Source organism: Blattabacterium cuenoti, assembly GCF_014251735.1.
Taxonomy (GTDB): domain Bacteria; phylum Bacteroidota; class Bacteroidia; order Flavobacteriales; family Blattabacteriaceae; genus Blattabacterium; species Blattabacterium cuenoti_C.
The window spans coordinates 1-57,671 of the sequence record NZ_CP059197.1; the positions used below are offsets into that span (position 1 = coordinate 1).

General features: G+C 26.8%; 42 protein-coding genes, 3 tRNA genes and 1 other RNA gene (1 of these 46 running past the window's edge). 32 read left to right on the forward strand and 14 right to left on the reverse strand.

What is annotated here, in order from left to right:
- The 3 genes from nusA to aspS are packed head-to-tail and all read left to right on the forward strand — an operon-like array spanning position 1 to position 5,687.
- Positions 1-1,251 (forward strand): transcription termination factor NusA, encoded by a 1,251-nt coding sequence (gene nusA / locus H0H60_RS00005; protein ID WP_194295616.1) that lies wholly within the window; start codon positions 1-3, stop codon positions 1,249-1,251.
- Positions 1,252-1,288: 37 nt separating this feature from the next.
- Positions 1,289-3,961: a translation initiation factor IF-2 gene (gene infB / locus H0H60_RS00010; RefSeq protein WP_185862698.1), complete on the forward strand. Its 2,673-nt coding sequence runs from the start codon at positions 1,289-1,291 to the stop codon at positions 3,959-3,961.
- A gap of 1 nt (position 3,962) precedes the next feature.
- A complete protein-coding gene (aspS, locus tag H0H60_RS00015; RefSeq protein ID WP_185862699.1) occupies positions 3,963-5,687 on the forward strand; it encodes an aspartate--tRNA ligase in 1,725 nt (574 codons plus the stop codon).
- Between the two features lie 3 nt (positions 5,688-5,690).
- On the opposite strand, the gene H0H60_RS00020 is transcribed toward aspS, so the two are convergent.
- Together H0H60_RS00020 and H0H60_RS00025 are read right to left on the reverse strand one after the other, a co-directional pair.
- Positions 5,691-6,188 (reverse strand): inorganic diphosphatase, encoded by a 498-nt coding sequence (locus H0H60_RS00020; RefSeq protein ID WP_185862700.1) that lies wholly within the window; start codon positions 6,186-6,188, stop codon positions 5,691-5,693.
- A complete protein-coding gene (locus tag H0H60_RS00025; protein WP_185862701.1) occupies positions 6,185-7,387 on the reverse strand; it encodes a dihydrolipoamide acetyltransferase family protein in 1,203 nt (400 codons plus the stop codon). The genes H0H60_RS00020 and H0H60_RS00025 overlap by 4 nt, the downstream gene beginning before the upstream one ends.
- Positions 7,388-7,456: 69 nt before the next feature.
- Here H0H60_RS00025 and H0H60_RS00030 point away from each other — a divergent pair, with 69 nt between their 5' ends.
- Positions 7,457-8,980, forward strand: a complete 1,524-nt coding sequence (locus H0H60_RS00030; protein WP_185862702.1) for an NAD(P)H-hydrate dehydratase — start codon at positions 7,457-7,459, stop codon at positions 8,978-8,980.
- A 3-nt stretch (positions 8,981-8,983) separates the two neighbouring features.
- On the opposite strand, the gene lnt is transcribed toward H0H60_RS00030, so the two are convergent.
- The 7 genes from lnt to H0H60_RS00065 all read right to left on the reverse strand — a co-directional run bounded on the left by lnt (position 8,984) and on the right by H0H60_RS00065 (position 16,712).
- Entirely contained in the window at positions 8,984-10,672 is a 1,689-nt protein-coding gene (gene lnt, locus H0H60_RS00035; RefSeq protein WP_238784900.1) for an apolipoprotein N-acyltransferase, read from the reverse strand.
- A 27-nt stretch (positions 10,673-10,699) separates the two neighbouring features.
- Positions 10,700-11,099: a transfer-messenger RNA gene (gene ssrA / locus H0H60_RS00040) on the reverse strand.
- A gap of 80 nt (positions 11,100-11,179) precedes the next feature.
- On the reverse strand, positions 11,180-12,421 hold the full coding sequence (rodA, locus tag H0H60_RS00045) for a rod shape-determining protein RodA (protein ID WP_185862703.1): 1,242 nt from the start codon (positions 12,419-12,421) through the stop codon (positions 11,180-11,182).
- A 14-nt stretch (positions 12,422-12,435) separates the two neighbouring features.
- Positions 12,436-14,322: a penicillin-binding protein 2 gene (gene mrdA / locus H0H60_RS00050; protein ID WP_185862704.1), complete on the reverse strand. Its 1,887-nt coding sequence runs from the start codon at positions 14,320-14,322 to the stop codon at positions 12,436-12,438.
- A complete protein-coding gene (locus H0H60_RS03160; protein WP_238784901.1) occupies positions 14,319-14,627 on the reverse strand; it encodes a hypothetical protein in 309 nt (102 codons plus the stop codon). Before H0H60_RS03160 ends, mrdA begins: the two co-directional genes overlap by 4 nt.
- A gap of 200 nt (positions 14,628-14,827) precedes the next feature.
- On the reverse strand, positions 14,828-15,655 hold the full coding sequence (mreC, locus tag H0H60_RS00060) for a rod shape-determining protein MreC (RefSeq protein WP_185862706.1): 828 nt from the start codon (positions 15,653-15,655) through the stop codon (positions 14,828-14,830).
- Between the two features lie 19 nt (positions 15,656-15,674).
- On the reverse strand, positions 15,675-16,712 hold the full coding sequence (locus H0H60_RS00065) for a rod shape-determining protein (RefSeq protein WP_185862707.1): 1,038 nt from the start codon (positions 16,710-16,712) through the stop codon (positions 15,675-15,677).
- A 58-nt stretch (positions 16,713-16,770) separates the two neighbouring features.
- Between H0H60_RS00065 and folK the strand changes: the two genes are divergently transcribed.
- From folK to H0H60_RS00100, 7 genes are all read left to right on the forward strand, one after another.
- Positions 16,771-17,334 carry a 2-amino-4-hydroxy-6-hydroxymethyldihydropteridine diphosphokinase gene (gene folK, locus H0H60_RS00070; protein WP_185862708.1) on the forward strand — a complete coding sequence of 188 codons (564 nt, stop codon included), beginning with the start codon at positions 16,771-16,773 and terminating at the stop codon, positions 17,332-17,334.
- Positions 17,335-17,406: 72 nt separating this feature from the next.
- The gene (locus H0H60_RS00075) at positions 17,407-19,656 is read left to right on the forward strand and encodes a putative LPS assembly protein LptD (RefSeq protein ID WP_238784902.1); all 2,250 of its coding nucleotides are present in this window, start codon (positions 17,407-17,409) and stop codon (positions 19,654-19,656) included.
- 7 nt (positions 19,657-19,663) lie between these two features.
- Complete coding sequence (locus H0H60_RS00080) at positions 19,664-20,050, forward strand: RidA family protein (protein WP_185862709.1); 387 nt, start codon at positions 19,664-19,666, stop codon at positions 20,048-20,050.
- Between the two features lie 43 nt (positions 20,051-20,093).
- A complete protein-coding gene (locus H0H60_RS00085; protein ID WP_185862710.1) occupies positions 20,094-21,785 on the forward strand; it encodes an OstA-like protein in 1,692 nt (563 codons plus the stop codon).
- A 6-nt stretch (positions 21,786-21,791) separates the two neighbouring features.
- On the forward strand, positions 21,792-22,985 hold the full coding sequence (locus H0H60_RS00090) for an aspartate aminotransferase family protein (RefSeq protein WP_185862711.1): 1,194 nt from the start codon (positions 21,792-21,794) through the stop codon (positions 22,983-22,985).
- A gap of 34 nt (positions 22,986-23,019) precedes the next feature.
- Positions 23,020-23,763, forward strand: coding sequence for a tRNA pseudouridine(38-40) synthase TruA (truA, locus tag H0H60_RS00095; RefSeq protein ID WP_185862712.1), 744 nt, complete (start codon positions 23,020-23,022; stop codon positions 23,761-23,763).
- On the forward strand, positions 23,760-25,493 hold the full coding sequence (locus tag H0H60_RS00100) for an ABC transporter ATP-binding protein (RefSeq protein WP_185862713.1): 1,734 nt from the start codon (positions 23,760-23,762) through the stop codon (positions 25,491-25,493). Before truA ends, H0H60_RS00100 begins: the two co-directional genes overlap by 4 nt.
- A gap of 2 nt (positions 25,494-25,495) precedes the next feature.
- Here H0H60_RS00100 and H0H60_RS00105 read toward each other — a convergent pair whose 3' ends face one another.
- Complete coding sequence (locus H0H60_RS00105; protein WP_238784903.1) at positions 25,496-26,692, reverse strand: peptidylprolyl isomerase; 1,197 nt, start codon at positions 26,690-26,692, stop codon at positions 25,496-25,498.
- Positions 26,693-26,815: 123 nt separating this feature from the next.
- On the opposite strand from H0H60_RS00105, the gene lptB reads away from it, so the two are divergent.
- Both lptB and H0H60_RS00115 read left to right on the forward strand, forming a co-directional pair.
- On the forward strand, positions 26,816-27,559 hold the full coding sequence (gene lptB / locus H0H60_RS00110) for an LPS export ABC transporter ATP-binding protein (RefSeq protein ID WP_185862715.1): 744 nt from the start codon (positions 26,816-26,818) through the stop codon (positions 27,557-27,559).
- A complete protein-coding gene (locus tag H0H60_RS00115) occupies positions 27,556-28,185 on the forward strand; it encodes a thiamine diphosphokinase (RefSeq protein WP_185862716.1) in 630 nt (209 codons plus the stop codon). The genes lptB and H0H60_RS00115 overlap by 4 nt, the downstream gene beginning before the upstream one ends.
- 53 nt (positions 28,186-28,238) lie before the next feature.
- On the opposite strand, the gene H0H60_RS00120 is transcribed toward H0H60_RS00115, so the two are convergent.
- Together H0H60_RS00120 and mdh are read right to left on the reverse strand one after the other, a co-directional pair.
- Entirely contained in the window at positions 28,239-28,430 is a 192-nt protein-coding gene (locus H0H60_RS00120) for a hypothetical protein (RefSeq protein WP_185862991.1), read from the reverse strand.
- 93 nt (positions 28,431-28,523) lie between these two features.
- Entirely contained in the window at positions 28,524-29,462 is a 939-nt protein-coding gene (mdh, locus tag H0H60_RS00125) for a malate dehydrogenase (RefSeq protein ID WP_185862717.1), read from the reverse strand.
- A gap of 67 nt (positions 29,463-29,529) precedes the next feature.
- Between mdh and gcvP the strand changes: the two genes are divergently transcribed.
- Entirely contained in the window at positions 29,530-32,427 is a 2,898-nt protein-coding gene (gene gcvP, locus H0H60_RS00130; RefSeq protein ID WP_185862718.1) for an aminomethyl-transferring glycine dehydrogenase, read from the forward strand.
- A 1-nt stretch (position 32,428) separates the two neighbouring features.
- Here the strand turns inward: gcvP and tsaD are convergent, their stop codons facing one another.
- Positions 32,429-33,460: a tRNA (adenosine(37)-N6)-threonylcarbamoyltransferase complex transferase subunit TsaD gene (gene tsaD / locus H0H60_RS00135; protein ID WP_185862719.1), complete on the reverse strand. Its 1,032-nt coding sequence runs from the start codon at positions 33,458-33,460 to the stop codon at positions 32,429-32,431.
- 26 nt (positions 33,461-33,486) lie between these two features.
- Between tsaD and H0H60_RS00140 the strand changes: the two genes are divergently transcribed.
- The 6 genes from H0H60_RS00140 (at position 33,487) to H0H60_RS00165 (ending at position 40,847) form a co-directional block, all read left to right on the forward strand.
- On the forward strand, positions 33,487-37,761 hold the full coding sequence (locus H0H60_RS00140) for a translocation/assembly module TamB domain-containing protein (protein WP_238784904.1): 4,275 nt from the start codon (positions 33,487-33,489) through the stop codon (positions 37,759-37,761).
- A gap of 67 nt (positions 37,762-37,828) precedes the next feature.
- A complete protein-coding gene (locus tag H0H60_RS00145; RefSeq protein WP_185849825.1) occupies positions 37,829-38,350 on the forward strand; it encodes an Lrp/AsnC family transcriptional regulator in 522 nt (173 codons plus the stop codon).
- A 116-nt stretch (positions 38,351-38,466) separates the two neighbouring features.
- A complete protein-coding gene (locus H0H60_RS00150) occupies positions 38,467-40,482 on the forward strand; it encodes an HD family phosphohydrolase (protein WP_185862720.1) in 2,016 nt (671 codons plus the stop codon).
- An 81-nt stretch (positions 40,483-40,563) separates the two neighbouring features.
- Positions 40,564-40,649 (forward strand) — tRNA-Ser (locus tag H0H60_RS00155).
- Positions 40,650-40,666: 17 nt separating this feature from the next.
- Positions 40,667-40,741, forward strand: a tRNA-Pro gene (locus H0H60_RS00160).
- A gap of 32 nt (positions 40,742-40,773) precedes the next feature.
- A tRNA-Arg gene (locus H0H60_RS00165) sits at positions 40,774-40,847 on the forward strand.
- On the opposite strand, the gene clpP is transcribed toward H0H60_RS00165, so the two are convergent.
- Complete coding sequence (clpP, locus tag H0H60_RS00170) at positions 40,845-41,549, reverse strand: ATP-dependent Clp endopeptidase proteolytic subunit ClpP (protein WP_185862721.1); 705 nt, start codon at positions 41,547-41,549, stop codon at positions 40,845-40,847. The genes H0H60_RS00165 and clpP overlap by 3 nt on opposite strands.
- Before the next feature lie 137 nt (positions 41,550-41,686).
- Between clpP and H0H60_RS00175 the strand changes: the two genes are divergently transcribed.
- The 12 genes from H0H60_RS00175 to odhB form a co-directional block, all read left to right on the forward strand.
- On the forward strand, positions 41,687-43,138 hold the full coding sequence (locus tag H0H60_RS00175; protein WP_185862722.1) for a lipopolysaccharide biosynthesis protein: 1,452 nt from the start codon (positions 41,687-41,689) through the stop codon (positions 43,136-43,138).
- Between the two features lie 11 nt (positions 43,139-43,149).
- Positions 43,150-43,551, forward strand: a complete 402-nt coding sequence (locus H0H60_RS00180; RefSeq protein ID WP_185862723.1) for a dCTP deaminase/dUTPase family protein — start codon at positions 43,150-43,152, stop codon at positions 43,549-43,551.
- A 26-nt stretch (positions 43,552-43,577) separates the two neighbouring features.
- Positions 43,578-44,591 carry a sugar phosphate nucleotidyltransferase gene (locus H0H60_RS00185; protein WP_185862724.1) on the forward strand — a complete coding sequence of 338 codons (1,014 nt, stop codon included), beginning with the start codon at positions 43,578-43,580 and terminating at the stop codon, positions 44,589-44,591.
- An 84-nt stretch (positions 44,592-44,675) separates the two neighbouring features.
- The gene (locus tag H0H60_RS00190) at positions 44,676-44,858 is read left to right on the forward strand and encodes a Sec-independent protein translocase subunit TatA/TatB (RefSeq protein WP_185849829.1); all 183 of its coding nucleotides are present in this window, start codon (positions 44,676-44,678) and stop codon (positions 44,856-44,858) included.
- A 55-nt stretch (positions 44,859-44,913) separates the two neighbouring features.
- Positions 44,914-46,002 carry a lytic transglycosylase domain-containing protein gene (locus H0H60_RS00195; protein ID WP_185862725.1) on the forward strand — a complete coding sequence of 363 codons (1,089 nt, stop codon included), beginning with the start codon at positions 44,914-44,916 and terminating at the stop codon, positions 46,000-46,002.
- A gap of 54 nt (positions 46,003-46,056) precedes the next feature.
- Complete coding sequence (recA, locus tag H0H60_RS00200; protein ID WP_185862726.1) at positions 46,057-47,058, forward strand: recombinase RecA; 1,002 nt, start codon at positions 46,057-46,059, stop codon at positions 47,056-47,058.
- A gap of 16 nt (positions 47,059-47,074) precedes the next feature.
- Positions 47,075-47,842: an MBL fold metallo-hydrolase gene (locus tag H0H60_RS00205; protein WP_185862727.1), complete on the forward strand. Its 768-nt coding sequence runs from the start codon at positions 47,075-47,077 to the stop codon at positions 47,840-47,842.
- Positions 47,843-47,948: 106 nt separating this feature from the next.
- A complete protein-coding gene (gene ccsA / locus H0H60_RS00210) occupies positions 47,949-51,119 on the forward strand; it encodes a cytochrome c biogenesis protein CcsA (protein WP_185862728.1) in 3,171 nt (1,056 codons plus the stop codon).
- A 39-nt stretch (positions 51,120-51,158) separates the two neighbouring features.
- Positions 51,159-51,935: a lysophospholipid acyltransferase family protein gene (locus H0H60_RS00215; protein ID WP_185862729.1), complete on the forward strand. Its 777-nt coding sequence runs from the start codon at positions 51,159-51,161 to the stop codon at positions 51,933-51,935.
- Between the two features lie 3 nt (positions 51,936-51,938).
- Positions 51,939-54,596, forward strand: coding sequence for an alanine--tRNA ligase (gene alaS / locus H0H60_RS00220; RefSeq protein ID WP_185862730.1), 2,658 nt, complete (start codon positions 51,939-51,941; stop codon positions 54,594-54,596).
- 51 nt (positions 54,597-54,647) lie between these two features.
- Positions 54,648-57,437, forward strand: coding sequence for a 2-oxoglutarate dehydrogenase E1 component (locus H0H60_RS00225; protein ID WP_185862731.1), 2,790 nt, complete (start codon positions 54,648-54,650; stop codon positions 57,435-57,437).
- 33 nt (positions 57,438-57,470) lie between these two features.
- Positions 57,471-57,671, forward strand: the 5' portion of a protein-coding gene (gene odhB / locus H0H60_RS00230; protein WP_185862732.1) for a 2-oxoglutarate dehydrogenase complex dihydrolipoyllysine-residue succinyltransferase. Its footprint extends 999 nt past the window's final position; 201 of the gene's 1,200 nt are visible here — the first part of the coding sequence; the start codon lies at positions 57,471-57,473; the stop codon falls past the right edge of the window.

Here is a 57,671-nt window from a genome sequence, read left to right on the forward strand (position 1 = left end):
ATGGATAATGAAGCTTTAATAGATTCTTTTTCAGTTTTTAAAGATGAAAAAAACATAGATAGAGTAAGTCTAATGGCTATTTTAGAAGAATCCATACGATGTGTGTTAAGAAAGAAATACGATTCTTCTAAAAATTATGATATTATTGTAAATCCAGATCAAGGAGATTTAGAAATATGGAGAAATCGTATAGTGGTTCAAGATGGCACGGTAAAAGATGTTAATAAGGAAATAGAATTATCTACAGCACGTCAAATAGAAATAGATTTTGAGATCGGAGAAGAAGTAACAGAAAAAGTAGAACTTCAATCCCTTGGAAGAAGAGCTATTTTATCTCTGAGACAGAACTTGCTTTCAAAAATAAATGAATACGATAATACCAATACATATAAAAAATTCAAGAACAAAATTGGGGAAATTATTAATGTAGAAGTATATCACATTTTACCTAAGCAAATTATTATGAGAGATGAAGAACAAAATGAAATGGTTTTGCCTAAACAAGAACAAATTCCAAACGATTTTTTTCGCAAAGGAGATCCTGTTAGAGCATTAGTAAAAAGAGTGGATTGGAAAGACAATAAACCTTTAGCAATTCTTACTAGAAAAGATGATTCTTTTCTTGAAGAACTTTTTAAATTAGAGATACCAGAAGTATCTGAAGGTTTAATTACAGTAAAAAAAGTAGCACGCATTCCGGGAGAAAAAGCTAAAGTTTCCGTGGAATCCTATGATGATCGGATAGATCCAGTTGGTGCTTGCGTAGGAATGAAAGGGTCTAGGATTCATCCTATTGTGAGAGAATTAAAAAACGAAAATATAGACGTGATTAATTACACAACTAATATACAATTATATATAACCAGGGCGCTAAGTCCTGCTAAAGTTTCTATGATGGAAGTGAATGAAGAACACAAATATGTAAATGTATATGTAAAATTGGAAGAAATATCTAAAGCAATTGGAAGGGGTGGACAAAACATTCGATTAGCTAGCCAATTAACTGGATATAAAATACACATATTTAGAGATTTTCCTTATGAAGATGACGTAGAATTAACAGAGTTTTCTGATGAAATAGAACCGGAAGTTATTGAAAGATTTCACAAAGTTGGTTTAAATACCGCAAAATCTGTTTTAAATTACAGAAATAACGATCTAAGTAAACGTACGAATCTTGAAGAAAAAGTTATAAATAAAGTGGTTTCAATTTTAAAAAAAGAATTTGAGGAGGAGATATATAATAATTAAATGATTTTTTTTTACCTAAATTTTTATTTTTGTTCTTATGACTGATAAAATCAGATTAAAAACAGTACTAACTAAATTCAATATTTCTTTGCAAAGAGTCGTCAATTTTTTACAAAAAAAAGGAATTGAAATAGAAAATAATCCTAATGCAAAAATAGAAGAACAAGTATACAGATTTTTAGTTCGAGAATTTCAAACCTATAAAGAAATACGAGATGCTTCAGAAAAAGCTTTTTTGCAAAAAAGAATAGAAAAAGAAAAAATAAAAGAAGAATTATTAAAATCAAAACATCCTCCTCAAATTATTCGTGCAAAATCAGAAAATTTAATTGGATTTAAAAAAATAGGAAAAATAGATATTGATACATTAGAAAATACATATGGAACAAAAGGATATGCTAAAGAAAAAAAAAAGGATAAAGAAAGAAAACCTTTTATAAAATCGATAAAAGAAAAGAACATCAAATATTTTGTAGATAAAAAAACAGAAAAATCCATTCAACATAAAGATAAACCTGAACACATAGATACTATTTACCAAAAACTAGATGGAGTAATGTTAACAGGAGATAGGATTGATTTATCTCAATTTGAAAAAAAAAGAACAAAACAAGAAAATAACATTAAAAAAAAACGCAAAAGAATTAAAAAAGAAATTATTGTCGAGGATATTAAGAATACTTCTATGAGAAAAAAACAGGATAAAGATAGAAGAATTTCTTTTAAACATTCTTTCTATCCTGAGAATAATAAAGTGGAAAAATCTAAAACTAAGAAAAATTTACAAAAATCAGGAATAACAGATGAACAAATTGAAAAACAAATTAAAGAAACTTTAGAAAAACTTTCCTCAAAAGGAATAAAATCAAAAGCTTCAAAAATTAGAAAAGAAAAACGTCAATCTAAAAAAGAAAAAAGGATTCTACAAAGTGAAATAGAAAATAAAAAACAAGATAAGGTTCTTAAAGTAGCTGAATTTACCACCGTCAATGAATTAGCATCGATGATGAATGTCAATGCAACGGATGTGATTGTCTCCTGTATGTCTTTAGGCATTATGGTAACCATGAATCAACGATTGGATGCAGAGATACTAACATTAGTTGCAGATGAATTTGGATATAATGTAGAATTTGTTGGTTTAGACTTAGAAGAAGCAGTGCAAGATGATGATGATTTAGAAGAAAACCTAAAACCAAGACCTCCTATTATTACTGTAATGGGACATGTAGATCATGGAAAAACTTCTTTATTAGATTATATTAGAAATACTAATGTAATTGCTGGAGAAGCTGGTGGAATTACTCAACATATTGCCGCTTATAGTGTAGAATGTCCTAATCATCAAAGTATCACTTTTTTAGACACTCCAGGTCATGAAGCTTTTACAGCAATGCGTGCAAGAGGTGCACAGATCACAGACATAGCTATCATAGTCATTGCCGCTGATGATCAAGTTATGCCTCAAACAAAAGAAGCTATTAGTCATGCTCAAGCAGCAAATGTTCCTATAATATTTGTCCTTAATAAAATAGATAAGATAAATTCACAACCTGAAAAAATTCGAGAACAATTGGCTAATTTAAATTTTTTAGTTGAAGAATGGGGAGGAAAATATCCTTCCCAAGAAATATCCGCAAAATTAGGAACAGGAGTGGATAAATTATTAGAAAAAGTTCTTTTAGTGGCTGAATTACTAGATTTAAAAGCAAATCCAAATAAACCTGCTGTAGGTACAGTAATAGAAGCTTCTTTAGATAAAGGAAGAGGTTATGTCACAACTATGCTTTTACAAGGTGGAACATTAAAATTGGGAGATTATGTATTAGCAGGAAGCCATCATGGAAAAGTAAAAAGTATTTTAGACGAACGGGGAAAATCCATTTCATTAGCAGGACCTTCTAAACCTATTACCATACTTGGATTAAATGGAGCTCCTACCGCTGGAGATAAATTCAAAGTTTTTAAAGATGAAAAAGAAGCTAAACAAATTGCTTCCAGAAGAGAACAATTACAAAGAGAACAAAACATACGAGCTCAAAAGCATTTGACTTTAGATGAAATAGGTAGACGTATCGCATTAGGGGATTTTAAAGAACTAAAAATAATTCTTAAGGGTGATGTAGATGGATCCGTTGAAGCTCTAGCTGATGCACTTCAAAAATTGTCTATAAATACCATTATGGTAAATATTATATATAAAGGAGTTGGTCAAATAACAGAGTCTGATGTTTTATTAGCTAGTGCTTCTGATGCAATTATTATAGGATTTAATGTTCGTCCTAATCATGGAGCTAAAAATATAGCCAAAAAAGAGGATATAGAAATACGTACTTATTCAATTATATATGATGTGATCAATGATATAAAAGAAGCAATGGATGGAATGCTATCTCCTGAGATAAGAGAAAAGATATTAGGAAATGCAGAAATAAGAGAAATATTTAAAATTCCAAAAACTGGAACTATAGCTGGATGTATGGTAGTAGAAGGCAAATTATTACGTCAAGCAAAAGTAAGATTAATTAGGGAAGGGATTGTCATTCATAATGGAGAGTTTACTTCTTTAAAACGTTTTAAAGAAGATGTGAAAGAAGTGTCTAAAGGATATGAATGTGGATTGGGAATCAAAGATTACCATAATCTTAGACCTGGAGATCTTGTAGAAGCTTATGAAGAATTATTTACTAAAAATCATAAAAATAGTTGATATGCACTGTTATAGAACACATAATTGTGGAGAATTGTGTACAAATGATATTGGGAAAGAAGTAATTTTATCTGGATGGATTCAAAAAATAAGAAATTTAGGTTCTTTAATTTTTATAGATCTTAGAGATTTTTTTGGAATTATACAACTTATTTTTTCAAAAAATAAAATCAATAAAATAGAATTAAAAAAAGAATTCGTCATTAAAGTTAGTGGAAAAGTAGTAAAAAGACAATCTATAAATCAAAAGATCCCTACAGGAGAAATAGAAGTTTTAGTTTCTAGACTAGAAATATTAAATTCTTCTATTTCTCTTCCTTTTCTTATAGAAGATCAAACAGATGGAGATGAAGAATGTCGGATGACATATAGATATCTTGATATTCGAAGAAATCCTATAAAAAATAATTTGATCCTTCGTCATGATATTTCTCTAGAAATACGAAATTTTCTTTCTAAAAACGGATTTTTAGAAATAGAAACTCCTATATTGATAAATCAAACTCCGGAAGGAGCTAGAAGTTTTGTGGTTCCGTCTAGGATACATTCCGGAATGTTTTATGCATTACCTCAATCTCCTCAATTATTCAAACAATTATTGATGATAGGAGGAATAGATAAATATTTTCAAATAGCAAAATGTTTTCGAGATGAAGATGCTCGTTCAGATCGTCAAATAGAATTTACGCAAATAGATTGTGAGATGGCTTTTGTAGATGTTCATGACATTTTGATTTTTTTTGAAAATTTTATCAAACATATATTTAAAAAAATAAAAAATATTGAATTAGAATCTTTTACATGCATTTCTCATTCCGATTCCATGAATCTGTACGGAACAGATTCTCCTGATTTACGTTTCGGAATGGAATTTGTGAAACTCAATGATTGGGTACACAAAAAAGGAATTGAATTTTTCAAAAAAAAGGAATTAACAATAGGAATAAACGTTCCAAAATGTAGTCATTATACATGTGATCAAATTCATTCAATTATAGAAGGTGTAAAAGAACCAAAAATAAACCATGAAGAAATATTTTGGATAAAATTCTTTACGGATAAGACAATACTTTCTTCAAAAAAATTATTAAGTCATGAAAATTTAATGAAACTTATAAAACATTTTAAAGCAAGACCTGGTGATTTACTGTTCATAATTTGTGGAATAGAAAGAAATACCAGAGCAAAATTAAGTAAATTGCGTATAGAAATGGCTCATCATTTAAATTTAAAAAATCCTAAAGTATTTAAACCTGTATGGATTATAAATTTACCGCTTTTGGAATGGGATGAAGAATCCAAACGATATAAATCTTTTCATCATCCTTTTACTAGTCCAATAAAAGAGGATATTCATTTATTGGATAATAAAAATCCAGGATATATTCGCTCAAAATCCTACGAATTGATCATTAATGGAATGGAAATTGGAGGTGGTTCTATACGTATTCATAATAAAAACATACAGAATTCAATATTTAAACATTTGGGGTTTTCTATAAAAGACATAGAATCAGAATTTGGTTTTTTCACCAAAGCTTTTGAATATGGGACTCCTCCTCATGGAGGAATTGCCTTTGGATTAGATAGATTAATAGCTATTTTAGAAGGAAAAGAAAATATTAAAGATTTTATTGCATTTCCAAAAAATAATTCTGGAAAAGATACAATGGTCAACACTCCTTATTTTTTAAAAAAGGAAAAATTAAAAGAATTACATTTATAAAATTTATCCTTTCGTAGAAAAATTTTTATATCTCAAATAAGATTCTTTATAAACAGAAATAGCTTCCTCTTGATTCTTCCAATCTCCAATTTTTACTTTTTTATTTTCTAGATCTTTATACACGAGAAAAAAATGTTCAATTTCTTTTTTAACATGAAATGATATTTCATCGATATTGTTAATTGTATTATAGTTTGGATCAGCAATAGGAACACCGATAATTTTCTCATCTTCACATTTTTCATCAGTCATAAAAAAAACTCCAATGGGTTTTACTGTAATTAAACAACCTGGTATTGTAGGTTCTGTTAAGAACACTAAGACATCTAATGGATCTCCATCTTTTGATAGAGTATTTGGAATAAAACCATAGTCTGTTGGATAACTCATAGGAGAATATAAGACTCTATCTAAACGAATTAGATTATTTTTCTTATCAAATTCATATTTATTTCTACTTCCTTTAGGAATTTCTATTAATACATCAAAACTTACTTTCATATTATTTTTGTATAACAATTAAATTTTTCTAAATATAATGCTACTTTTTTAGCAAAACCTCCTCCCAAAACTCCATCGATTACTCTATGATCATAAGAATGAGATAAATAAATTTTATGTCTTATCCCAATAAAATCTCCCTCTGGAGTTTCTATTATCGATAATTTTTTTTGGATTAAACCTATTGCCATAATAGCCACTTGTGGTTGATGTATAATAGGAGTTCCAAATAAATTTCCAAAACTTCCAATATTACTGATGGTATAAGTTCCTCCTTGAGTTTCTTCAGGTTTTAATTGATTAGACCTAGCTCTTTTGATTAAATCATTAATAATTTTTATTAATCCTCCTAAACTATATGAATCTGCATGTTTAATCACAGGAACAATTAAATTACCATCAGGTAATGCTGTAGCTAATCCTATATGAATATTTCTCTTTTTTATAATATTAGTTCCATTAACAGAAATATTGATCATTGGAAGATCTTTTATAGCTTTAACTACACATTCTACAAAAACGGACATTAAGGTTAATTTTTCTCCTGTATTTTTTTGGAAAGAATCTTTTATTTTATCTCTCCATTTGACAATATTTGTCACATCAGCTTCCACAAATGAAGTTACATGTGCAGATATATTTTTGCTTTCAATCATATGAGAAGCCGTAATCTTACGCATTCTATCCATTTCTACGATTTCCTCATGATTATGACTGTTATAGGAGGTTAATAATGCATAATTAGGATATATTATTCTAGTTTTTTTCTTCAAATGAATATATTTCAGAATGTCCTTTTTGGTTACACGATTTTTATATCCGGTCCCTTCTATAGTATCCAATTCAGATGAACTAATTCCTTCCCTATGAGCAATCGTACGTACAAGAGGAGAATAGAAACGTTTACATGGAGATTTTTCTGCATAAACATCCTCTTCAGGAAATATTTTGAATGTTTCTTCTGTTTCCAGAATAGCTATAGAGCTTCCTACCTTAGCCACTTCATTTGCAGCAAACAATTTTTTTTTCAATATTCCATTTACAGGAGAAGAAATTTCAGAATCTACCTTATCCGTAGCAATTTCCACTAAAATATCTTCTTTCTTTATAGAATCTCCTTCGTTTTTTAACCAACGAATGATGGTAGCCTCAGCTATACTTTCCCCCATTGCTGGAAGGGTCAAATTATACTCGGCCATCTAAATTTATATTATTTTTGTTTAATCAAACAAATAACAAAATCAAAAATAATAAATTCATTTTAAAAAATGAAAATTCTTTCATTAAATCAAATTAAAAAAATAGATCAATATTGTATTGATAACGAAGATATTTCTTCTATAGAATTAATGGAAAGAGCAGCAAAAAGTTGTTTTTATTGGATAATGAATCACTTCCAGACGCTTCATAAAGTGATAGTTTTAGCAGGAAATGGAAAAAATGGAGGAGATGGTCTGGCTTTGACTAGAATGTTATCTCAACATGGAGTTGAGATTACTGTATATATCCTTTATATTTCTAATCATTTATCTCCAGAATTTATCATAAATAAAAATAAAATATTCAAATATGGAATAGAATTGAAAAAAATTAATGAAGGAGACCCTTTTCCATTTTTCAATAGAAATAGTATACTTATTGATGCTATTTTTGGAATAGGATTGAACCGTTCTATAAATAAATATTGGAAATCATTTTTTCATTTTATCAATGATAAAAAATTTACATCTGTTATTTCTATAGACGTTCCTTCTGGAATTTTTATGGAAAAAAATAGAGAAGATGAAGATTTGGAAGTTATTATTAAAGCTGATCATACATTAACTTTCCAAGTTCCAAAATTACCTTTTTTTTTTCCAGACTATGCGGATTATGTTGGAAAATGGAATTTATTGAATATTGGATGGAAAGATCAATATATAAATAATTTTCCTGTAAAAAACTTTTATCTAGATAAAAAATGTATCCGTTCTATATATAAAAAAAGAAAAAAATTTTCTCATAAAGGAAATTATGGTCATGGACTTCTTATTGGAGGGCATTATGGAATGATTGGATCTATGGTACTTTCTGCAAAAGGGAGTTTTCGAATTGGAATAGGAAAATTAAGTGTATATGTTCCACGTTGTGGATATTCAATCATACAAAACATTATTCCGGAAGCAATAGTCAATACAGATTTAAGAGATAATTTTATAAGTCATATTCCTAACGATTTTCCTGTTAATGCTATAGGAATAGGAATGGGAATGGGAAAAAATCCTATAACCGCATATGCTTTAGAATCTTTCTTTCTTAATAATAACAAAAAGGAAATTCCTATAGTCATAGATGCCGATGCTATAAATATCCTATCCGATAAATTAAACATATTAAATTTGATTCCTAAAAATACTATTCTTACTCCACATCCCAAGGAATTTCATAGATTAAATGGTCCATGGAAAAATGATTATCAAAAATTGGATAATTTAAAAAAATTAGCCCATAAACATACTTTTTACATTGTATTAAAAGGAGCACATACAGTCATTGCTACTCCAAATGGAGACCTATATTTTAATAGTACCGGAAATCCAGGAATGTCCACCGCAGGTAGTGGAGATGTTCTTACCGGAATGATTACAGGTTTATTGGCTCAAGGATACTCTCCAAAAGAATCTTGTCTTATGGGTGTCTATTTACATGGATTATCCGGAGATTTAGCTTCTATAGAATTAAATGAAGAATCTATAATAGCTGGAGACATTCTAAATTATATAGGAAAATCTTATCAAGAGATAAAAAAGTAATATTTACGTTATTTTACGATATATTATTGTATATATAAAAATTATTATAGAAGTAATAATACTAATTTTAGCAAGATAATCTCCATATTTTATATAAAAAGTTTTTTTTCTATTCAGACGAATTTTTGAGGATAATACACCTTCCATTCCATAAGGAATGGAAGAAAGGATTTGTCCTTTTTCATCAATGATACAAGACACTCCTGTATTGGCAGACCTAGCGATATATTTTCTATTTTCAATTGCTCTAAGACGTGCATAATACAGGTGTTGCTTATAACCTTGTGAAACCCCCCACCAACCATCATTAGTAATGATGATCATAAATTCTGCATTTTTTTTGAAAAATTCAGAAACATATTCTCCAAATATAGATTCATAGCAAATAATAGGAGCAACCTTGATTCCTAAATCAGGATGCATAAACACAATAGGATCCTTCTGTTTCCCATGTTCCATTACAGAACCTCCAAAATTAAGCAAGATATTTCCTAATATGGGAAAAAGAATTTTTTTGTAAGGAAAAGTTTCTACAGCTGGAACCAATTTAGATTTGTGATGAATCTCAATATTTTCATTAGATATTCCGATTTGTATTACAGAATTGAATATATCCAACCATTGGATCATTTTTTCCTTTTCCATAAAAATTGGAGTAGATGTTTTACTAATATTTTCCTTATTATAGTATAAAGTATATAATTCTATACCTGTAATAAATACAGTTTTTGGATATTTTTTTTTTAGATGATTTCTAAATGTAGAAATTAAGCTATCTTTAGTTAGATGATCCATGTAAATTTTATGACCATATCCGGGCAATACCGTTTCAGGGGCTATAATAAAAGTTTTCTTCCCAGAAAGAATTTTCTTGTCGATCAATTTTTTCAATTTTATGATCAATTTGTCCGTTGAAATTTTATATTTTTGGTGATATGGATCAATATTTGGTTGTAAAATAAAAACATCTGCAGTTTCCTCTTTTCCTTTCCATTCCTCACATTTTAAATATAAATAGTTTGAAATCAAAATAAGTAAAAATATTTTTCCTATATTAATAAAGATATTTTTATATAAAGTGAGTTTATTATTATCTTTTTGATATTTAGTAATGGATTTTATGAATCCTATATTGACACACCATATCCATAGAGTCCCTCCTAAAATTCCCGTATATTCATACCATTGAATCCATTCTGGATGATTAGAAAAACCATTTCCTAGATTTAACCAAGGCCAAGAAAGCTCCCATTCTAAATGCATTTTTTCAAACGAAATCCATATACAAACTAAAAATAGATATCCTATATTTGGATCTTCTACATTTTTTTTTATATACGAATAAATGGCAAATGCCATAGACATAAAAAAAGCATTAAGTATAACAGGAGTCAAATAGGCCTCTATTATTGCAAAATCTCCATTAGGTCTTTTAGCATAAGATAACCACCATGTGGACAGAGCGTTCCACGTAAAAAAAGTGATAAATGACCATAAAAAAATTTTTTTGGAAGAATAAGGACTTAAGTATTCTTCTATATATAATAAAGGAACAAAAGCGATGAATAAACACAAAGGATTTCCATAAGTAGGCCATCCTAATCCTAATAAAATTCCTGAAAGAATACTACAGAAAAAAAATTGTATTTTTTTGTTGTTTGTGAAAGAAACAGAACTCACAATACAATTCAAAAATTAATCATGTTTTTTTTTGATGAAAAGTGGAGCTGGCGGGATTCGAACCCGCGTCCAAACAAGTACGAAAAAGGGGTTCTACATATTTATCCAAAGTCTATTTTTTTCAGATTAGAATCGTCCTTTGGAATACTCATCTAATCATAGATTCAAAATTTAATTGGAAAACTTAAGAATCATCCGTTTTCTTATCCTTATATTTTGAGTATCTCTATATCAGAAACTATAAGGATGATTTCTGAGAGATATTTTGCTTCTGTTTCACAGATTAAGCGATAATGATATGATCTCATTAAGCAGCAAAAGCGTATTGTTTTTCGCCATTTATATATGTTTGTAACGCAGTATTTACGTGTAACACCTTACGTAACACGATATGCTTTCCTTTGTCAGTAATCTTGCTGTCTATTCCGAAATCAGCCCCTATAATAATTTACTAATATAAACAAATTTTATTAAAAATAATATCATGAATACTTTCTCATGATTAAATGCTAATGCCATTTATAACAAACTAGTTTGATTTGAAACGTCTAATCGAATAAAAATAAATAATAAAACGGTAAAAGACCAAAGAGAAGATCCACCGTAACTGAAAAAAGGTAAAACAATCCCTATTGTTGGAAATAACCCCATCACCATACCTAAATTGATAAGAATATGTATGAAAAGAATATTTCCTACTGAATATCCAAAAATTCTTCCAAAAGGATCTTTTTGTCTTTCAGATAAAAAGTATATACGACTAATAAATAATAAATAAATTATAATTAAGATTACACTTCCTATAAAACCCCATTCTTCTCCTACCGTGCAAAAAATATAATCTGTATGTTGTTCAGGCACAAATTTGCCTTTTGTAATGGTTCCTTTTTGATATCCTTTTCCAAAAAGTTTTCCAGAACCAATTGCTGTTTTGGAATAAAGAAGATTATATCCTACGTTTTCTCTATATTTTCTATCAAATTCATTTTGAAATAGGATATTAATTCTATCCTTATGATGTTTTTTCAAAAATTTTTGATAAAAAAGTGGAGAAATAAAAACAAAAGTAGAAAAACTGATAAAAAACAAAAGGTAAAAAAATAAATCATTTATGGATCTTTTTTTTTTTATAATAAAAATTGATAATAAAATTAAAAATAAGAAAGAAGTCAGGATACAAGGTGATATATTCAGTGAAAGAATGAACAAAAAAATTAAGATAAATACATAAAGTATAAAAAAAATAGACAATCCTTCTCTATACAAAGTAAGAACAAAAGAGGAAAAAACTATAGATGAACCTGGATCTGGTTGAATAAGAATTAAAACAGCAGGTAATATTAATATTATAAATATATATAATAATATTTTTTTATTTTTTTGAAAATCTTCTTGATTCATAAGATGAGCTATCATCAAAGATGTCGATATCTTGGATAATTCAGAAGGTTGAAAACTAATGGGGCCAAAAACATACCAAGATTTTGATCCATTTACATTTTTTCCGAAAAAGAATACTCCAATTAAAAGAATTAACGTAAATAAGAAAAAATAAGGAGAAAAATATTTATAATGTATAGGTTTAAATAAAAAAACTATAAATATGCAAATAAAACTTAATATAATCCATATTAACTGTTTTTCTGCTTTTTCAGAAGAAACAGAATAAAGGTTCATACATCCAAAAAAAGTCATGAAAACATAAAGAAGAACAATATACCAGTCTATATTTCTTAGTAATGTTTTATTTCTTTTTATCAATATAGTTTTTTGTATTATTTATTTATATTAGTAGTAGTATACCCTTTCATTTTTGCTATGAAATCGTATACTTTTTGTAGCCCTGAAGTCATTATTATTTTCTCAAGACTTTTCCTTTGTACTTGATTTTTAATATATTTTTCTGCAATAAGACTAGCTATAGGTCCAGCCCAACGAGATCCAAATCCTCCATTTTCTATGATAACTGAAATAGCTATTTTAGGGTCTTCTACAGGAGCAAATAAAATGAAAATAGAATGATCAGGTAGAGAAACCATCTTTTGATTAACTTTAAGAAAATTTTGTGCAGTTCCCGTTTTTCCAGCCATTCTAATATCCGAAGATCTAAAACTTTTTCCAGTTCCAATTATAAAAACTTTTTCCATTCCACTAATAATTAAATTGAAATACTTACTTTTTACTTTAGTATGTTTAGCAACAGTATAATTAGGATTATAAATCGGTTGATGATTAATAGACTTTACAATATGTGGAGTATAAAAAAAACCTTTATTTGCTATAGCACAAACCATATTAGCTAATTGAATAGGAGTAACATTTATTTCCCCTTGACCAATACTATTTGAAATAATGGTAAGAGCATTCCATTTGGTATATCCATATTTTTTATTATAATAATCGCCAGATGGAATCACCCCTTTTTCTCCCGTAGCTAAATCATTATAGAAATAATTTCCAAATCCAAAACTTTTAATAATGTCACTCCATTCATTTACCCCTTTTGTTAAATTTTTTGGATATTTTTCAATTACACGTTTATAAACTTGTGCAAAATAATTATTACAAGATACAGCTACAGCCGTTTCTACTCCTATAGGTAATCCATGAATTCCAGAATGACAATGAATTCTTTTTTTTCCGTATCTAAATCCCTTATAGCATACAAAAGTAGTGTTTTTATCTACTACTCCCATTTGAAGACCAGCCAATTCCGTCAATAATTTAAATGGAGAAGCTGGAGGATAACGAGCTTGTGTCGTTCTATCTAATAATGGATAATCTATTGTATTTTTAATTAATTTTATAAATTCTTTAGAACGATGAATTCCTACAAATAAATTAGGATTATTAATAGGACTAGAAACTAAAGATAAAATTTCTCCATTTTTAGGATTAATAGCAACTATTCCTCCTTTTTTTTGATACATAAGTTTTTCTGCATAATCTTGTAATTTCCAATCAATAGTTAAAGAAATATCATTCCCACTAATGGCTTTTACATTATTTTTTTTGTTGTTATAACTTCCTATAATGCATCCATTTCTATCTATAATCCAATATTTAACTCCTTTTTTTCCTCTTAAAATCTTTTCATAAGATTTTTCTACTCCAGCCCAACCTATAAAATCTCCCATTTGATAATAATTGGATTCCTTCTTAATATCTTTTTGGGTCACTTCTCCTATATATCCTAAAATATTGGCGGAACTTTCTACTTTGTAATCTCTAAGAGAACGTTTTGTCCAATCAAATCCCTTATACTTGTAAAGTTTTTCTTGTATAGTAGCAAATTTTTCTTTTGAAATAAAAGGAAGAAAAACAGATGGTAAATATTTGGAATAAGCTTTTGCTTTTTCTAAATTTTTGTAAAAAGTATCTTTTTCTATTCCTAGAAGATTACAAAATTCTATGATATTAAAATGTTCATCTATAAGCATAGGAACCACTATTAACTCATAAATAGATTTATTGAACACTAATAGATTATTATTTCTATCAAAAATAGATCCTCTTTCAGGGATAATAATTTCTTGTTTTATAGAAGTATTAAATGCATTTAAAATATACTTTTCAGTATATATCTGTATATAAAATAACCTGATTATAAAAATTAAACCTATAGAACTTAGGAGAATATAAAATATGTATAATTTTTTCAATGTTTAATTTTTATAAAGAAAAAATATATAATACATAAAATAGTTGTAAAAATACTGCTAAATATAGTTCTCAATAAAATAATTTTATTAAAATGAGCGACTTTAAATATTTCTAATATAAACAAAGAAAAATGATGTATTATAACTAATGAAAATATGTAAAGCATTTTTCTAATAAATGGCAATTCATAAATAGAAAAATCACTTTTATTAATGTAATTTTTTCCGTCAAAAAATTGTAAAAATCTTAATCTAAAAAAAGCAGAAAGTGTCGTGGAAAAAGCATGATCCCCTCCTGTATTCATGCAATTATCTATAATACAACCTATTATAAAAGACAACAATAAAAATAAAAATCTATTCCCATGATATGAATAAATAAATATAAAAAGTATATATATATAAGTATACCATCCAAAAAATATAGGATTTAATATAGATATTTGAATTAAGCAAAGAATAAAAATGTAAAAAACGTGTACAAGGAAACTTTTGATAGAATTCATTATTTATGTTCAACTTTATAAAGTTGAATATTATTCCATTCTTTCTTAAATAAATTTTTTACTACATAAGCATTTTCTATGGTTGAAAAATTGGAAAAAAGTTTAACTGTTATAACATAATTGGCGTGTTCTTCATCAAATCTATAAGAAGAAACTTTTCCTATAGGGATTCCCTCAGGAAAAGTAGCTGATTTTCCATCTGTTTCTACAATATCTCCCTTAGAAAAAACGGAATGTCTAGGAATATCATATAAAACAACATGTTCATGGTCCAATCCATCCCAACTAACCGTTCCAAAATATTTGTTTTTCCTCAACCTCGCATTCACTTTAATTTTTGGATTCAAAAGAGAAATAGCAATACTAAAATGTGGAGATGTTTTTATAATAATTCCTGCAATTCCATCAGATAAAATTATCCCCATATCTATTTTTATCCCATCTAAACTTCCTTTATTAATAGTTATATAATTTTCCTGTTCATGAATGCTATTATTGATAATTTTTACAGGAGTATAAATATACTGTTGTAAATATTCTACATTTTCTTCTTTAAAATCTTTAGTTGTTTTTTTTATTTTAGAATAAATAGACGCATGACGCAATCTGATATTTTCTTTTATAAGTTTTTGATTTTCAATTTCTAATAAAAAATAACTACGTAATCGATAAATAGTTTCATAAATCTTTCCAAGAAGAAAGCTAGAAGATCCTGTATAGATTGGAAAATTATTTTTTGAAAAAGAAAGAAAAAGAGCTGAGGATTCTAAAAAAATGAAAAAAATAAAAAAACGCCATTTTAAAAAAAAATTCAAAAGTTCACGCATAATATAAACCCCCCTTATTCTATTTCATTAAAAATGTAAATTTATCAATATTTTTTAAAGCGACACCCGTTCCTTTCACTACAGCTCTCAAAGGATCCTCTACTAAAGAAACAGAAAGACCCGTTTTTTTAGAAATTCTTTTATCTAAACCTCTTAAAAGAGAACCTCCACCTGCCATATATATACCTGTTTTGTAAATATCTGCAGCAAGTTCTGGAGGTGTTCGAGAAAGCGTTTCCATAACTGCATCTTCAATGCGTAAAATAGATTTATCCAGTGCAGGAATAGTTTCTTTATAAGAAATATTCATTTCTTTAGGTTTTCCTGTAGGAAGATCTCTTCCTTGTATATGAATATCTTCCGGAGGGTTTTCAATAGTTTCTATAGCTGAACCTATATCTATTTTAATTTTTTCTGCAGTTCTTTCTCCTATGTATAAATTATATTTAGTACGAAGAAAATAAGCTATATCATTAGTAAAAACATCTCCAGCTATTTTAATAGATTTTTGACAAACAATTCCACCTAAAGCTATCACTCCACATTCTGTAGTTCCCCCACCAATATCAATAATCATATTTCCTTCAGCTTTAGTTACCGAAATTCCAGAACCAATAGCTGCTGCCATAGGTTCTTCAATTAAATATACTTCTTTTGCATTAAGATGTTGTGCTGAATCTTTTACGGCTCTTTTTTCTACTTCCGTAATCCCGGATGGAATACAAATGACCATAGTTAGAGATGGGGTAAACAATTTTTTATTGATACCTGGAACTTTTTGAATAAATTCTCTTATCATCAACTCTGCAACTTGGTAATCTGCAATAACCCCATCTTTTAACGGCTTATAAATCTTAATATTATCATGCGTTTTCCCTTGCATTTGTTTGGCTTCTTCTCCTACTGCTAACACTTTTTTAGTTCTTACATCTATGGCAATTATAGAAGGTAAATCTACAATCACCTTATTGTTATGCATGATAAGAGTATTCGCCGTACCTAAATCTATGGCTATTTCTTGAGTAAATAGATTCTTCATAAAGTCAACTAAACCCATTGATATTTTTTTATAAAAATATTCGCTTAATTTAAATAAAAAAATAACTTCATTAAAAATGCAGTTTTTCAGTATATTACTAAAAAACGAATTTTATTTGTTGAAAGAACATGATATTTTCTTGTTGCAAGGAAGCAATAAGGATAATAAAAAAAAGTATTTAGAAGATTCCTTGGTATTAATTTCTAAAGAAATAGGAAAAGTAATTAAAAAATCCTCTTATTTTGAAAGTGAAGCTTGGAATATGAGTAAAAATACATCCACTTTTTATAATAGAGCTTTACATATAAAAACTTTGTATTCTCCCATGGAAATTTTAGAAAAAATATATCATATTGAATTGATATTCGGAAGAAAATATAAATCTATTACGGATCAAAATGATTTTGATGAAAAAAAAAAGTATAAGGATAGAGAAATAGATATAGATATTTTGTTTTACGATCATCTTATAATGCACAGTTCGGTTTTAACTATTCCACATCCTTTATTACATTTTCGTAGATTCGCTCTAGAACCTATGTGTGAAATATCACCAAGAAAATATCATCCCGTATTTCATATTACTCTATTAGAGATATTAGGTTTGTGTGCGGATAAATTTAAAACAAGAAGGATATAAAGAATATAATTGAAAAGGGAAAAGAAAAAAGGCTTTTTATGATATAGTTATTATTTAAGAAATTTAATTCAGTTGCCTAGGACTATAATATTTTTATTTTTTTTATTCCCTATTTTTAGTTATGCAAAAGAGGAAAATAAGAATTCTATATCCTTTTCTGAATCAAAAATAGAGAAGTTTGATAAGGATAAGTATTTAAATATAGTCAAATATCATTCTGATATTCAAGAACATAATATAGAACAAGGAAAATCTTATTTAAATGGAAATGCTTTGATAGAATATATTGATACAAAAATTGAAGCAGATAGGATAGAGTTTAATTGGAAAAAGGGATATATATACGCTACAGGAAAAAAAAACCATCCAATTTATCTCCAAAAAGGAGATAGAAAGTATTCTGTTTACAGATTTTTTCATCTAGATTTAGGTGAAAAAAAATGGAATGCTAAGGAAATATATATCCAAGAAAAAGATCACGTAATTATAGCCAATAGTATAAAGGAAGAAAATAATTACAGTTTAATGGAAAAAGTAATATATACCGCAGATCCACTATTTATAGAAAAAAAGGATATAAATCCAGACTTTTATTTGAAAACCAATTATTTGAAATATTTTCATAAAAAAAAGTCTATTCTAACTGGACCTGTCTTTTTTTATTTATATCAAGTTCCAATTCCTATAGTATTTCCATTTTTATATATCCATGATGGGATATCTTCTTCTTATGGAATTCATTTTCCTCGGTTTGGAATTAAGAACAAGAAAATTTACATAGAAAACATAGGAATTTTTTTTCCTATTTCCAATTATTTCAATTGTATAATTAACGGTTCTATGTATGGAATTGACAAATGGAAATTAAAGACAGAAGTGGAATATAAATTAAAATCTGGAGATAATGGATCCATTTTTTTTGATTATCAATCCGTATCCAAAAAAGATTTTGATTATCAATTAAAATGGAAACATGATCAAGATATTAAATCCAATTCTAAAATAAAATTTAATGCAGATATAAATTATCATAATAAATTTACTACAAAAACAAATTCATTCATAAATCATGAAGTAAATATTTCTAATCTTAGCGTAAGAAAAAAATTTCAAGAATCTTTTTTAAGTATGGAGGCTTATATGATTCAAAATATCCATAAAGGGGAGATGCATTTAAAAGTTCCAAAAATTAATCTTTCCATTCGAAAAAGACCTTTTATTATAAATAAAAATCCGTTTTTACGTCAATTCATGATGGATTATCAAGTTTTGGCATATAATTCTATCTATCCAAATAAAATAGAAAAAAAAATAGATATTCAAACTGAAATCAATAATACGATAAACTTATCTACCTATTTCCCTGTTCATTATTATCCTTATTTAAAAATTTCTCCAAAAATTCATTATAAAGGATCTTATACATGGTATTTTTTTTCTTGTAAATCTTTATTTCAAACAATAGATCTATCCATGGATATATTATTTCCTTCTATGGAAAGGATACTTATAATGAAGAAAAAGTATTTCTTATTGAGATATAAAATGGAACCGATCTTGTCTTTCAATTTTGGATCAAATTTCCCTATTTTTATTCATCATGAGAATAAAAACCCTATTAAAAAAAGAATACATCTAACCATAGATAATAATTTGGAATTAAAAATCAAAAATAATAGAGAATATGAAAAAATAAAAATACTTGAATCATTTCAAATGAGATCATCCTATATCTTTGAGGAAGAATTATTGAAATGGGAAAACTTATATTTTACGGGATATACCGATTTTACGAAATATTTAGGAATAAAATATGAAGGAAGAATAGATTTCTATGAAAAAGAAAATTGCAAATCAATTTTTTTGGATAAAAAAAAATTCAAATTCGATTTGTCACTTCGTTATCACTTGATAAAAAATCAAATGAAATTATTGGATGAAAAAAAAGGAATTAATCTTTATGAATGCTTTTTTTTCGATAAGGATCATTATGCAAAATATCCAATTCCATTGGATTTAAGAATTGATTTTAATTCAAATTATGAAAACAATAATAATAAACCTTATTCATTGAATAATACTTATTTAAGTATAAATGGATCTATAGGTTTAACCAAATATTGGGATATAGAGATTCACGCAGATTATGATCTTTTAAAAAAAAGAATAACTTTTGCTAACATAATATTTTACAGAGATTTAAGAAGTTTTAAAATGAATTTTAACTGGTCTCCCATTGGAAAAACTACTTTTTGGTCTTTTTTTATTGGAATAAAAGATTCAAATTTAAGCCATATTATACAGTATAAGGAAACTAATTAATAATAACATGAAGCCAAAAACATTTTCCATAAAAAAAATATCTTCTTTTGGACCATACAGTACATGCGTCCTAATAGAAAATTTTCTGTTTATTTCTGGACAAATAGCCGTTGATCCAGATACTGGAAAATTAGTTGATGAAACTATAGAAATGGAAACGGAAAGAGTTATGAAAAACTTACAAATTATTCTTTCCGAAATTGGAATCGATTTTCAACACGTTATAAAATCTTCCATTTTTGTAAAAAAAATGGAAGATTTCCCAAAAATAAATTATTCATATTCAAAATTTTTTCCAATAGGATATTATCCTGCTAGAGAAACTATCCAAGTTTCTGGGTTGCCAAAAGATGCGAACATAGAAATATCCTTAATAGCATATAAAAAAAATTAAACATGGAGATTCTATTTTATTTTTGAATTGAAATGAAGAAGAGATGAATTCAAAATGTTGTTTTTTTTTATTAGGATTCATTCTCCTTTTTTTCTATCAAGGGATCTCTAAGGAAAAAAAAAAAATACAAATAAAACTAATTCATGCCGATTTTATACAAAAGAATGAAAAAAATGCTTTTTTACTCATAGGACATGTTCATTTTCAACATAATGGATATAAACTTTTTTGTGATAGAGCTATCTATTACAAAAATAGTAATCTATTTTCCGGATATGGAAATGTTCAATTAAAATCAGATAAAAACAAAATATTTTCTCAGGAAATAGAATATCATGGAAATAGTAAGAACCTGAAGGTTTCAGGGAAGGTAGTTTTATTTCAAGAAAATATAAAATTAACAGCAAATGCAATTAATTATAATTTTCGGAAAAAAATTTTTCATGCTATCAAAAACGTTGTTTTACTCTTCCATGAATTCAAATTATCTACCAATATTTTAGAATACAATCTGCATCTTAAAAAGATTTCTTATAAAAAAGGTGGTTTTGTTTTTTATAAAGATTCAGCTCTATATAGTAAAGAAGGGAATTTTTTTCCTGTAGAAAAAAAGGCAAAACTAAAATTGGAAGTAAAATTAATACTTAGCAAAAAATATACAGTATATTCCAATGCTATGGAATATCTATTCCAAAAAAATAAAATAAATTTCCCTAGTCCTACTATTATAATAGAAAGGAATAATACAGATAATTTTATCTATACAAAGGAAGGATCTTTTTTTTCCAAAGAAGAAATTTTTTTATCCAAAAAATATTGTAGGATTCATTACAATGGAAAAATTGTAGCAGGAGATTATTTATTTTTCGATCACAAGAAAAAATATGGATTTATCAAAAATGTATTTTTAGAAGATACAAAAAAAAAATCCTATATAATAGGAGGTAATGGTTATTACGATTTGGTTTCGGGATTAATTTCTTTAAAAAACCATCCCGTATCTGTAATAAAAATATCTGCAGATGATTCTATCTTTCTTTATTCAGATGCTATAAAAATATACTTCAAAAATGATTCTGCATACTTAATTCAAGTTTTTTCTGTTAAAGGTCTTTTTATGAATGAAAATATTCAAGGAAAAAGTGATTACTTGATATACAAAAAATTAAATCATTCCATTGATTTTTATGGAAATCCTATTTTTTGGATAAATAATCAACAATTTTCTGGAGATTTTATATCTATTCATCTTAAAAGAGATTTTTTATTAGATTATTTAAAAATTTTCAAAAATGCCTTATACATAAAAAAAACAAATTCAAATGAATTTAATCAAATACAAGGAGAAATTATGATAGGTTTTTTTCATCCAAAAAATATTTTATCAAAAATTTTGATTAAAGGAAATGTGAAAAGTGTTATTTCCCATTATTTATTTCATAATAAGGAAAATATAAAGAAAATAATTAATAAATCTTCTTGTGGAATGATCTACATGGATTTAGAGGAAGGAAAAAAAATAAAAAAAATTTCCTGTATAAATAATGCTAATTCAGAACTCTTATTTTTGCATAATCCCAGTTTGAATGAGCCTATTTTTATTCCTAACTTTTCCTGGAGAGAAAAAGAAAAACCTAAAAATGAAAAATATTTTATCTATAAAAAAATGGAAAAATATCGAAAAGAAAGTTTATTGGAAAAAAAAGAAATCAAACAAATAATAAAATACAATTAAATTCTTATGAAAGGATTAGAAAATGATTTTATGCAATATCAGACTCAAGTGCTCACTAATCCTATGAAAATTAGGGTAGATTATGCAGATGGTCATTATATTTACGGAAAAGATGGTAAAAAATATTTAGATTTTGTGGCAGGTGTTTCTGTCAATACCTTCGGATATGGAAATAAAAAAATCAAAGATGCTATAAAAAAACAAGTAGAAAAATATTTGCATACCATGGTCTATGGTGAATTCATACAGGAACCTTGTGTACAACTTTGTAAAAAGTTAGCAGAAAATACTCCATATCCGTTAAAGAAAACTTATTTACTAACGTCTGGAACGGAAGCTGTAGAAGGTGCATTGAAATTAGCTAAGGGTTATACTGGAAGAGAAGAAATCATATCTTGTAAATGGGCTTATCATGGGAGTACTCATGGATCTATGAGTATTATGGGGAATGAAAACTACAAAAGGTCTTTCAGACCTCTACTTCCCCTCATTAAATTTATTACATTTAATAAAATCGAAGAATTAACTTCTTCGATTACAGAAAAAACAGCTTGTGTTATTTTAGAAACGATACAATGTTCTTCTGGGGTGACATTGCCTAAAAATTCTTTTCTCAAAGAAGTAAAGAAAAAATGTGAAGAAAAAAATGCTTTAATGATATTGGATGAAATACAAACAGGATTTGGAAGAACAGGGAAACTTTTTGCCTTTGAACATTATGGAATAGTTCCGGATATTCTAATAATGGGAAAAGGAATGGGAGGAGGAATGCCTATAAGTGGATTTATGTCATCTGATGAAATCATGAAATTTTTTTCTGATCGTGTTTCTTTGGGTCATCTAAGCACTTTTGGGGGGAATCCTGTATCAGCTGCAGCTTCTTTAACTACACTAAATCAACTTATTGATTCTAATATTATGGAAGATATTTCTTTAAAAGAAAAATGGATAAGAAAATATTTAGTTCATGATCAAATTAAAAATATTCATGGAAAAGGACTTCTTTTATCTTTGGAATTGGAAAATAAAAATTATGCTCAAAAAGTATTAGAATCTTGTTTAAAAAAAGGATTAATTCTATTTCGTTTTTTATTTCATAGTAGTTCTTTACGTATTTCTCCTCCGTTAACTATTACAGAAAAAGAAATTCAAGAAGGATGTTCTATGATTAGAGAATCTTTGAACGATCTTAGAAAGTAAAATGTTTTTTCTTTTTTTTTAAAAAAAAATGTAATTGAGATTTTTTATTGAATTATCGTATAATGGGAAACCCTATCATGGATGGCAAATTCAGAATAAAGTAAATTCTGTAGAAGGACAATTAGAATATTGTTTATCTAAATTATTAAATACTTCTATAAATATAGTAGGAGCAGGGAGAACAGACAGAGGAGTTCATGCCAAACAAATGTTTGCACATTTTGATTTCGAAGAAAAGATAAGTAGTAATTTTGTTAATAGATTAAATCTTTTTTTGCCTAAATCTATTTATGTATCCAATATTTTCCCAGTTAAAAAACATATTCATGCCAGATTTCATGCATTAAGCCGGACTTATAAATACTATTTGACAAGTGAAAAAAATCCATTTTTTCAAGATTTTTCTTGGCATTGTTTCTATCCATTAGATATTCAAAGAATGAATCAAGCTTCTCAAATTTTAATGAAATATAAAGATTTTAGTTCTTTTTGTAAAAAGAACAAGAATAAAAAAAATAATATATGTGATATATATCATGCTGATTGGTCAATAAATAAGATTCATTTTTGTTTTACTATTGAAGCTAATCGTTTTTTAAGAAATATGGTTAGATCCATAATTGGTACATTGATTGATGTAGGAAGAGTAAAAATTAGCATAAATAAATTTATAAAAATTATAGAGTTAAAAGATCCTACCTCTTGTAGTAGTCCTTCCGTTCCTGCATGTGGTTTGTTTCTTACTAAAATTATTTATCCAGAAGACATTTTTCTATGAAAAAAAATTTAAAAAAAGAAAAATCTTCCTTAAAACAACTTTTAAAAATTAGTTTAAATTACAAACTTATATTAATAGTTACAGTAGGCATTTCTATATTAATATCTTTTATATCTGCTTATCGTCCTAAATTGATACAAAAGGCTATAGACGTTCATATAGTTTATAAGGATTTTTTTGGTCTGAAAAACATTTTAATATGGATTATTTTACTCCTTTTCTTAGAAAGTATATTTCATTTTATTTTATTATATCTATCTAATATACTAGCCCAAAATGTTATAAAAAAAATAAGAATTCAATTGTTTGAAAAATTACTACATTTCAATAATTCTTTTTTTAGTAAAACCCCAATTGGAAAACTAGTTTCTTATTCCGTTTCAGACATAGAAACTATTACTGTCATATTTAATGATGGAATACTACTTGTATCTGGAGATGTTTTAAGAATCATGATGATTATTATTATGATGTATACGGTACATAAAGAGTTATCCTTTATAGTTTTTTTAACAATCCCCTTTATGTACTTTATTACTCGTTTTTTTCAAAAAACATTAAAAAAAACTTTTCATGAAGAACGTGTCCAAACTTCACGTTTAAATAGTTTTTTACAAGAAAATATCATAGGAATGTCTATTATACAACTTTTTCATAAAGAAAAAGAAGAATATTTAAAATTTAAATCTATCAATCATAGATTGATGAATGCACATTTTAAAACTATTTTTTATTTTTCTATTTTTTTTCCGATAGTGGAACTTGTATCTGCAGCTACAATAAGTATTGTAATATTTTATGGAGGTTTTCATGCTATGGGAAGTGAAAATGTAAAACCTGGACAAATTATTGCTTTTATTTTTTTTATTTATCTTCTTTTTCGCCCTATGCGGCAAATAGCAGATAGATTTAACATTATACAAAGAGGAATAGCTGGCATAGAACGTATATTTTCTATATTAAACTCGGAGGAGATGATTGTTAATAAGGGAAAGATACGAATAAAAAAATTAAAAGGACATATTGTATTTAATAATGTTTATTTTTCCTATGTTGATGGAGAAACAGTATTGAAAGGAATTTCTTTTGAAATAAAACCTGGAGAAAAAATAGCCATAGTAGGGTCTACAGGTTCTGGAAAATCTACTATAACACATTTAATTTCTAGATTATACGATATAAAAAAAGGAAAAATTCTAATTGATGGACATTGTATTCAAGATATTGAGCTAAAAAATCTAAGATCTCATATAAGAGTAGTCACACAGGATACCTTTTTATTTAATGATTCGATTATCAATAATATTACCTTAGGCGATCCTTCAATTAGTGTAGAAAAAATAGAAAAAATGGCAAAAAAAATAGGAATACATAGTTTTATTACATCTTTACCTCACGAATATAAATACATTGTAAAAGAAAGAGGAGGAATATTATCACTTGGAGAAAAACAATTGATTGCTTTTTTAAGAGTCCAAATGCATCCTTATTCTATACTGATCTTAGATGAAGCGACCGCATCTTTAAATAAAGAATTAGAAAAACTGATCTATCATGCTACAGATAGTTTAACTAAAAATAAAACTTCAATTATTATCACTCATCGTCTTTCTACGTTAGAAAACGCTGATAAAATTTTAGTGATAAACAAAGGTCATCTTGTAGAAAAAGGAAGTCATAAGGAATTAATTCAATTAAATGGATACTATGCAGGTTTATTCAATAAGTAATCTTATTTACCTGGACAAGGATACTCTATTCTTAGATAAGTTTTTTTTAACTGATTTTTTATCCAATTTTGTATTTTTTCTTCTTGCTTTATATTCATGACTAAATTTTTTAATTCAGTATAATTTTCTTTAAAAGAAATAGGATGAGAAGGTTTACGTTTTAATAATTGGACTATGAAAAAAATTTCTTTTCCATTTACAATTTCTTTATAAGGTTCAGTAATTTCTCCATCTTTTAAATTTTGTAATGCTATTTTCAAATTTTTTGATATTTGATTTTCTTCAAACCAAACTTGTTTCCATACAGAATGATTCACTATTTCATTATACAATAAAGGTTTTTCATTTGAAATGGTTTCGAAAGAAATTTCATGATTTGTAAGACGATTTTTAATTTCATTTGCAAATGATTTAGCTCTTCGTAATTCTTCTTCCGTATATTTAGGTTTGATTAAAATGTGTCTTATGTCTATTTCTTCTCCTCTTTTTTTTTCTAATTTAACTAAATGAAAACCTAAATCTGTTTCAAAAGGTTCAGATATTTGTTTTTCTTCTAAAGAAAAAACTATTCGTTCGAATTCTTTTGATATATTTTTCTTATTAATTCCATTAATAATACCTCCTTTGAATGCAGAAGAATAATCTTCTGATAATAAAATAGCTTTCATGGAAAAATCATTATCAGAATGAATTTCATTTTTTATTTTTTTCAAAAAATTCATAATTTTTTCTCGATGTTCTTTACTGAATTTTGGAGATAAAATCATATAAGAAACACAAATTTTTTTAGGAATCATAGGAAGTTTTTCTTTTTCTTTATTGAAAAAATATTTTACTTCTTCAGGAGATATATCAATATCTTCCTTCATTTTTTGATAAAACTTTTCTATATACTGATTATTTTTAATTGTTTCAGTTAATTCTTCCAAAGATAAATTTTTGTAAAAATCACTATTAACTCCCTTTAAAAATTCTTCTTTTTTTGATTGTATTTCTTGATTGTCTATTTGTATACTTGTATCTTTTTTTGCATGATAAAGTATTAATTTATGAATGATCAAATTTTCTAATCCTTTACAAGGGGGAATTTTATTATTAGAATCTAAATAATGTTTTACTTCGGAATCTAAGATAATCTCATCTCCTATGAAAGCTGTAATTCCCCCGATCTTTTCCAAAGCGTATGAAGGACAAAACATTATCAACATCAATAAAACAAAAAAATATTCTTGCTTTAACTTAAAGAAAATATTCATTCTTTATATCATAAATAAATTTGCAATTTAATAATCAAACTGATTAAAAAAAAACAATTATCAATTATGACTTTGATAACTAAAAATCTATACAAAAAATATAAAAAAAAAAACGTGGTAATAGATGTCTCTATTCGTTTAAATCGTGGAGAAATAGTGGGAATAATAGGTCCAAACGGGGCTGGAAAAACTACTTATTTCTATATGATTGTAGGAATGATTCAACCGGATAAAGGAGAAATATTTCTTAATGGAGAGAATATTACTGGATATCCCATGTATCAACGTTCTAGAAAAGGAATTGGATATTTAGCACAAGAACCATCTATTTTTAGAAAATTATCTGTGGAAGATAATATTTTATGCATATTAGAAATGCAAAAAAATTCCTATAATGAAATAAAGATAAGAACAGAAGAACTTCTTGAAGAATTTGGGTTACAGCATATACGAAAATTACAGGGAGGTATTATCTCTGGTGGAGAACGTAGACGTACTGAAATTGCTAGATGTTTAGCTATCAATCCTACGTTTATTCTTTTAGATGAACCTTTTTCTGGAATAGATCCTATAGCAATAGAAGAATTACAAAAAATTATTCTTTCTTTAAAAAAAAAAAATATTGGGATATTAATTACTGATCATAATGTTCAAGAAACTTTTCTGATAGCAGATCGCCTTTATCTCATGTTTGAAGGTAAAATTTTAAAAGATGGACCTCCTAAAAAATTAATACAAGACCCTATGGTAAAAAAAGTTTATTTGGGAAATTATTTTGTAAAAACCCATAAACATAAAAAAGATAAATGAATCATCGTTTTACAGGTCCAGAAGTAGAATTATTTCTTAATGGAGAACCACCTAATATTTGCTGCAAAAAAAATTTCTTTTATAAAAAAAAAATATTTGCGGTTGATGGAGCTTTTTACTATTTAGAAAAAATGGGAATACAAGTAGATTATCTTAGTGGAGATTTCGATTCTATTTTAAGAAAAGATATTCCATTAGGAATGGATTTTTTTGAAACAAATGATCAAAATTATACTGATTTTGATAAAGCTTTACAAATAATACATGATCAAGGTTTTTTTAATGTGAATGTTTGGGGAGCTAGTGGAAAAGAACAAGATCATTTTTTGGGAAATTTATCTACAGCTTTGAAATATAAAAGAAAGTTATCTTTAATTTTTCATGATGATTATCATTCTTATTTTTTTTCTGATAAAAAACATGTTTTTTATCAGAAAAAAAATAAGAAAATATCTCTTTTTCCATTTCCAAAAGTAGAGGGACTCCTTACTCATGGTCTAAAATATCCTATAAGTAAGGAATTATTAAAAATAGGTCAACGTATAGGAATTAGAAATGAAGCGATAGAAAACCCAATAAAAATAAGTTATCAAAAGGGAGAATTATTAATTTTCATAGAAAAATAAAAATAAGTGATTGATTTCATATAATCATTGATTATAGATAGTATTGTATGTTTTTATAAGTTCGAATAAAATGAATTATAATTACCCTTGATATTCTTGAATCCGTTTATTGAAAAGTGGACATATCCATGATAAACCACCATATGACAAACACATGCTGTTTGTTGTATAGGTATCAAAAATTCATCTATAGTAAAATTATTCCTGTATCCTGCATGATTTTTGTAAAAACTTGATCTTTCCATTCTTTTAAAAAAGACTGTATAAACTTCTTATCATATTATGATGAAGATTCTGTACTATAAACAAAACCTGATTTTTCATAATTGAAAAATCAATTAAAAATGAAAATCATCCAATTTTTTTATCATATTTTTTATATGATTAGCGGATTTTTTTAAAAGATTTCTTTCTTCTTGGTTCAGTTTTAATTCTATAATTTTTTCTATTCCTGTTTTCCCCAACATAACTGGAACTCCTAAATAAACATCTTTCAAATCATACTCTCCTTTTAAAAAAACAGAACATGATAAAATTCGTTTAGAATCCTTTATAATAGCTTCTACCATTTGCACCACGGATGCACTAGGAGCCATCCAAGCTGAAGTCCCCAATAGATTTACAATTTGTTCCCCACCTTTTTTGGTTTTTTCAATAATTACTTGATTTTTTTCTCTTGATATAAACTCCATGATAGGAATTCCTGATATCGATGTATACCTGTATAAAGGGACCATCGTATCTCCATGTCCACCTAATAATAAAGTTTGTATATCATGAGGAGAACAATTCAATTCTTTAGACAAAAAATAGCGATATCTAGCTGAATCTAAAATTCCAGCCATTCCAATCACGCGAGAATAATCCACTCTTGCTGTAAGATAAGCTACATAAGACATGACATCCAATGGATTAGAAACGATGATAAATTTTGCTTCTGGAGAAAAATAAATAGATTCTTTAGTTACAGAATGAATGATTTTTGCATTTGTATTTACTAAATCATCACGACTCATTCCAGGTTTTCTAGGTATCCCACAAGTAATAATGATGACTTCAGAATTTTTTGATTTAGAATAATCATTGGTAAAGCCAATGATATGAGTGTGAGTGTTTGAACTAATAATAGGTAACATTTGAGCTATATCTAAGCTCTTGCCTTCGGCAATTTTATCTCTTATATCTAATAAAACGATTTCATTCACGATATTTTTTTCAGCTAAAAGACTAGCACATGATGCTCCTACATTTCCCGCTCCAATAATAGTAACTTTCATTTTTTAAACGATTAAATATTTATCTAACTTTGTAATGTTATAAATATAAACACAATTTCTATTTTTTATGAATGAGGATTTCATTAGAAAAAAATTCTATTTCAGACATATAGGTCCGTCTTGTGAAGACATTCACAAAATGTTGAAAATATTAAGATGTAGATCAATCAAAGAGTTAATCAATAAAACAATTCCAAAAGAAATACGTTTAAAAAAAAACTTAATTCTTCCGAATTCTATTTCGGAATACAAATATTTAAATCATATTTTCAGAATTAGCAAAAGAAATAAAGTTTTTCGTTCTTATATAGGATTGGGGTATAAAAATACTATTACGCCAGCTGTAATTCAAAGAAATATTTTAGAAAATCCAAATTGGTATACTCCTTATACTCCCTATCAATCGGAAATATCTCAAGGGCGTTTAGAAGCATTAATCAATTTTCAAACTATGATTTCAGATCTTACTTCCATGAAAATTAGTAACGCTTCTATGTTAGATGAAGGAACAGCAACAGCTGATGCCATGTTTATGATTTATAAAGAAAGTTTAAGAAGAAGACGTATAAAAAATGATCCTTATTTTTTCGTTTCAGATGAAATTTTACCACAATCATTCGCAATACTCAAGACTAGATGTTTTGGTTTAGGAATAAAATTGATTCAAGATTCTCATGGAGAATTAAAAAGATATCAAAAAAAAGATATATTCGGTTTGTTACTTCCATATCCTTCCTCTTTAGGAGAAATATATGACTATAGTGAAACAGTCAAATATGCAAAGAATAAAGATATATCGGTAGTAGTATCTGCAGATATTTTATCTCTAACCTTATTAACGCCTCCTGGAGAATGGAATGCGGATGTAGTGGTAGGTTCCACTCAATCTTTTGGGATTCCTATGGGGTATGGAGGACCTCATGCTGCTTTTTTTTCTACTCGTGAAAAGTATAAACGTTTTATTCCAGGAAGAATTATTGGAGAATCTTTGGATATAAAGAATAAAAAAGCATTTCGTATGGCTTTGCAAACAAGAGAACAACATATCAAAAGAGAAAGAGCAACTTCCAATATCTGTACATCACAAGTATTGCCTGCTATAATGGCTTCTATGTATGCTTTATATCATGGTCCAAAAGGATTAAAAATAATAGCAGAAAATATTCATAAATGTACCAAAAAGTTGGAACATGGATTGATTCATACTATTGATGGAATAGAGCAAATTAACTCATTTTATTTTGACACTCTCAGAATTAGAATAGACAAACCAGAAATTTTTTCTTTAGAAAAACTAAAAAAAATAGCTGAACGCAGAAGAACTAATTTCCGATATGTAGATTCTCATCAGATGACAATCACTTTAGACGAAACATCCTGTGAAGAGGATATCCATCATATTATTTCTATATTCCATGAAGTTAATAATCATAAAACGGAAAGAAATATCTATAATTTTTTTTTAAAAAAAAATCAAAAGGAAAAATATAAAATTCCTAATTCTTTAGAAAGAAAATCTAATTTTTTAACCCATTCAATTTTTCATAAGTTTCATTCAGAAAATGAACTTATGCGTTATATTAAAAGACTAGAAAGAAAAGATCTTTCTTTAACTCATTCTATGATTCCATTAGGATCATGCACCATGAAACTAAATGCATCTGCAGAATTATTTTCTCTTAGCCAATATGAATGGAGAAATATTCATCCTTTTGTTCCTAAGGATCAAACAAAAGGATATCAGTTTATTATTCATAATTTAGAAAAATACCTAAAAGAAATAACTGGATTTTCTGGAATATCTTTACAACCTAATTCAGGAGCTCAAGGAGAATATGCTGGACTCATGGTTATCAAAGCTTATCATCAATATTTACAAGAATATAAAAGAAATGTGGCTCTAATTCCTACTTCTTCACATGGAACTAATCCTGCATCGGCAATGATGGCTGGAATGAAAGTTATCTTAATTCATACCAAAAAAAACGGATCCATCGATAAAAATGATTTGTTGAAAAAAGTAAAAGATAATAAAGATTTTTTATCCGTATTAATGATTACATATCCATCAACTCATGGTGTTTACGAATCTCATATCAAGGAAATTATAGAAATTATTCACGATCATGGAGGGCAAGTTTATATGGATGGAGCAAATATGAATGCACAAATCGGATTGATGAAACCAGCAAAAATAGGTGTAGATGTATGTCATCTAAATTTACATAAAACTTTTGCCATTCCTCATGGAGGAGGAGGTCCAGGAATGGGACCTATTTGTGTGGCTTCCCATTTACAACCTTTTCTTCCGGATCATCCATTTGTTCAAAAAGACAAAAATAAAAAAATATTGACCGTTTCTTCTTCTCCATATGGATCTCCTCTAATCTTAACAATTTCTTATGCTTATATTCGTCTTTTAGGTCCATATGGACTTAGAAAATGCACGGAGATATCTATATTGAATGCTAATTACATAAAGGAAAAATTAAAAAATGATTATAAAATATTATATGTTGGAAAAAATGATACAGTAGCACATGAACTGATTATAGACTGTCGAATTTTCAAATCAATTGGGATAGAAGTTATAGATATAGCTAAAAGAATGATGGATTATGGGTATCATGCTCCTACTATATCTTTTCCTGTAGAAGGATGTATGATGATAGAACCTACGGAAAGTGAATCTAAAGAAGAATTAGATCGTTTTATTGAAACCCTTATAAACATACGTAAAGAAATTAAGGAAATTGAAAAAGGTCAATTTTCTGAAAAAGAAAATGTCTTAAAAAATGCTCCACATAGTTTAGATTTATTAACAGAAAACAACTGGATTTATCCTTATACTAGAGAAAAAGCCGCTTATCCATTGAATTGGGTAAAAGAGAGAAAGTTTTGGCCATCCATTAGTAGAATCGATGATGGATACGGAGATAGAAATCTAATTTGTACATGCACTTAGTCTAGAATGTTTTTAATTTAGAATATGGAGTGACATTCATGGAATCGAATATTTTTTTCTCATATTTCAGTAGTCCGGTAATGGCTATCATAGCTCCATTATCTGTAGCATATTCCTTTTTTGGAAGAAAAACTTCCCATTTTTTGTTTTTTCTTGCAAAAAGAATAAAATGTCGTCTTATTTCATTATTAGCAGAAACACCTCCTGCTAAAGCAACTCTAAAAATTCCTGTTTGTAGGGTTGCTTTTAACACTTTTTCCAAAAGCATTTCTGCTATAATATTCTGCACAGAAGCACACAAATCGGATAAATTTTTTTTCACAAAAAAGGAATCTTTTTGTAATTTATTGTTTACAAACTGTAACACATGGCTTTTCAAGCCACTAAAACTAAAATTTAAGCCTTTTACTGATGGTTTAGAAAAACTAAATCTTTTGGAAGATCCATTTATAGAAAAATGATCTAATAAAGGACCTCCAGGATAAGAAAGTCCTAACATTCTAGCTATTTTATCAAAAGCGTCTCCTACGGAATCATCTAAGGTAGATCCTAGTATTTCCATTTGAAAAAAATCATTAACTCTTACTATTAAAGTGTGTCCTCCACTGATCATCAAACATAAAAAAGGAAATTCTGGATAAGTATTATTCATATTGGCTTTTTGTATAAAATGCGCAAGTATATGTGCTTGTACGTGATTTACAGTTAATAAAGGAATTTTTAATCCCATTGAAAGAGATTTTGCAAAAGAAGCACCTACTAATAAAGGACCTATTAGTCCTGGACCTAGCGTAAAAGATACAGCATCAATTTGATTTTTATTTATACTTGCATACAAGATAGCTTTGTTTACAGCTATCATGAGATATTTTTCATGCAATCTTGAAGCTATTTCTGGTACTACACCTCCATATTGTTTATGAATTCTTTGACGAATGATAACATTAGATAATACACATCTATTCTTTATAATAGAAACGGCGGTATCATCACATGAGGACTCTATCCCAATGACAATAAGTTTTTTTTTCATAAAAAAAAATAACAATATCTTTAGAAATGAATCATGAATTTTTAAAAAAATTCTTTTTTCGAAAAAAAAATATCTATATCCTTTGTATAGTTATTTTATTATTAGGAGTAATTAGCACTACTTTTCATTATCGAAAAGAAATACAAGAAAAAATAACGGAATTTTTTGTGAAAAAAATGAATACCCATCTTGGTCAAAGAATTCGTGTGAAAAATGTGGCTATAAATCTTTTTAAAAAAGAATTTCATCTTTACGATGTTAGTATCATGGATCATCATAATTTTTATTTGATTCATTTATCTCAATGTAAAATCTCTGTAAAAAACTTTTTTCAATATTTTTTTATAAGTTCTAAACATCTAAATATAAGAAATTTAATACTTGAAAATCCTAAGATTTTTGTCAAAAAATATTTAAATGAAAAAGAAAACAATTTATTTACTATTTTCAAAGAATTTATCCTAAAAAGAGATTTAAATAAAAAAAACTCTACCCAAACTATTAGTTGTTCTAATTTTAAAATAAAAAATGCTCATTTAGTATATGAGGATTTCAACTCTAAAAAAAGTTACAAAAATAATTTTTCTACATCCATAAAAAATATAAAAATAGATGAAAATAAAAAAATAGAAGCCACTATTTTTTTTCTCAAATCAAATGGATATATAAAAAGAAAGAACTATCGCATAGAAAATTTTTTTTGTCATTTGACTTATTTTACTTCGAAGTTAAAAATCCACAATTTTTTTCTAAGAACATCTAATAGCCATTTGAAAGGAAAAGTAATATTTTTTTATGATGCTACTAAAAATGTGGACGATCTTTTTTTGGATAAAAATAATATGAGCATAAAAGGAGAAATTTTTGAAGGATCCAAATTTGGTTCTGATTTAATCAATATATTTTTTTCAAATTTTTTTAATAAAGAGAGTTTTCCACTTATGTTTTCCGTTCAAGGATTTATAAATGGAAAATTAAATGAAAAAATTTCTTTTTCAAAAATTTGTATAAAAAACATTCCTTTCAATAAAATATTTGCAGAAAAAATTAATATTTTTTATAATCTAAAAAAAGAATGTAAAGAGGTTCAATTTTTAAAAACTATTTTTCAAACTTCAGTTCATGAAATAAAAAAAATATTTCCATCTTATTATCATTCGAAATTAAATCTTTTGAATTCTTTTAACCATATTCTCTCCTATAGAGGAGATTTAATTTTTCAAAAAAAATGGATGAAAATAAATGGGGACATACAGTACAAAACTTTTAAAACTCACATATACACTTGTATTAGTCGTACTAATAATAATCGAGATATTCAATATATAGGAAAATTTTTCACAACTAGAAAAGACAGTATTAGTAGTATTAATTCTTTAATCCCATTAAGGATCCCATTTTTTAGTCTTCCATCAGGTTTATGGATTTGCAATTTTAAAGGAATCTATAAGAATTTTTCTTTTAAAAAGAATATTCAAAATAGTTTGAATCACTTTTTTATTACTCTTTTTTTCCCTTCTTCAGGAATAGAAATAAATTGTAATGGAAAAATACACAATAATTTTCAAAAATTTTTTTTAAGTATTCATACAAAAAATGAAAATAAATTTTTCAAAAATATGATTACCGGTTATATTCATGGAGATTTTATATGGAAAGATTTCTTAGAATCTATAAAAAAGGAAATTTTTTCTTTAAGAAAGAATCTTCATTTAAAAAATAACTCTATAATAAAAAAACAATATGTATTTTTTTATTTATCAATTAAAAAAGGCTTTTGGAGATTTCTGAATTTTCAAAAAAAAATAAAAATATTATCAGATATTCAATTCTCAGGAATATCCAAAAATAATGGAGTAAAAATGAGTTTTTTTACAAAAAAAATTCAACTCAAGGAAATATTCATTGATCATTTTCATCTTAAAGTAAACTCTTTTATAAAGAATAAAATACAATTATATATAAACCAAATATCTTTTAACAATTTTCTATCTCAAAAAATAGATCTTTCCATTTTTGATAAAAAAAACTTTTTCCTAATCAATTTCAATTTTTTTTGCAAATTCAAAAAAAAAGAATTTCAAAAACAAACACTGAATTTTATTTTAAAAAAAATTAATTATAATAATAATTTTTTGATTTTTTTTATACTTCCTTCAAAATTGAATATCAATGGATATAATTGGTTTATTGTCAATCATATGGATAGAAATATAGGTAAAATAAAAATAGACTTAGTAAATAAAAAATATATCATTGATAATATGATATTATCATCAATTAATGATCATGAAAAAATTTTCATAAAATTTTATTTTCATCAAATAAATAATATGAAATTTCAAATATTACTGGAAAATATGCAATTAAAAAAAATACTTCCAAAAAAAGACTTAATGATCAATGGTTATGCAAATGGCATTTTTATTTTCAAAATGGGTCCAAACAAAATTGAACCCAATAATATAAATATCAATATTAAAAATATTTCAATTGGAAAAAAGGTTCTTGGAAATTTTTATATTCATTCTAAAAATAATTCTAAAATTCATGGCATCTTGAAGAATAAAGACTCTTCTGAAATTTTTTCATTATCTGGAAATATTAATAATGAATTACAAAAAAAATATAAACTCAATTGGAACGTAAGTATTAAAAATTTAAACATAAGTGATTTTCCTTTCTTCTGGAAAGAAATGGATAGTGAAGCTAGAGGTTTTATTTCCGGAAAAATACGAATTTTTGGGAATTTATATGATCCGCATTATTTTGGGAAATTAGAACTTAAAAAATTTGGAATAAAAATAAATTCTATAAATACAGATTATGAAATGACGAGTCCAGCTTACATAAATCTTGTTTATAAATCCTGCATTTTAAACACATTTTCTTTTCGAGACATAAAATATAATACAGAAGGATACATCAATGGAGTTTTTTTACATAAAAATTTTTTGAAATGGAATGGATATTTATCTATAAATAGCCAAAAACTACTTGTTTTAGATACAAATAAGAAACCAAATACCTCTTTTTTTGGAAAGATTTTTTCTAAAGGAAAAATTCAAATAATAAAAAAAAAGAATTATGTCAACATTTGCATGGAGAAAGGAAATATTTTAAGTTCTTCTCATTTATATATTAATCCAAATGGATCTTCCAAATATCAAAAAAAAGATTTTGTTGAATTAATGGATCCTAATATTCATCAAATTCAAAAACATAATAATCATAAAAAAAATGAAAATAAAGAGGACTTTCTATCTTTAAATATAAAAACAGATATAGATGAGAAAACAAAAGTATCCATATTATTAGACGATAATTTAGAAAATTTTCTTGAATTAAGAGGAAATGGTTTTCTTTTTTTAGAAAAAAAGCCAAAAAAAGAAGTACAAATAAGTGGAAAATATTTCGTTACAGATGGATTATATCATTTTTCCAATCAAGAAAGAATTCCAATTATTAAATTAGAAAAAAGATTTAGAATAAAGCCAGGAGGTTTAATTACTTGGACCAATAATTTTAGTCATTCTAATATTAATGTAATAGCCTATTATACTAAATATGTATCTAACATAATAGAATATATAGACTTGTCCAAATATTATCCGAACAATATAATAATATTAACAGAATTACGAATGAATCTTCATGGACAAATACAGAAACCTAATATAAGCCTGGATATTATTTTTCCGAATAGCAATGAAGAAATTAAAAAAAAATTATTAAATAAATTAAATTCTAATGAGGAAAAAACTATTCAATTTTTATCTATTTTAACCATAGGAAGATTTTTTTTAAAAAATTCTATAAAAAAAGATTTTTTCCATTCATATGCTTACAATATAATTTTGAAACAGTTAGGAAATTTTTTATCAGAAATTAATCAATCATTCAATATCAATTTCGAGTTTTTCAAGGATAATAAAAATAGATCTAATAGTTTCCTTTCTTCAATATATTATGAAATCAATGACCGTTTTTCTATAAAAAGTAATTTGGGCATTATTTTCAAAAAAATGAAACAAGAAAAAATAGGGATACGAGGTAGAGGAGATATTCAATTGGATTTAGATATCCACCGTGCTAAAAATAGTAATTTAAAACTTATTCTTTTCTCTCGTCCAGAGAACTTTATTGTTTCCAAAACAAGTGCTATTTCTCAAATTTATGGAAGTGGGATTATTTATACCATCTCTTCGGAAGATTTATTGAAAATCATCAGAGGAATATTTTCCTATATAGAAAATTTTTTCCATAAAAAATCTATTGAAAAAGAAGGAAATACATCTTAAAAAGAAAGTTTTGTATCTTGGTATTTTTAATTAATACCTTTATCAAAAAAGAAAAAAATATATAACAATGATTCTAAGATATAATACAGACGAAATAGACAATACCATTGTCAGAAAACTGAATATAAATGCTAGAACGCCGTATACTGAAATCAGTAAACAAATAAGCGAAGAAATTAAACCATTATCCGTTGGAACTGTTCATGTAAGAGTCAAAAAATTGGAAGAGGCTGGAATCATAAAAGGAAGCACTTTGATAATAGGCTATGAATCATTAGGATTTCATCTAATTGCTTTTGTGGGAATATTATCCGATTCTCGCGAATCGAAATTAGTCAAAGAAGAACTAAAAAAAATTCCGAATATTGTACAATTATATATTACTTCCGGTAAATATAATCTTTTTTGTAGAATTATAGCTAGAGATCCTTCAGATGCTAGAGATGTTATTTCGAAAATTGGAGAAATAAAAGGAGTACTTCGAACAGAATCGACTATTTGTTTAGAAGAAAGCATTAATGATGAGAATAGATTACTTTCTAATATCTTACAAAAACATAAATCCTCTTATAAGAAAAAAAAAACATAATCGTATCATACGATTAATAATTAATTTGAAAATCTTTCTTTGTCATGTTTTAGTATTATTATGATATTTTTTCATCCTTCCAAAAAATTGCATAGCTTCAATTTTTTATTAAGGAAATGGCTAAATTCTTAAGATTTTATACATATAAAAATATCGCAGATAAGATTTTTATTACTCTTATTGCAATTTTATTATTAACATTTTTTTTCCCAAAAAAAGAAATTTTTAAATATGAATTTTCCAAGGGAAAAATTTGGAATCACGAAGACTTATTTTCTCCATTTCATTTTATCGTTCCAAAAAATAGCCTAGACATTTCTTTGGAAATAAAAAAATTAGAAGAGAATCAGAATCATTATTGTGAAAAAAAACCACATGTAATCAGAAACATAAAAAAAAAATTAAAGAAAATTTCCTTCATAAAAAAAAACAAATTTTTATATAAAAAATCTCGTGATATTATAAATACCGTATACCGATATGGATATTTATATTCCAATTCCAGATTTCTTCCTAAGAAAAATCTTTTTATTTTTTATAAAAAAAACAAATATGGCATTCCCGTATCGTATAAAAATATTTACACCTATCAAAAAGTAAATAATCTTCTTGACAAGAAAATAAAAAATAACTATCGTTTAAAAAAAACATTAAAAAAAATGATAGTTCCAAATCTTTATTATAAAAAAGACTATACGGAAAAGATTTTTCATGAAAAAATGAAATCCATTATTCGAATAAAACGAACTATTGCAAAAGGAGAAAAAATTATTAGAAAAAATGATGTTATCGATGGAGACAAGTTTCAAGTTTTATCCTTATTTAGAAAGGAATATGAGACTAAAGTATGGAATAAAAAAAAGGATTATGGTTTAATTTTAGGATATTTTTTAATAATCAGTACGATATTTTCAATACTGCTTTTATATCTTTTTTATTTTCAAAATAAAATATTTCAAAATAACAGAGAAATAAACTTTTTGATAATTAATATATTATTAATATCGTCAATAACAATTATAACCTTAAAATATCATTCTAAAATATTATATTTAATTCCTTTTTGTATTCTTCCCATAAGCATTCGTGCATTTTTTAATTTAAACTTGAGTATTATTATCCATTTGACAACAATTTTGCTATTATCCTTAATCACGCCAAATAGTTTTGAATTTATATTTCTTCAAGTTATTACAGGTTTTTTAGTCCTGTTAACAAAAAAAAATATTTATAAAATGGCTAATCTATTTATTGCCGTAGGCAAAATAACTATGACTTATATAATAACTTTTTGTTCTTTAACGTTAATACGGAAAGGATCTTTAGAAAGTATTTCATTGTATCCATTTTCCTTATTTTTCTTTAGTGGAGTATTGACTTTATTTGTTCATCCATTGATATTTCTTTTCGAAAAATTATTTAATCTTACTTCAGATATTTCATTATTAGAACTTTCCGATACGAACACCCCTATTTTAAGATTGCTCTCTCAAAAAGCTCCAGGAACGCTGCAACATGTTTTAACAGTAGCGAATATAGCAGAAGAAGCAGCGGTTTCTATTGGAGCTAATTCTTTATTAACAAGAATAGGAGCCATTTATCATGATATAGGAAAAATAAAAAATTCTATTTTCTTTACCGAAAATCAACATAACCTATTACTAAATCCTCATGAAAAACTAAGTCCAAAAGAAAGCGCAAAAATTATTTTGGAACATGTTACAATTGGAATAGAATTAGCCAAAAAATATCATTTACCTGATCCAATTACGGATTTTATACGTACACACCACGGAAATAGTATTATTCATTATTTTTATGAAAAGCAAAAAGAAAAATGTCCAAATATGATAGTAGATGAAAAACAATTTCAATATTCTGGACCTAAACCATTTTCTAAAGAAACAGCTATCGTGATGATATGTGATTCTATAGAAGCGGCTTCTAAAAGCATAAAAAATCCATCTAGCAAAGATCTAGAAAATTTAGTAGAAAATATTATTAATAAACAAAAAAAAGAAAATCAATTTTCCAATGCAGATATAACTTTGAAAGAAATAGAAAAAATAAAACAAGTTCTTCAAAAGAAATTGATAAATATTTATCATACTAGAATAGAATATCCTAACTAAATAATCAGTAAATCTATCTGATATAGATTTGTTTATTAAATGGATCTATTTTAGATTTGTAGAAGTACTTCAGAATAAATTGGAGAGTTGCCGGAGTGGTTAACGGAACAGTTTGCTAAACTGTCGGTATGAAAAATACTGCGTGGGTTCGAATCCCACATTCTCCGCATAATATAATAAAAAACGGGGTATAGCGTAGTTTGGTTATCGCGCCTGGTTTGGGACCAGGAGATCGTAGGTTCAAATCCTGCTACCCCGATATTCGATATTTCCTACACTATAATAGATCACGATCACGTAGCTCAAATGGATAGAGCAACTGCCTTCTAAGCAGTAGGTCACAGGTTCGAATCCTGTCGTGATCATTTTTTCGGTTTTTCAGATATTTTTTTAGATCCTTTTTCTTTTAAAACTTCATCTATCATTCCGTACTTTTTAGCCTCTTCAGAAGTCATCCAGTAATCTCTATCAGAATCTTTTTCTATTTTTTCTATAGGTGATCCCGAATGAATGGCTATAATTTCATAAAGTTCCCTCTTTAATTTTAAAATTTCACGAACTGTAATTTCAATATCTGAAGCTTGCCCATGTGTTCCACCCATAGGCTGATGAATCATAACTCTAGAATGTTTCAATCCAGATCTTTTATTTTTGACTCCAGCACAAAGCAAAACAGCTGCCATGGAAGCAGCCATTCCTGTACAGATAGTCGCCACATCTGGTTCCACAATTTGCATTGTGTCATATATTCCTAATCCCGCATGGACGTCTCCTCCTGGGGAATTAATATAAATTTGTATGTCCTTTAAAGAATCTACAGATTGCAAAAACAACAATTGTGCTTGTACAATATTGGCTACTTGATCCTCTATAGGAGTTCCTAAGAAAATAACACGATCCATCATTAAACGAGAAAAAACATCCATTTGAGCTACATTTAATTTACGTTCTTCAACAATATAAGGGGTCATCAGTTTAATATATTGATCAATAATCAAACTATTGATTCTTTGATGTTTGATTGCGTATTTTTTAAATTCTTCTGAATGTTTTTTATGATAGTCCATATCTTTTATATAGATAGTATTCTATCAAATTTACTCATAATTACTTACTATATCTTCATCTCCTATATAAAAAAATTTATAAATAAAAAACTGGACAAAAAAAAGCAGAAATTAGGAACCTAATTTTGATAAAAAAATTGAATTTGTACAAGAAATTAGTTATTCAAACTATAATCTATTTTATAGGATCCATTTTTCCCAAGATTATTAATTATGCTTTTTTAAAATTTTTTACAAAATCTTTAAGAAGAGAAGAATTTTCTCTTTATACAGATATGTATGCTCTATCTTTTATAGTCATAGGATTTCTTTCTTTTGGATTAGAAAATACCTATTTCAGATTTATATCTAAAAAAAACTATAACAATGAAGTCGTTTTTTCAACAGGGTTTATTGTCCAATTTTTGATAACTTCTTTCTTTTTAATACTTTCAGTTAATTCGATAAAATATTTAGTTTCTATTGCTGGATATAACAATCATCCAGAATATTTTTTCATGTTTTTTTTAATTATATTTTTTGACACTATTTGCATTCTTCCTATGGCTTGGCTTCGTGCTAATGAAATGGCTTTAAAATACACGATGATAAATGTTATAAATATATTATTGCAATCCTCTATGATAATATATATGTTTTATTTTTACACTCCAAAAAAAACTTATTTTTCTTCTATTTTTGAGTTAGTTAACTCTTTTACAGATAAAACAGGATACATATTTTTTGCAAATATGATTTCATCTTTAAGTAATTTTCTTTTAATTGCACCTATCATTTTTAAAAAAGTCACCATAAAAAAATTTAATAAAATTATTGCCAAAGAAATGTTAAATTATGGAATTCCAATTATGCTCGGAACTATGGCTTTTTCTATTAATGAAAATCTTGATAAAATTCTGATTAAAAGATGGCTTTCTGATGAAATAAACGGTGCATATTCTGCTTGTTACAAAATAGCGGCTTTTATGAGTTTATATATTCGTGCATTTCGATTAGGGATCGAACCTTTTTTTTTTAAAAAATCTGAAGATGCTGATGCAAAATATTTTTACGAAAAAATTACCTATTTTTTTATCATCTTTGGTTTAATATTTTACGTATTAATATGTGGAAATCTTTCTATTATTATAGAATTTCTCATTGATAAAAAATATCATCTCGCCATCTCTATTATTCCAATAGTAATGATGGGAAACCTATTTATAGGGATATATACAAATTTATCTATTTTCTACAAAATTATAGATAAACCTATTATTGGAACTTATATCTCTTTAGTAGGAGTGTTAATCACCATTTTATTTAATATAGTGTTTATCATGATTCCTCATAGCAGTTTTATGATTCCTGCTTGGGGAACACTTGCTTCTTATGGAAGTATGGTTTTAGTTCTATATTTTTGGGGGAAAAAAAATTTTCTTAAATTTTGCAAAAAAACTTGGGAGATTGTCCTTCACTTATTATTTGCCCTTTTTTTAGTAGTATATATGGTTAATCATGAAAATAGAATAGAGATTAGCATTTTTTTACAGTTTTTGTATGTTATTATTGTCTTCTTATTCGAAAAAAATAATTTAAAAAATAAATAGAAAAATAAATTTTGCACAAAAAAAATAATCAATACTCATCCGTATTAGAAGCGAATGTTGAGAAATCCATATACATAAATTACTTAGAAAGAAAATTAATCCCAACGGGCCTTTATATTGAATTTTATAAACTTAAAAGAAAAAATTTTTTTATAAAAAAAAAATTAATAAATACTGGAACTATTTGTTTGATTCATTTTTCGGAAAAAAAAAAAAATCCGTCAAAAATGAATCTATATATAGAAATACAAATAGTTATAATAAATATTTCTTTAAAATATATTCTCATTAAACCTTATCAAAAAATAGTGATAATGGAAATTTATCAAGAAAATGAAATAAAATGGAAAAAATGTTCCATTCTTAATGAAAGTATAAGAGGAGAGAATAGTTTTGGAAGTACCGGAATATAAACTCACTTAACTTATTTCATTTGATTATGAAAATCATAATTCCTATGGCCGGAGAAGGAACCCGTCTTCGTCCACATACTTTAAATACTCCTAAACCATTGATTCCTATTGTAGGAAAACCTATCTTGAAAAGATTAATAGAAAGTTTTTCTAGATTTATTGAAATTTGTTCGATAAAAGAAATAGTTTTCATTATAGGAAATATCGGAAAAAAAATAGAAAAACAATTAATAAAAATTTCTAATGATATCGGACTCCCTGGAATCATATATTACCAGGAAAAACCACTAGGAACTGCCGACGCATTACTCAAGGCAAAAAAGTCTTTAAATGGACCTATCATTATTGCTTTTTCTGATACTTTATTTCACCATGAAAAATTTCGAATCGATACGGAAATAGATAATATCATTTGGACAAAAAGAGTTAAAAATCCTCACTTATTTGGAATTGTCAAATGTGATTCTTCAGGTTTAATTACTCATTTTATGGAAAAACCAAAAAATAATGTATCTAATTTAGCTATTATAGGTATATATTATTTTAAAAACAGTTCTCTTTTAGAACAAGAATTACAATATCTACTAGATCATAATATAAAAAATGAAAAAGAATACCAGTTGACATCTGCCCTAGAAAATATGAGAAAGAAAGGAAATACATTTGCTAGTAAAGAAGTTCAGGAATGGATGGATTTTGGAAATCCAAAAAAAATTATTTCTTCCAATTCTAAAATATTATCTATTGAATCCAAAAAAGAAGAATTAATTCACAAAAAAGCAATTATAAAAAATAGTGTAATAATCAAACCTTGTTTTATCGGAGAGAATACTACTATTGAAAATAGTGTCATTGGTCCTTATGTATCAATAGGAAAATTTACAAAAATAAAAAATAGTAATATTGAAAAGTCAATTATTCAAGATCATACAAAAATTACATATGCAAATATTTATAATTCTATGATTGGAAATCACACCTATTATATAGGAAAAACAAAAGAAGTTAATTTAGGAGATTATTCTATTTTAAATTTTTAGTTCAAAAATTACAGGTAAAATTTATGTATAAATTGGATTAAAATAATTTTTTTATATTTGGGATAAAATTTCCATATCATATCAATGGGTTTTTTTGTTATTTTTTATATGCTACTTGGAACATTTGGGACTACAGAAATTGTGGTCATTGTTATTCTTGCACTTTTACTTTTCGGTGGTAAAAAAATACCAGAATTAATGAAAGGATTAGGTACAGGATTGAAAGAGTTCAGAAAGGCTTCTGAAAACGAAAATTTAGAAGAATAGAACTTTCTTTCATTTTCTGTTTGTTTATTTATTAGCACTTTTTTTCCAACTAATAATGACAACAATAAGAAATATTATGTTTTTTATGCTCATCTTAAAAAGCCTGATTATACAATCAGCCTCAAAACCATTGGTGGAACAAAAAAGTGTAATGAATTATAAAAATACCCCTATTCAAAAATTAGATTTAAATCACATTTATATAGAAAATTTATGGAAAAAAATTTTTGGTGGTAAAAAAAAATTTTTATATGGAAGAAAAATTTCACCCAAAAAAAATATCATTATTACTAATATAGATGCAGAGGAGTTAAGATCCAGAATCAACAATCTTAATCAGAAATCTCAAATAAAAATACTCAAATATAACACCATTATACATGCTTCTGTAGAGAGTTATCTTCGAATGGGAAGATATATCGGAAAAATTATTTCATTATCTGATTATTATTTCCCTATGTTCGAAGAAAAACTTGAAAACTATCATATTCCTAAGGAATTAAAATATATTGCCATTATAGAATCTAATCTAAATTCCACTATTACATCTAAAGCTGGAGCTCAAGGTATTTGGCAATTTATGCCTGAAACAGGAAGAATTTATCATTTAGATATCAATCATATTTATGATGAAAGAAATGACCCTATTAAATCTACAGAAGCAGCTTGTCGATATTTGAAACACTTGTATAATAAAATGGGAAACTGGGAATTAGTTTTAGCAGCTTATAATGCCGGACCAGGGACGATCGAGAAGATTATACAACGTCATAAAGAAAAAAAAGACTTTTGGAGTTTATGGGAGTTTCTTCCAAAAGAAACAAAAAATTATATTCCCAAATTTATCGCTATTAATTATGTGATGAATTATTACAGAGAACATAACATTCCCTCTTATCCACATTTTCATCTTAAGTATAAAGAGACAGGATTAGTCTCTATGAAAGAAAAAGTCTCTTTAAAATTTTTAGCTTATGCATTAAATATTTCCTATCAAGATTTGAAATTTCTCAATCCACAATATCTTGTAGACATTATTCCTACTGGAGAAAAATTTTTTCTAAGATTACCAAGAATAAAAATTTCTCTTTTTAAAGAGAGAGAAAGAGAAGGTTTTTTTTCAAAAAAAAACAATAAAAATTAATTTTTGATCAAAATGCGGAATTAGGTATGTATAATTCCGTAATATTAAAAAATTATGAACGAAAAAAAAGAAAAATTTGAGCAAAAAAAAAGGGCCTTGAAACTTGTCTTAGATAAAATGGATAAGATTTATGGAAAAGGAACAGTAATGCGCATGGGGGATTCTCATAGAGAAAACTTAGAAATTATCTCTTCTGGATCTATTGGATTGGATATGGCATTAGGTATAAAAGGATTTCCAAAGGGACGTATTATAGAAATATTTGGACCAGAATCTTCCGGAAAAACTACTTTAGCTTTACATGCTATTACCCAATCTCAGAAAATAGGTGGATTTGCAGGATTTATTGATGCAGAACACGCTTTTGATTGTGTTTATGCACAAAAAATAGGAGTAAATATTAAAGAATTAATTATTTCTCAACCAGATAATGGAGAACAAGCACTTGAAATAGTAGATAATTTAATAAGATCTGGCTTGATTGATATGATCGTCGTGGATTCCGTAGCTGCTTTAACACCTAAAAGTGAAATTGAAGGAGAAATGGGAGATTCCAAAATTGGATTACAAGCAAGATTGATGTCTCAAGCTTTGAGGAAATTGACTTCTAGTATAGGAAAATCTAAAAGTATTCTCATATTTATTAATCAATTACGAGAAAAAATTGGAGTATATGGAAATCCAGAAGTCACTACCGGTGGGAATGCTTTAAAATTTTATTCTTCTATACGATTGGATATCCGAAAAGGAAATCAAATTAAAAATGGAGAAAAAATTTTAGGAAATAGAACAAGAGTAAAAGTAGTAAAAAACAAACTTTCTCCTCCTTTTAAAACTGCAGAATTCGATCTTCTGTACGGAGAAGGAATCTCTAAAATAGGAGAGATTCTAGATCTAGGGGTAGATTTAGGTATTATTAAAAAAAACGGATCGTGGTTCAGTTATGGAGATCTTCAATTAGGTCAAGGACGGGATTCCGTTAAAGAATTCTTAAAGGAGAAAAAAAATATTCTCAATGAGATACAAAAAAATATAATAAATCAGTATCTTCAATAGAATCTTCTAAAAAAATATGAAAATTACTTTTTTAGGCACTGGAACTTCACAAGGTGTTCCTATTATTGGTTCTACACATCCAGTATGTCTTTCTAAAAATCCAAAAGATAAAAGACTTCGAAGTTCTGTTCTTATCGAAAAAGGGGAAAAAGTTTTTTTGATAGATTGTAGTCCAGATTTTCGTTATCAAATGTTAAGAAGTAATCATAAAAAATTGGACGCCATTTTTATTACACATGAACATCAAGATCACATAGGTGGATTAGATGAGATAAGACCTATTAATAGGGAAAAACCTATTCCAGTTTATGGATTGCGTCGTGTTTTAGAAAGTTTGAAAAAACGATTTTCTTATATTTTTTCGGAAAATAAAAAATTAAATACTACCAAAGTATCCATTCACGAATTGGATAATAATACGGATTTTTTCGTTGTAGAATATTCTAAAGTTTTTCCTTTGTTTATATGGCATGGGACTCTTCCTATTTTGGGTTTTCGCATAGAAAATTTTGCATATATTACAGATGCAAGCCGGATTCCTTTTCATACTATACAACAATTAAAAGGATTAGATATTTTGGTTTTGAATGTATTAAGGAAAGTTCCGAAACATCCATCTCATTTCACTTTATCCGATTCATTGAAAATGATTCAAGAAATTAATCCTAAAAGGACTTATCTAACTCATATCAGTCATTTACTCGGATTTCATGAGGAAGTACAGACCCAATTACCTAAAAATGTTTATTTAGCTTATGATGGGTTAATTATTACTAAAATATAAATAGTTACTACCCCCTATCTATTATCTATTCTGGACATCCCATCCATGGATGTTTTCCAATCTAATTGCTAAAATTTTTTTATGTTTTTATGAAAAAAATAATAATATGCAAACGTTAAAAAATATTCTTTTTTCCACAAGAATCACTTCTATTCTGTTTCTATTATTAGCTTTATCTATGGCTATAGCAACTTTTGTAGAACAAAAATATTCTACAGATATAGCAAAGATATTCGTTTATGAATCTGTATGGTTTGAAAGTATTCTGTTATTATTTGTAATAAATTTAATGGGAAATATATGGAAATATAAACTATGGAAAAAGAACAAATTTCCTTTATTCATTTTTCATTTATCATTTGTATTTATTTTTATTGGAGGGATTATTTCTAGATACTATAGTTTTGAAGGAATGATGTCGATAAGAGAAGGAGAAACAAAGGGTCAAATTATTTCTAGAAAAAATTACATCAAATTACAAGTGCATAGTGGAAATCATATCAGGTTTTATCAAGAACCTTATATTTTTTCTTCTTTTCATCATGGATATAAAAGGAAATTTTTTTTTCATGGGAACATTTTAAAAATAAAAATTATAAACTATATTCCTTGTGCTAAAGTCATTCTTTCAAAAAAAATTCCAGAAGAAAAAATTCTAAAAATTGTTTCAACAAATGAAAAAGAAAGGACGGAAAATTTTCTTAAAAATGGAGAAACAGTAAAAATTAATGGAATCGTATTTTCTCTTAATAAGGAAATTCCTTTTGGAATTCAAATCTTTGAAAAAAATAATCAACTTTATGTAAAATCTTCTTTTTCTGGTCAAAGTATGAATATGAAAAATAAAAAGATTTCCTTTTTATTAAAAAATATTTATACTCCTTTAAGGATAAAACATTTATATCAAATCAGTAATAGTAAAAAAAACGGAAGACTACATTGGGTCATTCCTGAAGGAATTATAAAAGGAAAATTAGAATATGTAAAATCATGTGATGATAATAATCATGAAGATTCTAATTTGTTAGATGCTATTACGGCCAAAATATCGTTTCAAAACAAATCGAAATTAGTAACTTTCTTAGGAGGAAAAAATATCACGGACATGAGTGATCCTATCTGGTTTAATAATCATAAAATTTCTATAGGATATGGATCTGTTTTATTTAATCTTCCTTTTTTTTTACGCTTAAATAAGTTTCAGGTAGAAAATTATCCAGGTTCTGAATTACCATCTTTTTTTATTAGCCATGTAACGTTAATGGACAGGGAAAAAAAGAAAAATTTTTTTGTTTATATGAATCATGTTTTGAATTACAAAGGATACAGATTTTTTCAGTCTGGATATGACCCAGATGGAAAAGGAACGTTATTTTCTGTAAATAAAGATTATTTAGGTACTAAACTATCATATATAGGTTATTTTTTCATGAGTATAGGAATGTTTCTTACTTTATTTTGGAAAGGAACTCGATTTAGTTATCTTAAAAAAAGATTGAAAATATTATCTAAAATTTCTGCTATATTTTTTTTATTCCTGTGGATTAGTAACAATTTTATTTTTGCTCATGAAGAATTTAAAAAAATTCCTTTAGAAAGCATATCTGATAACATCCACATCCCTAAAAAACATGGAGAAAACTTTGGACGTTTACTTGTACAAGATAACAGGGGGAGAATAAAACCAATTAACACTCTTGCATTAGAGCTACTCAGAAAGATACATAAAAAAAGTTCTATAGAAAATTTAGATGCTAATCAATGGTTGATCTCTATACATCAAGATAATATTTTTTGGACAAAAATACCTTTTATTAAAGTAGATAAAAAAGGTGGACCTAAGTTTTTGACTAAAGTAAAAGCCAATAAAGATAATTATGTGTCTATGATGGATCTATATGTGATAGATTCCAATACCTCAAAATTAAAGTTTCTTTTACAAGAAGATTATGAAAAAGCTTTCTCTAAAAATCCCATTCAAAGAAATGGATATGACAAAGCGGTTATTAATCTTAGTGAACGTATAGGTATCATTCATGGTATTTTTCAGGGAAGATATCTTCGTATTTTTCCTATTCCAAATGATATGAATCATACATGGTCTAGTTGGGTAATGTTGGATTCCAACAATTTAAATCCTACTGGATTTTCCATGTTTAACCATTATCTTAGATCTTTGTTTCATGCACAGAACGAAAAAAATTGGAACATAGCAGATAATGAGATAAAAAAAATACGATTATATCAGCTTCGGCATGCTAAACATATTTTACCTTCAGAAAAAAAAATATCCATAGAAATTCTTTATAATCGATTGAATATATTTTATTTATTACCTTTTTTTTATGCATCAGTTGGAATAATTATCCTTACAATTTCTTTTATAAGAATTTTTTATCAAAGACAATACCTATATTGGATTTCCATAATTTTCACTTGTCTTTTATTTATTCTATTTTTTTTTGAATTTTTAGGTTTGATTTCTAGATGGTACATTTCTGGACATGCCCCATGGAGCAATGGATATGAATCGTCCATTTTCATTAGTTGGTGTTTAGTATGGATAGGTTTTTTATTTTATCGGAATCAATTTGTATCAGGAGTAACAGCATTAATTGCATCTATTTTGTTAATCATAGCACATGGAGATACGATGGATCCAGAAATCACCAATCTTGTTCCTGTTTTAAAATCTCACTGGTTGATTATTCATGTAGCTGTAATAACAGCAAGCTATGGTTTTTTCTTTACAGGATCATTCCTAGGTTTTTTAGTTCTAATTTTATATATCCTAAAAGGTGTCCATCCTAGTAGAATGACGTATAATAAAAAAATTCAAATTCATATTGATAAATTAACTATTATTAATGAAATGAGCTTGACTATAGGACTTTTTTTGTTAACTATAGGAACTTTTTTAGGAGCTGTTTGGGCTAATAATAGCTGGGGACGTTATTGGAGTTGGGATCCAAAAGAAACTTGGTCTCTCATTAGTATTATGGTATACGCATTTGTATTACATATGCGTTTAGTTCCAAGTCTTATAGGCGTATTTACTTTCAATTTTTCCAGTATTTTAGCAATAAGTTCCATTATCATGACTTATTTTGGAGTAAATTATTATCTATCTGGATTACATTCTTACGCTAGAGGAGAACCTGTTTCTATTCCTTCTTGGATTTATTATAGTTTACTAATTGTAGCAATTATTACAATTATTTCGTATTATTCAAATAAATTTCGTAATACGAATACGAAAAAAATAGAAAAGTTATGAATATCCTTTCATGTTAAAAGTAAAAAAAAAAGAAAACATTTGAAAAAAAAGGGAAGTACTCTATTCAGAGATGCGTTTGGAAATTTACATTTCATAAAACGTTTTTTAATTTTCACTTTTGGTTGTATGTCTTATAACCGTTATAATGGATTTAATCAATTACAATTAAAGGGGACAGAATACATTAAAGATCTTCCTGATAAAAGAGTTCTTTTTGTTTCTAATCATCAAACCTATTTTGCAGATGTTTTTGCCATGTTTCATGTATTTTGCAGTGTCAAAAATGGATTTATAAATACAATAAAAAATCCTATTTATCTTTTAAATCCAAAAGTTAATCTATACTACGTTGCGGCTAAAGAAACCATGAATAAGGGGTTTCTTACAAAATTGTTTACTTATTCAGGGGGCATCACTGTAAAGAGAACATGGAGAGAGGGAAATAAAAAAATAAATAGGTCAGTAGATATATCTGAAATAACTCGTATGGGAAGGGCTTTAGATGATGGATGGTTAATTACTTTTCCTCAAGGAACTACTAAAGCTTTTGCACCTGGACGTAGAGGAATTGTTCATGTTATAAGAAAATTTACCCCTATAGTGGTTCCTATTGTTTTAGATGGATTTCAGAAAGCTTATGATAAAAAAGGAATTAAAATCAAAAAAAAGGGAGTCTTACAGAAAATGATTTTTAAAGCTCCCATAAAATGGGATTTAAAAAATGATACTACTGATATGATTATGGAAAAAATTATGGATGCTATAGAACAATCTCCAAAATATCGAAATAAAACCCAATCAATCACAATCAGATAAACCATGAAATACGAATATATAAGAGATACTTTCCTGGATTTTTTTCAAAAAAAGAAACACAAAATTATTCCTTCTTTTCCTATTTATTTAAAAGACGATCCTACACTTTTCTTTATTAATGCAGGGATGAATCCTTTCAAGGAATATTTTTTAGGACATCAAAAGCCGGAATATACACGAATTGTAAATGTTCAAAAATGTCTTAGAGTTTCTGGAAAACACAATGATTTAGAAAATGTAGGGCATGATAACTATCATCATACTATGTTTGAAATGTTAGGAAATTGGTCTTTTGGAGATTATTCGAGAAAAGAAACCATAGAATGGGCTTGGGAACTTTTAACAAAAGTATATAATATTCCAGAGAATAACCTTTATATATCCATTTTTATTGGAGATGAAAAAGAAGGTTTATCTATGGATCAAGAAACTTTCCAACATTGGAAAGCTTTTATAAATAAAGAAAATATTGTTTTTTTTGGAAAAGAAGAAAATTTTTGGGAAATGGGATCTATAGGTCCTTGTGGTCCTTGTTCTGAGATTCATATAGATCTTCGAAATAAAGAAGAAAAAGAAAAAATACCTGGAAAATATCTGATTAACAAAAAAAACCCTAAGGTTATAGAAATTTGGAACCTTGTTTTTATAGAATTCTATCGAAAGTCAGATGGAACATTAGAAAAACTTTCTACAAAACATGTAGATACGGGAATGGGTTTGGAAAGACTCTGTATGGTCTTACAAGGAAAATTTTCTAGTTATGATACAGATATATTTTTTCCAATAATTAGAGACATAAAAGAATCTTTAGGAGGTATTTATCAAGAAAAATTTAATCAGAATGTATCTATACGTATTGTTGCAGATCATTTAAGAGCCCTTGTTTTTTCTATTTATGATGGACAATTACCATCGAATAATGGAGCTGGCTATGTAATAAGAAGATTATTAAGAAGAGCAGTTATCCATGTTACTCGTTTTTTATGTCAAAAAGAACCTTTTATTTATAAATTTGTGGATTCTTTGGTTATGAGAATGAAAAGTTCTTTTCCTGAATTGGAAAAGAAAAAAGATTACATACAAAATGTTATAAAAGAAGAAGAATCTTCTTTTTTTCAAGTTATTGAAAAAGGTTATGAGAGAATTAAACATATAATCCTAAAAGCCAAAGAAAAAAATCAAAAAATTCTTGATGGAAATAGCATATTTCAATTATATGATACTTATGGATTTCCATTAAAATTATCTAAAATTTTTGCAGAAAAAAATAATTTATCTATCGATGAAAAATCATTTGAAAAAAGATTATTAAAACAAAAAGAAAAATCTCACAAACAAAAGGATATCATCATAAAAAATGACTGGATAAAAATTCATAGCAATCAGTTTTTTAGTGAAAAAAATAATTTTATAGGATATGATTTTCTAGAATGTCATATTCTTATTATTCAATATAGAAAAATAGAGGATAAACTTAATGGAAATCATTATTACGAATTAGTTTTTTCAAAAACACCTTTTTATCCTGAAGGAGGAGGGCAGTTAGGAGATACTGGTTTTATAAAAAATAATCTTGAAAAAATTTTTATTGAACAGACTAAAAAAGAAAATTCTATTATAATACATATTGTTCGAAAACTTCCTGTAGATATTTATTCGCGTTTTCAAGCAGTAGTAAATAAAAATAGAAGAAAAAAAATTGAAAAAAATCATACCGCTACTCATTTATTACATTTTTCTCTGAAAAAAGTTTTAGGAAAACATATTCAACAAAAAGGATCTTATGTAGGAGAGGATTACCTTCGTTTTGACTTTTTACATCCTAATAAAATAACTGTAGAAGAATTATTTCAAATAGAAGAAATGGTTCAAAAATTAATTTTTGAAAATATTCCTCTAGAAGAAAGACGATCTTTTTCTTTGCAAAAAGCAATAGAAAAAGGATATAGTGGAATATTTTACGAAAAATATGAAAAAGAAGTACGTGGTATTACTTTTGGTGATTCTTCTGAATTATGTATTGGAACACATGTCAAGAATACTGGATGTATTCAAGTTTTTTCCATTGTCTCTGAGTTATCTATATCATATGGAATACGAAGAATAAAGGCTTTCACTTACGAAAAAGCTATTCAATATTTGAAGTCTATTCATTTTCAAGATAAATCTTTAAGAAAAATTCTGAATAATCCAGAATCTACAATAAAAAGCATCTTGAGTTTACAAAACAAAAACAAAAAATTAAAAAAAGAACTGGACAAATTCCAATTTCAACAAATAAAAATTTTCAAAAAAGAATATTTGATGAAAGCTATTCAATTGCATTCTATTACATATATATGTGATATTTCTTTTGAAGAAAAGGATTTTGATCTTAATATTTTTAAGAAAATTATTTTAGATTTACGAAACGTAATATCTAATTTATTTATGGTAGTGGGATTTATGAAAGATAAAAAACCAATAGTTTTTATATCTATTTCTGATTATGTTATCAAAAATAAAAACATTCATGCTAACCAAATTATACGTAAAATGTCGGATTTTATTCGTGGAAAATATTGGGGAAAATCTTTTTTTGCGACGGCTATAGGTAGTAATAAAAATGGATTAAGTTTAGTTTTAAAGGAAACCAAAGAATATCTAAAATATTTTAGATAACTTTGATAGATTGTTAAATTGTTTATTAAATTAGCGAAAAATTGTGTATGTATGAGTGATAAATATTCGTTTTTAAATGCCATCCATTTTAAAGATATAGAATCTCTCTATAAAAAATATAAAGAAGATCCTAATTCAGTAGAACCTAGCTGGTGTGCTTTTTTTTATGGATTTGATTTTAACGAAGAAAATTATCAGAATATTCATGAAAAAAAAAACACTTTCAATGCGACTACTATTCCGAGAGAAAAAAACAAAAATAATGTCCTCCAACAGCCATCCATACATACAGAATTTTTAGTTTATAATTTGATTCAAGCTTATAAGAATAGAGGTCATTTTTTTACTAAAACAAATCCCATACGAGAAAGAAGAAAACATTATCCTTCTTTAGATTTAAAAAATTTTGGATTATCTGAAAAAGAGCTTGATCTTCATTTCGAAGCTGGAAAAATAATTGGTATCGGAAAAAATTCCTTAAGGAATATAATTAATCATTTAAAAAATATTTATTGCAATTCAATAGGAATAGAATACATGTACATTTCGGATCCTAAAAAAATTGAATGGATTGAAGAATGGTTTCAAAAAGAAAAATTTGAATTTCCTGCGGAAAAGAAAAAATTTTTTCTGAGAAAATTAAATAAAGCAGTGGCATTTGAAAATTTTGTTCACACTAAATTTGTGGGTCAAAAAAGATTTTCTATTGAAGGAAATGAATCTATATTACCTGCATTGGAAGAAATGATGGAATATACTTCCAATAAATATTTCACCGAAGATTTTGTAATAGGAATGTCCCATAGAGGACGTTTAAACCTTCTTTCTAACTTTTTTCAAAAAAACTATTCTCACATATTCAGCGAGTTTCAGGGAAAAGAATATAAAGAAAAAAGCTTTTCTGGTGATGTTAAGTATCATTTAGGTTTTACAAAAGTTAGAAAAACTCGTCAAGGACGATATATCAAAATGAGTCTAGTTCCAAATCCATCCCATCTAGAATCTGTAGATGCTATTGTAGAAGGAATTACTCGTTCAAAAATAGACATTAACTACAATCAGAATAGTAATTCCGAAAAAATCATCCCAATTCTTATTCATGGAGATGCAGCTTTATCAGGTCAAGGGATTGTTTATGAAGTCATCCAATTATCTAGATTAAAAGGTTATAAAACTGGAGGAACTATTCATATTGTAATTAATAATCAAATTGGTTTCACGACCGATTATACAGAAGGTCGTTCTAGCATCTATTGTACAGATATAGCAAAAATCGTCCTATCTCCCGTTTTGCATGTTAATGCAGATGATATAGAATCTGTTATTCATGCCATTCATTTTGCAATAGATTTTAGAATGCATTATCATGAAGATGTTTTTATAGATTTATTAGGATATAGAAAATATGGACATAATGAAGGTGACGAACCTCGTTTTACTCAACCCAGTTTATATAAAGCTATTTCCAAACATCCGAATTCATATAATTTATATAAAGAAAAATTAGAAAAAGAAGGATTGATTAGTACGGAAGACATCAACAAGATGGAAAAAGAATATGAAGAAATTCTCAATGGAGGATATAATGAAGCAAAAAATATCAAATGGAATATTTTAAACTCTTTTTTAGAAGAAGAATGGAAAAATTTTCCTATTGTATCTAACACAGATGAAATTTTTCAAAAAGTCAATACTCAATTTCCAATTGAAAAGCTTATAAAAATTTCTGAGAATATTTTTACTCTTCCTAAGAATAAAAGATTTTTTAGAAAGACGGAACATCTTTTTAAACAAAGATTAGAAATGATAAAGAAAAATTTGGTAGATTGGAGTATTTCGGAGTTAATAGCTTATGGAACATTATTGTATGAAGGATTTCATATTCGTTTATCAGGAGAAGATGTAGGAAGAGGGACTTTTTCTCAACGTCATGCTATTATAAAAACAGAAGAAGAAGAAGAAATAATTTTGTTGAATCATATTCGTATGGGACAAGGAAAAATGCAAGTGTATAATTCTCCACTTTCCGAATATGGAGTTTTAGGATTTGATTATGGATATGCTATGTATTCCCCTTATACTTTAACTTTATGGGAAGCTCAATTTGGTGATTTTGGAAATGGAGGACAAATTATTATAGATCAATATATCTCCTCTGGAGAAAATAAGTGGAAAATTAGAAATGGAATAGTCATGTTACTTCCTCATGGATATGAAGGACAAGGGCCAGAACATTCCTCTGCACGTGTAGAACGTTATCTACAACTTTGTGCTAATAATAATTTGTTTGTGGTGAATTGTACAACTCCTGCTAATTTTTATCATCTTTTGAGACGACAAATGAAGTCAAATTTTAGAAAACCACTTATAGTTTTTACACCTAAAAGCTTGCTTCGTCATCCGAAATGTATATCAAAAATAGAAGAACTATCTGAAGGAGAATTTCAAGAAATTTTGGATGATCCTTCGGATATGGGAATGGAGGATATTGAAAAAATTACCAAATTGATTTTTTGCTCTGGAAAAATATATTATGATCTTATAAAGAAAAAAGAATTTCTCAAAGATGAAAAAACTGCTATAATTCGTATAGAACAAATATACCCTTTAAAAGAGGATAAAATTCAAGAGTTATTTAATAAATATAAAAACAAGAAAAGCATTTTTTGGGTACAAGAAGAACCAGAAAATATGGGATTATGGAGTTTTATTTTCAGGAAAATAGGAAAAAATATTCCTTTTAAATTAATTGCTCCATCTGAAAGCTCTAGTCCATCTACAGGATCTTATTCCGATTTTTTGAAAATTCAAAATAACCTATTGGAAAAGGCTTTTTTATAGTTGAAAAATTCAAAACAAAAATTTAAATTATCTATGATAATCAAAGTAAAGGTCCCATCTCCAGGAGAATCTATTACAGAGGTAGAAGTGGCATCATGGCTTGTCAAAGATGGAGATTACGTATCTAGAAATCAGGTGATAGCTGAAATAGATTCAGATAAGGCCACTTTAGAAATTTCTGCGGAAGAAAATGGGGTTATTTCCTTAATGGCAGAAAAAGGAAAAAGAATACAA

Coding starts and splice junctions, on each gene's coding strand:
- H0H60_RS00105 (WP_238784903.1), bottom strand. CDS start 26,692: ATGTTTTGTCCTTCATACGCTTTGGAAAAGATCGGGGGAATTACAGCT.
- aspS (WP_185862699.1), top strand. CDS start 3,963: ATGCACTGTTATAGAACACATAATTGTGGAGAATTGTGTACAAATGAT.
- mreC (WP_185862706.1), bottom strand. CDS start 15,655: ATGCGTGAACTTTTGAATTTTTTTTTAAAATGGCGTTTTTTTATTTTT.
- recA (WP_185862726.1), top strand. CDS start 46,057: ATGAACGAAAAAAAAGAAAAATTTGAGCAAAAAAAAAGGGCCTTGAAA.
- gcvP (WP_185862718.1), top strand. CDS start 29,530: ATGAATGAGGATTTCATTAGAAAAAAATTCTATTTCAGACATATAGGT.
- H0H60_RS00145 (WP_185849825.1), top strand. CDS start 37,829: ATGATTCTAAGATATAATACAGACGAAATAGACAATACCATTGTCAGA.
- H0H60_RS00190 (WP_185849829.1), top strand. CDS start 44,676: ATGGGTTTTTTTGTTATTTTTTATATGCTACTTGGAACATTTGGGACT.
- lptB (WP_185862715.1), top strand. CDS start 26,816: ATGACTTTGATAACTAAAAATCTATACAAAAAATATAAAAAAAAAAAC.
- tsaD (WP_185862719.1), bottom strand. CDS start 33,460: ATGAAAAAAAAACTTATTGTCATTGGGATAGAGTCCTCATGTGATGAT.
- mdh (WP_185862717.1), bottom strand. CDS start 29,462: ATGAAAGTTACTATTATTGGAGCGGGAAATGTAGGAGCATCATGTGCT.
- folK (WP_185862708.1), top strand. CDS start 16,771: ATGCAGTTTTTCAGTATATTACTAAAAAACGAATTTTATTTGTTGAAA.
- H0H60_RS03160 (WP_238784901.1), bottom strand. CDS start 14,627: ATGAATACAGGAGGGGATCATGCTTTTTCCACGACACTTTCTGCTTTT.
- H0H60_RS00225 (WP_185862731.1), top strand. CDS start 54,648: ATGAGTGATAAATATTCGTTTTTAAATGCCATCCATTTTAAAGATATA.
- H0H60_RS00195 (WP_185862725.1), top strand. CDS start 44,914: ATGACAACAATAAGAAATATTATGTTTTTTATGCTCATCTTAAAAAGC.
- H0H60_RS00080 (WP_185862709.1), top strand. CDS start 19,664: ATGAAGCCAAAAACATTTTCCATAAAAAAAATATCTTCTTTTGGACCA.
- H0H60_RS00025 (WP_185862701.1), bottom strand. CDS start 7,387: ATGGCCGAGTATAATTTGACCCTTCCAGCAATGGGGGAAAGTATAGCT.
- nusA (WP_194295616.1), top strand. CDS start 1: ATGGATAATGAAGCTTTAATAGATTCTTTTTCAGTTTTTAAAGATGAA.
- H0H60_RS00120 (WP_185862991.1), bottom strand. CDS start 28,430: ATGGAAAGATCAAGTTTTTACAAAAATCATGCAGGATACAGGAATAAT.
- H0H60_RS00100 (WP_185862713.1), top strand. CDS start 23,760: ATGAAAAAAAATTTAAAAAAAGAAAAATCTTCCTTAAAACAACTTTTA.
- infB (WP_185862698.1), top strand. CDS start 1,289: ATGACTGATAAAATCAGATTAAAAACAGTACTAACTAAATTCAATATT.
- alaS (WP_185862730.1), top strand. CDS start 51,939: ATGAAATACGAATATATAAGAGATACTTTCCTGGATTTTTTTCAAAAA.
- clpP (WP_185862721.1), bottom strand. CDS start 41,549: ATGGACTATCATAAAAAACATTCAGAAGAATTTAAAAAATACGCAATC.
- H0H60_RS00085 (WP_185862710.1), top strand. CDS start 20,094: ATGAATTCAAAATGTTGTTTTTTTTTATTAGGATTCATTCTCCTTTTT.
- H0H60_RS00140 (WP_238784904.1), top strand. CDS start 33,487: ATGAATCATGAATTTTTAAAAAAATTCTTTTTTCGAAAAAAAAATATC.
- H0H60_RS00205 (WP_185862727.1), top strand. CDS start 47,075: ATGAAAATTACTTTTTTAGGCACTGGAACTTCACAAGGTGTTCCTATT.
- H0H60_RS00090 (WP_185862711.1), top strand. CDS start 21,792: ATGAAAGGATTAGAAAATGATTTTATGCAATATCAGACTCAAGTGCTC.
- H0H60_RS00150 (WP_185862720.1), top strand. CDS start 38,467: ATGGCTAAATTCTTAAGATTTTATACATATAAAAATATCGCAGATAAG.
- H0H60_RS00185 (WP_185862724.1), top strand. CDS start 43,578: ATGAAAATCATAATTCCTATGGCCGGAGAAGGAACCCGTCTTCGTCCA.
- H0H60_RS00065 (WP_185862707.1), bottom strand. CDS start 16,712: ATGGGTTTAGTTGACTTTATGAAGAATCTATTTACTCAAGAAATAGCC.
- H0H60_RS00115 (WP_185862716.1), top strand. CDS start 27,556: ATGAATCATCGTTTTACAGGTCCAGAAGTAGAATTATTTCTTAATGGA.
- H0H60_RS00020 (WP_185862700.1), bottom strand. CDS start 6,188: ATGAAAGTAAGTTTTGATGTATTAATAGAAATTCCTAAAGGAAGTAGA.
- ccsA (WP_185862728.1), top strand. CDS start 47,949: ATGCAAACGTTAAAAAATATTCTTTTTTCCACAAGAATCACTTCTATT.
- H0H60_RS00030 (WP_185862702.1), top strand. CDS start 7,457: ATGAAAATTCTTTCATTAAATCAAATTAAAAAAATAGATCAATATTGT.